General features: G+C 45.9%; 47 protein-coding genes and 1 pseudogene (1 of these 48 cut by a window edge). 13 read left to right on the plus strand and 35 right to left on the minus strand.

What is annotated here, in order from left to right; translation table 11 throughout:
- On the minus strand, window positions 1-254 hold the 5' end (the start) of the coding sequence (locus tag BN1938_RS13390; RefSeq protein WP_050641088.1) for a DUF4179 domain-containing protein. Its footprint begins 919 nt before the window's first position; 254 of the gene's 1173 nt are visible here — the first part of the coding sequence; the start codon lies at window positions 252-254; the stop codon falls past the left edge of the window.
- Window positions 251-784 (minus strand): sigma-70 family RNA polymerase sigma factor, encoded by a 534-nt coding sequence (locus BN1938_RS13395; protein WP_050641089.1) that lies wholly within the window; start codon window positions 782-784, stop codon window positions 251-253. Before BN1938_RS13395 ends, BN1938_RS13390 begins: the two co-directional genes overlap by 4 nt.
- A gap of 335 nt (window positions 785-1119) precedes the next feature.
- Here BN1938_RS13395 and BN1938_RS23705 point away from each other — a divergent pair, with 335 nt between their 5' ends.
- The gene (locus BN1938_RS23705) at window positions 1120-1257 is read left to right on the plus strand and encodes a hypothetical protein (RefSeq protein ID WP_167702515.1); all 138 of its coding nucleotides are present in this window, start codon (window positions 1120-1122) and stop codon (window positions 1255-1257) included.
- A gap of 369 nt (window positions 1258-1626) precedes the next feature.
- Here the strand turns inward: BN1938_RS23705 and BN1938_RS13400 are convergent, their stop codons facing one another.
- The 4 genes from BN1938_RS13400 to BN1938_RS13415 form a co-directional block, all read right to left on the minus strand.
- Window positions 1627-2082, minus strand: coding sequence for a DUF3788 domain-containing protein (locus BN1938_RS13400; RefSeq protein WP_050641090.1), 456 nt, complete (start codon window positions 2080-2082; stop codon window positions 1627-1629).
- A gap of 107 nt (window positions 2083-2189) precedes the next feature.
- On the minus strand, window positions 2190-3008 hold the full coding sequence (locus BN1938_RS13405; RefSeq protein WP_050641091.1) for a MerR family transcriptional regulator: 819 nt from the start codon (window positions 3006-3008) through the stop codon (window positions 2190-2192).
- Window positions 3009-4248: 1240 nt separating this feature from the next.
- Entirely contained in the window at window positions 4249-5481 is a 1233-nt protein-coding gene (locus BN1938_RS13410; protein WP_050641092.1) for a [Fe-Fe] hydrogenase large subunit C-terminal domain-containing protein, read from the minus strand.
- A gap of 140 nt (window positions 5482-5621) precedes the next feature.
- On the minus strand, window positions 5622-6509 hold the full coding sequence (locus BN1938_RS13415) for a DegV family protein (RefSeq protein ID WP_050641093.1): 888 nt from the start codon (window positions 6507-6509) through the stop codon (window positions 5622-5624).
- Window positions 6510-6792: 283 nt separating this feature from the next.
- On the opposite strand from BN1938_RS13415, the gene BN1938_RS13420 reads away from it, so the two are divergent.
- On the plus strand, window positions 6793-7857 hold the full coding sequence (locus BN1938_RS13420; RefSeq protein WP_050641094.1) for a uroporphyrinogen decarboxylase family protein: 1065 nt from the start codon (window positions 6793-6795) through the stop codon (window positions 7855-7857).
- A gap of 41 nt (window positions 7858-7898) precedes the next feature.
- Here the strand turns inward: BN1938_RS13420 and BN1938_RS13425 are convergent, their stop codons facing one another.
- Together BN1938_RS13425 and BN1938_RS13430 are read right to left on the minus strand one after the other, a co-directional pair.
- On the minus strand, window positions 7899-10688 hold the full coding sequence (locus BN1938_RS13425) for an ATP-binding protein (protein WP_242843861.1): 2790 nt from the start codon (window positions 10686-10688) through the stop codon (window positions 7899-7901).
- 106 nt (window positions 10689-10794) lie between these two features.
- Window positions 10795-11241 (minus strand): MarR family winged helix-turn-helix transcriptional regulator, encoded by a 447-nt coding sequence (locus BN1938_RS13430; protein WP_050641096.1) that lies wholly within the window; start codon window positions 11239-11241, stop codon window positions 10795-10797.
- A 163-nt stretch (window positions 11242-11404) separates the two neighbouring features.
- On the opposite strand from BN1938_RS13430, the gene BN1938_RS13435 reads away from it, so the two are divergent.
- On the plus strand, window positions 11405-13093 hold the full coding sequence (locus BN1938_RS13435) for an FUSC family protein (RefSeq protein ID WP_050641097.1): 1689 nt from the start codon (window positions 11405-11407) through the stop codon (window positions 13091-13093).
- Here BN1938_RS13435 and BN1938_RS13440 read toward each other — a convergent pair.
- The 4 genes from BN1938_RS13440 to BN1938_RS13455 form a co-directional block, all read right to left on the minus strand.
- Window positions 13074-16397: a PAS domain-containing protein gene (locus BN1938_RS13440; RefSeq protein ID WP_050641098.1), complete on the minus strand. Its 3324-nt coding sequence runs from the start codon at window positions 16395-16397 to the stop codon at window positions 13074-13076. The two genes, BN1938_RS13435 and BN1938_RS13440, sit on opposite strands and share 20 nt — an antisense overlap.
- Window positions 16398-16526: 129 nt before the next feature.
- Window positions 16527-18875: a zinc-ribbon domain-containing protein gene (locus BN1938_RS13445; RefSeq protein WP_050641099.1), complete on the minus strand. Its 2349-nt coding sequence runs from the start codon at window positions 18873-18875 to the stop codon at window positions 16527-16529.
- 452 nt (window positions 18876-19327) lie between these two features.
- Window positions 19328-20284 carry a hypothetical protein gene (locus BN1938_RS13450; protein ID WP_050641100.1) on the minus strand — a complete coding sequence of 319 codons (957 nt, stop codon included), beginning with the start codon at window positions 20282-20284 and terminating at the stop codon, window positions 19328-19330.
- A 77-nt stretch (window positions 20285-20361) separates the two neighbouring features.
- A complete protein-coding gene (locus BN1938_RS13455; protein WP_050641101.1) occupies window positions 20362-21222 on the minus strand; it encodes a helix-turn-helix domain-containing protein in 861 nt (286 codons plus the stop codon).
- Window positions 21223-21643: 421 nt separating this feature from the next.
- On the opposite strand from BN1938_RS13455, the gene BN1938_RS13460 reads away from it, so the two are divergent.
- Both BN1938_RS13460 and BN1938_RS13465 read left to right on the plus strand, forming a co-directional pair.
- Window positions 21644-23179 carry a DUF1538 domain-containing protein gene (locus tag BN1938_RS13460; RefSeq protein ID WP_050641102.1) on the plus strand — a complete coding sequence of 512 codons (1536 nt, stop codon included), beginning with the start codon at window positions 21644-21646 and terminating at the stop codon, window positions 23177-23179.
- 23 nt (window positions 23180-23202) lie between these two features.
- The gene (locus BN1938_RS13465; RefSeq protein WP_050641103.1) at window positions 23203-23889 is read left to right on the plus strand and encodes a P-II family nitrogen regulator; all 687 of its coding nucleotides are present in this window, start codon (window positions 23203-23205) and stop codon (window positions 23887-23889) included.
- 31 nt (window positions 23890-23920) lie between these two features.
- Here BN1938_RS13465 and BN1938_RS13470 read toward each other — a convergent pair whose 3' ends face one another.
- The 5 genes from BN1938_RS13470 to BN1938_RS13490 all read right to left on the minus strand — a co-directional run bounded on the left by BN1938_RS13470 (window position 23921) and on the right by BN1938_RS13490 (window position 28023).
- The gene (locus tag BN1938_RS13470) at window positions 23921-24382 is read right to left on the minus strand and encodes a GNAT family N-acetyltransferase (RefSeq protein WP_050641104.1); all 462 of its coding nucleotides are present in this window, start codon (window positions 24380-24382) and stop codon (window positions 23921-23923) included.
- Window positions 24366-24929, minus strand: a complete 564-nt coding sequence (locus BN1938_RS13475) for a GNAT family N-acetyltransferase (protein WP_050641105.1) — start codon at window positions 24927-24929, stop codon at window positions 24366-24368. Before BN1938_RS13475 ends, BN1938_RS13470 begins: the two co-directional genes overlap by 17 nt.
- Before the next feature lie 95 nt (window positions 24930-25024).
- Window positions 25025-25771 (minus strand): EFR1 family ferrodoxin, encoded by a 747-nt coding sequence (locus BN1938_RS13480; protein WP_050641106.1) that lies wholly within the window; start codon window positions 25769-25771, stop codon window positions 25025-25027.
- A 215-nt stretch (window positions 25772-25986) separates the two neighbouring features.
- Window positions 25987-26607, minus strand: coding sequence for a sugar O-acetyltransferase (locus tag BN1938_RS13485; RefSeq protein ID WP_050641107.1), 621 nt, complete (start codon window positions 26605-26607; stop codon window positions 25987-25989).
- Between the two features lie 60 nt (window positions 26608-26667).
- Complete coding sequence (locus tag BN1938_RS13490; protein WP_050641108.1) at window positions 26668-28023, minus strand: MATE family efflux transporter; 1356 nt, start codon at window positions 28021-28023, stop codon at window positions 26668-26670.
- A 223-nt stretch (window positions 28024-28246) separates the two neighbouring features.
- On the opposite strand from BN1938_RS13490, the gene BN1938_RS13495 reads away from it, so the two are divergent.
- The gene (locus BN1938_RS13495) at window positions 28247-29143 is read left to right on the plus strand and encodes an AraC family transcriptional regulator (RefSeq protein WP_050641109.1); all 897 of its coding nucleotides are present in this window, start codon (window positions 28247-28249) and stop codon (window positions 29141-29143) included.
- Between the two features lie 88 nt (window positions 29144-29231).
- On the opposite strand, the gene BN1938_RS13500 is transcribed toward BN1938_RS13495, so the two are convergent.
- Complete coding sequence (locus tag BN1938_RS13500) at window positions 29232-31460, minus strand: HelD family protein (RefSeq protein ID WP_050641110.1); 2229 nt, start codon at window positions 31458-31460, stop codon at window positions 29232-29234.
- A 706-nt stretch (window positions 31461-32166) separates the two neighbouring features.
- Here BN1938_RS13500 and BN1938_RS13505 point away from each other — a divergent pair.
- Complete coding sequence (locus tag BN1938_RS13505; protein ID WP_050641111.1) at window positions 32167-32742, plus strand: MarR family winged helix-turn-helix transcriptional regulator; 576 nt, start codon at window positions 32167-32169, stop codon at window positions 32740-32742.
- 162 nt (window positions 32743-32904) lie between these two features.
- Here the strand turns inward: BN1938_RS13505 and BN1938_RS13510 are convergent, their stop codons facing one another.
- The 4 genes from BN1938_RS13510 to BN1938_RS13525 form a co-directional block, all read right to left on the minus strand.
- Complete coding sequence (locus BN1938_RS13510) at window positions 32905-33648, minus strand: ABC transporter permease (RefSeq protein ID WP_050641112.1); 744 nt, start codon at window positions 33646-33648, stop codon at window positions 32905-32907.
- Window positions 33635-34369, minus strand: a complete 735-nt coding sequence (locus tag BN1938_RS13515; protein WP_050641113.1) for an ABC transporter ATP-binding protein — start codon at window positions 34367-34369, stop codon at window positions 33635-33637. The genes BN1938_RS13510 and BN1938_RS13515 overlap by 14 nt, the downstream gene beginning before the upstream one ends.
- Window positions 34370-34451: 82 nt before the next feature.
- Window positions 34452-35195, minus strand: coding sequence for a MerR family transcriptional regulator (locus BN1938_RS13520; protein ID WP_050641114.1), 744 nt, complete (start codon window positions 35193-35195; stop codon window positions 34452-34454).
- A 42-nt stretch (window positions 35196-35237) separates the two neighbouring features.
- Window positions 35238-36059 (minus strand): zinc finger domain-containing protein, encoded by an 822-nt coding sequence (locus tag BN1938_RS13525; protein ID WP_050641115.1) that lies wholly within the window; start codon window positions 36057-36059, stop codon window positions 35238-35240.
- Between the two features lie 337 nt (window positions 36060-36396).
- Between BN1938_RS13525 and BN1938_RS13530 the strand changes: the two genes are divergently transcribed.
- Window positions 36397-36579, plus strand: coding sequence for a DUF6774 domain-containing protein (locus BN1938_RS13530; RefSeq protein ID WP_050641116.1), 183 nt, complete (start codon window positions 36397-36399; stop codon window positions 36577-36579).
- 86 nt (window positions 36580-36665) lie between these two features.
- Here the strand turns inward: BN1938_RS13530 and BN1938_RS13535 are convergent, their stop codons facing one another.
- The 4 genes from BN1938_RS13535 to BN1938_RS13550 form a co-directional block, all read right to left on the minus strand.
- Window positions 36666-37202 carry a CD3072 family TudS-related putative desulfidase gene (locus tag BN1938_RS13535; protein WP_050641117.1) on the minus strand — a complete coding sequence of 179 codons (537 nt, stop codon included), beginning with the start codon at window positions 37200-37202 and terminating at the stop codon, window positions 36666-36668.
- Between the two features lie 152 nt (window positions 37203-37354).
- Complete coding sequence (locus tag BN1938_RS13540) at window positions 37355-37696, minus strand: ArsR/SmtB family transcription factor (protein ID WP_050641118.1); 342 nt, start codon at window positions 37694-37696, stop codon at window positions 37355-37357.
- Between the two features lie 11 nt (window positions 37697-37707).
- A complete protein-coding gene (locus BN1938_RS13545) occupies window positions 37708-38478 on the minus strand; it encodes a nitroreductase family protein (RefSeq protein WP_050641119.1) in 771 nt (256 codons plus the stop codon).
- Between the two features lie 191 nt (window positions 38479-38669).
- Entirely contained in the window at window positions 38670-39647 is a 978-nt protein-coding gene (locus BN1938_RS13550; RefSeq protein WP_050641120.1) for an RpnC/YadD family protein, read from the minus strand.
- Between the two features lie 479 nt (window positions 39648-40126).
- Here BN1938_RS13550 and BN1938_RS13555 point away from each other — a divergent pair, with 479 nt between their 5' ends.
- The 3 genes and pseudogenes from BN1938_RS13555 (at window position 40127) to BN1938_RS24240 (ending at window position 42900) form a co-directional block, all read left to right on the plus strand.
- Window positions 40127-41914 carry a glycerophosphodiester phosphodiesterase family protein gene (locus BN1938_RS13555; protein ID WP_050641121.1) on the plus strand — a complete coding sequence of 596 codons (1788 nt, stop codon included), beginning with the start codon at window positions 40127-40129 and terminating at the stop codon, window positions 41912-41914.
- A 145-nt stretch (window positions 41915-42059) separates the two neighbouring features.
- A pseudogene (locus BN1938_RS24235) lies at window positions 42060-42264 on the plus strand (TIM-barrel domain-containing protein); the annotation flags it as partial.
- A 45-nt stretch (window positions 42265-42309) separates the two neighbouring features.
- The gene (locus BN1938_RS24240; RefSeq protein WP_330581574.1) at window positions 42310-42900 is read left to right on the plus strand and encodes a DUF5110 domain-containing protein; all 591 of its coding nucleotides are present in this window, start codon (window positions 42310-42312) and stop codon (window positions 42898-42900) included.
- Window positions 42901-43154: 254 nt separating this feature from the next.
- Here the strand turns inward: BN1938_RS24240 and BN1938_RS13565 are convergent, their stop codons facing one another.
- Entirely contained in the window at window positions 43155-45086 is a 1932-nt protein-coding gene (locus tag BN1938_RS13565) for an AAA family ATPase (RefSeq protein WP_050641123.1), read from the minus strand.
- Window positions 45087-45436: 350 nt separating this feature from the next.
- On the opposite strand from BN1938_RS13565, the gene BN1938_RS13570 reads away from it, so the two are divergent.
- Window positions 45437-47614, plus strand: a complete 2178-nt coding sequence (locus BN1938_RS13570) for an LPXTG cell wall anchor domain-containing protein (RefSeq protein WP_050641124.1) — start codon at window positions 45437-45439, stop codon at window positions 47612-47614.
- 124 nt (window positions 47615-47738) lie between these two features.
- On the opposite strand, the gene BN1938_RS13575 is transcribed toward BN1938_RS13570, so the two are convergent.
- The 5 genes from BN1938_RS13575 to BN1938_RS13595 form a co-directional block, all read right to left on the minus strand.
- A complete protein-coding gene (locus tag BN1938_RS13575; protein ID WP_050641125.1) occupies window positions 47739-48365 on the minus strand; it encodes a histidine phosphatase family protein in 627 nt (208 codons plus the stop codon).
- 67 nt (window positions 48366-48432) lie between these two features.
- Window positions 48433-49479 (minus strand): NAD(P)-dependent alcohol dehydrogenase, encoded by a 1047-nt coding sequence (locus BN1938_RS13580; RefSeq protein WP_050641126.1) that lies wholly within the window; start codon window positions 49477-49479, stop codon window positions 48433-48435.
- A gap of 2 nt (window positions 49480-49481) precedes the next feature.
- Complete coding sequence (locus BN1938_RS13585) at window positions 49482-50969, minus strand: FGGY-family carbohydrate kinase (RefSeq protein WP_050641127.1); 1488 nt, start codon at window positions 50967-50969, stop codon at window positions 49482-49484.
- 1 nt (window position 50970) lies between these two features.
- On the minus strand, window positions 50971-51918 hold the full coding sequence (locus BN1938_RS13590; protein WP_050641128.1) for a transketolase family protein: 948 nt from the start codon (window positions 51916-51918) through the stop codon (window positions 50971-50973).
- Window positions 51911-52744 (minus strand): transketolase, encoded by an 834-nt coding sequence (locus BN1938_RS13595; RefSeq protein ID WP_050641129.1) that lies wholly within the window; start codon window positions 52742-52744, stop codon window positions 51911-51913. Before BN1938_RS13595 ends, BN1938_RS13590 begins: the two co-directional genes overlap by 8 nt.
- Window positions 52745-53098: 354 nt before the next feature.
- Here BN1938_RS13595 and BN1938_RS13600 point away from each other — a divergent pair, with 354 nt between their 5' ends.
- A complete protein-coding gene (locus tag BN1938_RS13600) occupies window positions 53099-54118 on the plus strand; it encodes a LacI family DNA-binding transcriptional regulator (protein WP_050641130.1) in 1020 nt (339 codons plus the stop codon).
- Between the two features lie 130 nt (window positions 54119-54248).
- Here the strand turns inward: BN1938_RS13600 and BN1938_RS13605 are convergent, their stop codons facing one another.
- The 3 genes from BN1938_RS13605 to BN1938_RS13615 are packed head-to-tail and all read right to left on the minus strand — an operon-like array spanning window position 54249 to window position 57650.
- Window positions 54249-55211, minus strand: a complete 963-nt coding sequence (locus BN1938_RS13605) for an ABC transporter permease (protein WP_050641131.1) — start codon at window positions 55209-55211, stop codon at window positions 54249-54251.
- Window positions 55208-56167, minus strand: a complete 960-nt coding sequence (locus BN1938_RS13610; protein WP_187376315.1) for an ABC transporter permease — start codon at window positions 56165-56167, stop codon at window positions 55208-55210. Before BN1938_RS13610 ends, BN1938_RS13605 begins: the two co-directional genes overlap by 4 nt.
- Window positions 56148-57650, minus strand: a complete 1503-nt coding sequence (locus tag BN1938_RS13615) for a sugar ABC transporter ATP-binding protein (RefSeq protein WP_050641133.1) — start codon at window positions 57648-57650, stop codon at window positions 56148-56150. The genes BN1938_RS13610 and BN1938_RS13615 overlap by 20 nt, the downstream gene beginning before the upstream one ends.
- Window positions 57651-57671 lie beyond the last annotated feature (21 nt).

The following is a 57671-nucleotide window of genomic DNA, read 5'->3' on the forward strand; positions in this document are numbered from 1 at the left end:
ATATCCTTTGCCAGCGCCGGGTTTACATAAAACACGCCCGACAATACAATGACCATGCACGCGGCGGCTGCTGCAATCCCAAGCCCTCTGTACATCCTTTTCTTTTTACTGCTGCCCTTAAGTTGTTTCATACGCACCTCACCGCTTCGGATTTTGTCATACATTTCCCCCATACGGTCATCTACGATTTCCGGTATCTTTATATCATTCTGCAATGCTTCTTTCAGTTCGATATCATGATCCTGTCTCTTCATCCCTGCACCTCCATTCCATATGCTGACGTCGGGTTTTCCTTCAGATATATTTTTTTGAAGGAGTTCCGCCCCCGCGACAGCCTCGTTTTTACGGTATTCTCGTTCATCTCCAGTATGGAGCCGATTTCTTTGATACTAAAGCCTTCCACATAGTAAAGCAGCAAAACAATCCGGTACTGGTCCTCCAGCTGATTCAACAGGCCTAAGAACTCCCTGCCGGACGTATCCACCTGTATTTCCTCCAATTCCGGATGTTCATATATTGGCACCATTTTCCCACGCTCCTTTAATATGCGGTTACAGTGATTAATTAGTATTCTGGTCAGCCATGTCTTAAAGAACTCCGGCTGCCGCAGGCCCTGCAGATTTTCAAAGCTGCTCAGAACCGTGTCCTGCATGGCGTCTGCAGCGTCTGCATCATTTTTCAGCATGCTGACTGCAATTTTATACAAAGCCTGCTTATGCTCTTCCATTAATAGTATAAAAGCTTCCTTATTACCCGCCTGTGCCCTTTTTACCAGATTTCTCAACTTCACACTCCCCCTTTGTATAGCAGCTTATGTCTGATATTTCATTGTCACGCCCAAACATTCTGTCCGGCGGGACTAGCGGTTATCACACCTGCTCTGTCTTGGATAATTGTATTCATAATTTTTATTCAATCGATTGATACTAATTAGATAAATAAATAGATTGAAAAGTTTCAGTATATTGAAAAAATTATACGGAATTATTTTCCATGTGAATCTCATTGATTTAACTTCTGCCTGCAGGTTCTTACTGCAATGTATAACATCCCGCATAATCAGCCTTTATTTTAGTCATAATAATAAAGCCATAATTTTATTTATGAGGAGGTGTCCAAATGGATCAAAACTATCAGATAGCCGACATATCCGGTCAATGTGTCCATGAGATTGACAAACTGCAGAAAACTCTGAAAGAAAAAACCAACCAGGAAATTGTACTGATTGCTTATACACCGGCAGAAAAAAAGGATTAAAGCAGTAAAGAAGTAAGACCGGACTCTAAAATATGAGATATGCCTAGTACAGCAGTGCATTAATCTTTCAGTAATAAGTGCCTGATATCTGCGTCAGAGGTGTGCCTGCTTTCGCGACGGCGTAGTGGTTCCTACGTCTAGCGAAAGCAGGTGCAGCTATGGCGTAGAGAGCAGGTGCTTATTGCTGAATTATTAGTGCACTGCTGTACTAGTTCTATTTGCAAAATAATTCTAACACAAAAGGTCATTTTCCTGTATAAAATCAAGAAAATGACCTCTTATTATACGTATTCTTGTTTTTAGTGAAAATCTCCCCCCTATAGAAGCGGGAGATTTTCACTTTTCTCGTTAAATACGAATCGCACTTATTTACCTGCCGGTTCCATCCCCAGCTTTTTTCTTTGGAGGACGTATCCGGATACAGAGCAGTTCTTTTACTTCCTCAAAAATCTTTTCCGTAGTCACATCGATCATCAGCCATCTGGAGCCGTTAAATACATTCGTATTCTTATAAAGCTCCTGCAGATATGAGCTGAAGGATCCCAGCATCAGTTCCGTCTCCGGCGCTTCTTTTCTCCCGATCGATATGAGGCAGGTGAAATAACCGTTATTCGGATATAAGGTGCACAATGCCCTGCTGCTTTTCTTATATTTCACATTCCATCCCGGCGCCCCGGAACATCTGCTGTATTCTATGGCCGGCTTTATGGAATACGTTTCTTCAATAAATTCACACAGCCCATCCCAAAACGGACAGTCCACATAAGCGCTGATGTCCTCAAATTCAGGTTTGTCTTCTCTTGTATATGCTTCAATCCATCCCATGATATTTCCTCCGTTAGTTTGTATTTTCATGTAACAGTCCGGGTTTGCCTGAACCGTTACATTTTCCTCTATCATACCACAATAATCAGGACAGCTGTGTGTCGTCTTTATTTCTTTTTAACCGGATAACATACTTCTGTTACCAAATCGTCCGGGCTTTTCGCCTCATAGGGGCTTACGTGGTAAATACAGAACGACGGGCCGTCGAATTCATAGCCGTTTTCCTGAATCCATCTGGCAACAGATTCGTTCACCTTTGTGATCTGGTCATAGCTTCCGCTGTATGTTGCCGAAGCCATCTGAACCGGCGCCACGGTCTTGAATCTTACATGTTCTGTATCTTTATAAGATCCCTCCACACAGGCCTGTATTTCAACATCTACATCACCGTCTTTGAATCCCTCATCGTGGAATATTGCAAGTCCGTAGCACGGCACGGCCTGTTTCAAATTCTGGGAAGCAGTCTCCTCATTTAACAGCTGCCACAGCATCCCCTCCGCGTCATATGCCGGGATTACCTGGCGCACACTGGCTACATACCTCTGGGGGAGCGTCTTTAACGTTACTTCATAATTCATAAGATTACCATCCTTTCTCAACCATCTGATCGTATTGTCCAGAACCTGTAACCGTTCCCTTGTCAGCCGTTCCTGCTCCTCAAGCTCCCTGCGCTTAACCAGCAGGAACTCTTCTATAGCCCGGGGATCATCATACTTTTCTAAGATCTCCCCAATCACTGCAAGGCCAAAGCCCATGCTTTTCAATACCTGGATTCTTTCAGCCAGCGGCAGCTGGGATACGCCATAGTAGCGGTAACCGGAGAGGTCATCCACGACCTCCGGCTTCAAAAGGCCGATCTCATCATAATGGCGCAGCATACGGATACTGATTCTTGACAACTTCGAAAAATCTCCTATTTTTAACATTGGTACCACCTCTCACATGTGTGTATTTCTGAGCTCATTTATAACATACAGTATACCATAATGTGAGAGTCAAGTACTTATCGGGATTTAGTCGGCAAGCTTTAGACTTGTCGACGGACGGGGACGCTTCATGACAGGGAGGCCGGGGAGGTGCTGGGGCTGTATATGCCGTTGCGATATGCACCCATGCTGCTAAGTGATTCTAGAACACCCGATGCCGGATAGGCGGGTACGCTGAACACATCACGGGAAATCTGATGATTTCCCGCGCTGGGTTCAGCAANTTATTATTTATCTTCATTTCACAAGGCAATTATATCGGCTGATTATTGAATTCTTATCATCTGTTGGTTGGAATTCTGTAAAATATTTTCCTGGAAATGTTAAATTATTTTACATTTTCAGTTACCTGGAGTATAGTCGGCAAGCTTTAGACTTGTCGACGGATGGGGACGCGAAATAAAGGGAACGCCGCCAGCCTTCCCTTTATTTCGCTGGGTTCATCCAATCGGCAGATAAACTTGTCAACTAGGGAGGTCCGTAACGGGGGCAGCGTATTGAGTCGTTTGATGGCACAGCATAGCCCCGGTACATAGAAAGAGTAAATTGAGCTTTATTCTGCTGCTGACTCTTCCCCAGGTATGAATTACAGGGTGCCTTTGGATATACTTTCACTGTACAGGATGTTCGAAAATGTTGAATACTAAATGCAGGACCCATTCCAAAAATAATTTTCATGCGCTTTCAGCACAACAATTTATATTTCTATAAAGTTACAACCGTATCGTTGATAAATGAATGGGGACTTCATGTTCCACCGGTCGAATCAATACACTGCCCCCGTTACGGACCCTCCCCAGTAGACGAGCTTTACTGCCGATTGGATGAACCCAGCGAAAGGACGGGATAGCCGAAAACCTCCCGGAGAACATCCATGTCCTTTCAAAAATGCTCAAAGCGGGCCTTAGAAATTCTTGGTGGGAAACAGCCCTGAAAATGGAGAGATTTTTGGATTCCGAATCCAAAAATCAGCTGACCCAGCGCGAGAAATCATCGGATTTCTCGTGATGTGTCAGTGGTGCTCCATTTTCAGGGCTGTTTCCCGCCTAGAATTTCTTAGGTCCGCGGCCGCGTTTTTGAAAGGACATGGATGTTCTCCGGGAGGCTTTCGGCTATCCCTTCATGGAGCGTCCCCATCCGCGCCGAGGCTAAAGCTCGTCGCTAAATCCCGATATGAGAGTCAGGAGAAGTTCCGGACTAGGAGATCGCTTTTTTCTATAAAGTCCTCGATTGTATCAAACCCGGACTCTTCAAGCATTTTCATAACATAAGGATTTTCCAGCGGGGTGGCAAAGGGGGCGCTGTCTCCATATGCATTTACCTGCCTGCGCCCTTCTTTTCGGTCCAGGATGGCTTTGGGACCTCCCACGCATCCGCCCTGGCATCCCATTCCTTCGAAGAAATTGGCATCCGTCTCTTTGTTCTGAATCCGTTTAATTAATTCACGGCAGGCCGGTATACCGTCTGCCTGTTCTGCCCTCACCTTTATCTTCCGATCCGGTCTCAGCTGCTTCTCGGTCTCCTGCACGGCCTCGCTCACGCCGCCGGTTCTGGCGTAGATCCGGCCCGCCCTGGAAGAATGCTCCTTTTCTTTATCGGCCAGTTCCTCCGGGTGGATGTCCGCGGCCTCAAAGATATCCTGTATTTCCTGAAATGTCAGCACGTAATCCACAGCCCCGGCAATATCCGGCTCTTTTGCTTCGCTCTTCTTTGCCAGACAGGGGCCTGCAAATACGGTGAGTGCATCCGGATGCAGCTGTTTTATCATTCGCCCGCAGGCAACCATGGGAGATACGGCCCCCGGCACATGGGGCATCAATTCATGATACATCTTGCGGATCATAGAGATCCAGATTGGACAGCAGCAGCTTGTAAGCTGGTAATCTCCCGCTTCGTTGACATGTTTATCAAACTCCAGCGCTTCTTTTAAGGTCAGGATATCCGCAAAGAGAGCAACTTCCACCATTCCCGTGAAACCCAGGGCCTGAAAAGCGGTCCGCAGCTTTCCCGGAGTGACTTTCTCCGAAAACTGTCCCAGAAAGGCCGGGGCAACCATCATGTATACAGGCCCTTTTGACTCCCTTACGGCCTTCATTGCCGGAAGCACGTCCCTGCCTGCTGTGATTTTATCCGTCTTGCACGCCTCAATACACGCCTCACACCCGGTACACAAATCCGGATTGATGAATAATTTTCCATCCTCTCCAACCTCAATTGCGTCAAAGATACAGCTGTTCTGGCACGCACGCTCATATTCGCACTCCTCGCACGGCTCATTAAAGACGACCGGTGCATGGCTCTGGGGATGGAGAAGACAATCCAGATGATAAGGGTGGTACTCGGGCGGCAGAGGCGCTTTTAGTGATATTTTCCGGTTCAGAATCTCCCGGTACAGCTCTTCAAATGTTTTCATTTTAATTTCTCCCATTTCTAACTGATATTACCAGTTATTATGGGCGGAGCGTTCCGTTTTTATGCACATCCAAAACGCCCGGATGCCGTAACGGCACCGGGCGCAGACGAACCATGTATCAGAATTATATTCGCTGTATGTCAGTCTTTCCTTGCGTCCCCCCAGAAGAACAGGGCAACCGTTCCCGGGCCTGTATGGCTTCCGATCGTTGTCCCAACACTGTTGATCACAACTTTTCCGTTAAGCTTTGGGAAACGTTCTTCTATCATATCCGCCACTTTTCTGGCATCATTGTAGCAGTCCGAGTGGGATATAAAACACTTTCCGGAGTAATCCAGCCTGTTCTCTGCAAACAGTTCCATTTTCTTTACGATCTCCCGGATTACCTTCTTCTTTCCCCTGATCTTGAAGCGGGGAATCAAGTGCCCGGTGTGATCCATGTTGAGCAGCGGACAGATCTCCAGCGCTGTTCCAAACCAACCGGAAACCCTGGATATACGGCCCCCTTTTACATAAAAGGTGAGATCTGTTGAAAAAAACCAGTGGTGCAGATTCAGTTTGTGAGCCTCTGCCCATTGGTACACTTCCTCCAGACTCTTGCCTTCGTCCCGCAGGTCGGCCAGACGATCCATAAGCAGCCCGTAACCGGAAGAAGCCCCCAGTGAATCTACGATAAAAATCTTCCTGTCCGGAAACTCCTCCAACAGTGCCTCTTTCGCCGTCTCCGCAGAATTAACCACTCCGGACAGCCCGGATGACAGGCATACATGCAGAATGTCCTTTCCCTGGATAAGTATGCTGCGGAAATACTCCATAAATTCCCCCGCATTTACCTGAGAAGTCTTGGTATCCGCCCCTTCTTTCATTCTAGCATAAAAAACATCAAAAGGCATACTCTGCCCCAAATCATCCGTATATTCCACACCGTCCAAATAATAATGAAAGCATATGAATGAGATATCCCGTTCTTTAAAATGCTCCGGCGATAAATCCGCAGTTGAGCAACAGCTTAATGCATAATTTTCCACAATTCTCTCCCCCTTTTCTGCTGCATTTATAATTTTATCTTACTCGTATATCACAGTTATGTCAACTATTTTATATAGTTGTTAATACTACCTTGTGCATTTTTAACCCCGAAAAAATAAATATCTTCACCATATTTCTGCGAAAGATACCTGATGCCGCCCTGGTGTCTGTCTGTATCTCTGGCAGAAACGATTTTCGTACTATTTTAAAGGAATCCGGTGCATTGTTATTCCTGTCACAAACCTATAAAATAAAAGAAAAAGGATAAAAGGAGGATCCAATATGACTTCAAAAGAACGTGTAATGGCAGTTTTTTCCCATCAGATTCCGGACCGTATTCCCATGTGGTGCGGTGCGTCTCCCGATTTTATGGCAAAGGCGCGCAGCTTTCTGAATGTTAAGAATGACGAAGAGGTTCTGCGGCGTTTCCATGACGATTTCCGCCGGGTTTATTCACGTTATGCCGGACCGGACCAATTTAATCCGGACTGTGGTCCCATGAATGGAAAGACAAAATCCATATTTGGCATTGAAAGAGACGGGATTGGCTACGGACAGGCAGCGTTCCACCCCCTTGCCAATGCTGCCGTCGAGGAAATCCATGCCTATGCCTGGCCGTCTCCCGACTGGTTTGATGTCTCATATATCAGAGAAGACGCACTGGCATGGGAGAATCAATATGCTGTCCTGGGCGGGGAATGGTGCCCTATTTTTCATGATGCCATCGACCTGCTCGGCATGGAAAATATGATGATCCTAATGTATGAAAACCCGGATATCGTACACGCCGTACTTTCCCACGTCACAGATTTCTACTATGAGCTGTCCGCAAGAGTATTTGAGGCGGCCCAAGGGGCAATCGATATTTTCTTCATTGGAAATGATCTGGGCAGCCAGACCGGACCTCTGCTGGGCGAAGAATTGTTCCGCGAATTCCTATATCCTTACCTGAAGCAGCTGGCGGATCTTGGAAGGGAATACGGACTTCCTACGATGATGCATTGCTGCGGCAGCTACACCCAGCTTATGCCTGCGCTAATTGAGAGCGGCATCTCCGCCGTGCAGAGTCTGCAGCCGATCACCAGGGAAATGCAGCCGGCTTACCTGAAAAAGCACTTCGGTGAAAGGCTTATCCTCAATGGATGTATCGATTCTATCAGCGTACTGATCAATGGAAGCATCGAAGACGCAGTCAGGGTAACCCGTGAAACCATCAAATGCATGAAGCCCGGAGGCGGCTACATTCTTTCCCCAAGCCATGACTACCTTCTGGAAGAGACTCCGCTTGAGAATGTACTCGCTATGTACGATACCTGCCTGGAAGATGGCTGGTACACCACAGATTAAGTAACTGGTTAATCTGTGCAATGAGTATCAGCCTTCATTCCTTATCGTTTTATAAGGCTTGCCAGAACCTGGTAAAGGTACTCAACATCCACCGGTTTGGTCACAAAACCATTCATTCCGGCATCAGCCGCAGCGTCGGCATCCTCTTTAAACGTATTCGCAGTCATTGCTATCACAGGGATCTCTGCCGCATCGGCCCGATCCAGGCTGCGAATGGCCCTGCACGCTTCCAGCCCGTCCATGACGGGCATCTGAATATCCATCAGAACCGCCTGATATTCGCCCGGGCTGCTTTCCCGGAATAACTCGAGCGCTTGTTTTCCGTTCTCTGCCCGCTTCACCGATGCACCCTGCATCTTCAGCAGTTCAACGGCGATCTCTGCATTTAGGTCATTATCCTCGGCAAGGATAAAATTCATGTGCGCCAGGAAATGATCGGTCTCCGTCTTCTCCTGTTTTGGCTCCAGCACCCCAATTGGAAATTCAACGGTGAAATAAAATTCACTGCCCTTTCCTTCCTGGCTGGCAAGCTTCAGTTCGCCCCCCATCAGCCTGATGAGCGTCCTGCTGATGGCCAGTCCCAGTCCGGTTCCCTGGCTTTTAGAAAAGCTGGTGCCAACCTGCTCAAATGCTTCAAAAATACGATTCTGATTCTCCTCGGATATCCCCATGCCATTATCAATAACCTGGAATCTGTATGCCGCTTTCTTTTCAGAACTCTGCATCTGCGTTACACATACTCTGACCCTTCCTCCCTTAGGAGTAAACTTAAAAGCATTAGAAATCAGGTTTGTAAGCACCTGTTTCAGGCGTACCGAATCCCCGACAACCACATCATCCTGAATCTCCGTCTCCAACCGAAAGTCCAAGCCCCGCCTTTTTGCTTCCGCCGTCATCATGCTTTCCAACTCATCCAGAATCTGCTCCATAGCGAATGGCTCGCTGGTCACTGTCATCATACCGCTTTCAATTCTGCTCATATCCAGGATGTCACTGATCAGGCTCAGCAGATAACGGGAAGAGGCACGTATCTTGGAAAGATTCTCCCTTACATTATCCGGAACGCTGTCCATCATACAGGTAAGGTCGCTTATGCCGACAATTGCATTCATTGGGGTTCTGATCTCATGGCTCATCCTGGACAAAAATTCCCCTTTCGCACGGCTTTCAGCCTCGGCCCTCTCCAGGTTTGCCTGCATTTTTGCCGCATGAATACGATAGCGCGCCATAATCAGAACAAAAACAACTACCAGAAGGGATATCCCTGCCAATATGGCTATAAACAGCAGGGGATTCGCATAAATCATCTGGATTGCTGAAAGATGTCCCGTGCCTATGGATATCATATTCTGGCTCTCTATCGTCTCTTTCTCGTCACTGGTCATGGTGTTAATGGCTTTGTTCATGATCGTCAGCAGCTCTCCCTCAACCGGACTGGGCATTGCAAAACTCATTTCATTTTTTTCATTGACCACAGTATTCGGGATCACATTTTTAAACTGATTCGCCTGTATTTCCTGCTCAATTCTTGAGGAAAGACCATAATAGAAATCGACTTCTCCTCTGTTAACTGCACGCAGCGCTTCGTTCACGGTTTCATAGTACTTTACCTTAGATACCTGGATACCGCCAGGCATCACCCGGCCCTCGGTCACTGCCCCGATAAGTCCTTCTGAGGGAAATGTCACAGACTTATTACGTGCTATAATGTCATTCAGAACTGCATACGGCTTTGTTACTGCCAGATTCATCCGGGCGCCTTCGTTATCAGTGCCAAGAAAAGAGCCGAGCATATCCGCTTTTCCCTTTTTCACCAAATCCAGCGAATCACTGTAACTATCCGCATAAACAAATTCAAATTTCAGCCCTGAAAATTCTTCCACCTTTTTCAACACATCGGGAATTATACCGTCATGCTGTCCGTCATCGTTTTCTATGCAATACAGCGGGTGCCATTTTTTAATAACGGCAACCTTTACCAACTTCTTTTTGCTGATGTACGCCTTCTCAGACTCGTTCAAATGTATACTTGCCATTCCCGAATCAGGAAAATTAGCCTCGTAGCGCTCCTCGGCAAAATTAGGGTTAGAGTCCATAATTTTCGCCATCGCCATATTCAATCCGTCCAAAACTTCCTGGTTATGCCCCGTTGTAACAATGTAGTGGGGCTGTGAATCAAACTTTGCCACCACACGGAACAGACCGGAATCTTCTGTGTTATTTCCCAGAAGCATATCCACCCTTCCATCTTCCAGATAATGATAGAAGTTTCCATCCACCTGCTGCTCCCGCGTTAATTCAATCAGTTCGGCTTCTATATTATTACTGTCCAAAAACACCTTGAGACGGTGGATATTTTCCGCAGCGTTTTTATAAACGCCTATCTTCTTTCCGGTCATGCTTTTCCAGTCAAAGGCTCTAATGCTATCATCCTGCTTTCTGGCCAGCAGAATAGATTTGCTGTAACCGGTATTGTAATCCGGATAAGCAAAGTATTCTTCCATTCCGTCCAAATAATAAGCTCCGCCCATTAAATCATAATCACCAGCCATGAACTCATCAATAATGGTCTCCACTGTTGTGTCAATAAATTCATATTTCCATCCTGTATATTTAGCAATCTCATTAAGATAATCGACCACGATACCATGACGGGTTCCGTCCTCATCTGTTTCCGTATATCCTTCCAATTCCGGGAAAGCAACCCGAAGGACAAGCTGTTCCGTCTGCTCTTCTGCCTGCACAGGTGCCGATGAACAAAGCAATGCCGCTGCCGTCGCCGCCAACATCATGATACAGTTTTTTAATCTCCCCTTCCATAATATCGCCATATCCCTGAGCTCCTTTTTCATAATGGTTTTGTCACATCTGATTATATCATATGTCTCCTGCAGATGCGGTATATATTCCAAATATTTTTCTATTTCTCAGCCTGTGCTATTCCAATCTAGGCAGAATCTCCCCCAGTATTTCAACCGCCTCATTCAATCTCCTCAGTTCTTCCTGACTCAATTTTTCTTCCAGAGAACGAAGAAAATCCTTATTTTTCAGATAATATTCATCTAAATAGTCAACGGCCTTCTGCGTAAGCCGCAGCCAGATCATCCGCCTGTCATTTTCATGATACTGCCGTTCTATAAATCCATACTGATAGAGCTTATCCACAAGCTTTGTGGCCTGCTGTTTTGGAACCTTCAGCTGCTGAGCCAGCTCCGTCATAGTCACTGTCTCGCATTTTCTAAGTGTTTCCAGGCAGTAGTATGTCTCCAGGCTCATCTCCTTGTGCAGCGTCTCTTTAAACGGGCGTACTAATTTTGAATGCCAGTCAGGCATTACCAGAAGTAGATTTTTTACAAATTGTTCAGAATATCTTTCTTTTTTCATCTTTACTCTCCATTGACAAATGAACGTAATCGTGTTATGCTCTTAAATTAGTAAATAAAATATGACTATCATCATTGTTTAATCATTATTGTACCATCGCCAATTTCTAAATTCAAATACTATCCATAATTAAACTAAACAAATAAAGGAGATGCCGCTGTTTATGAAAAACTACATACAAAATTTCGTCGATAAAGTAAAAGCTAAATTTCGTTTCGGTACGCTGAGTTTTATTTTTATTATCGCCTACGTTAATATCTTTCAACATATCTTTGGCCCTGAAAATACCATTGTGGGCGTTATCTTTACCATTATGATGTCCGCTTCTATGGTACGGGATCTGACTGCTACCCCGGTAAGGCATCTGATCCTCCAGTCCGCCGTGCTGGTCTGGATCGCACTGGCGGCATGCTGGGTTGTATATCTGCCGATGCCGCTGTCGCTTGTCATTAATTTTATCACACTATGTATGATTTTGTATGCTTTTACTTACGAATATTCCACCCATATGTACTTTCCTTATATTCTTTCCTACCTGTTTCTCATCTTCATCACGCCGGTGGATGCCGCTCATCTGCCAAAAAGACTTGTTGGCATGCTGGTGGGCGCTCTGTCCATTATTCTGTACCAATGGGTCATGGGAAGAAAGCGTGTCGCAGAGACTGCACAGGATGTACTCACTGAAATGATTGACGATATCTCAGGTTATATTGCCTGGCTGCTGCTGGAATCGCCTGATAAACCGGATCTCTCCGATATACGGCGCAAGCTGTGCAGCCTGAGCCAGATCGTCTATGACAGAAGAAAAAAAGCGCTCTGTATCTCGGACGCCGGTTTCTGTATGGTTGAGGCTGGACGCGGCCTGGAACATCTGCTGGCTTATCTTCAGGAGATTCCGCGGAAAACAGTACATTCCGAAAAAAAACTGCTCCAGTATATTCAATCCCAGTTAAAGATGTACCGTGCTTATATAAATGCGGAGACTGCAGATTTGCAGCCGCCAGCCTCCCCTGCCTTATCCGGCATGCATGCAACTGAAACAGCCGGACGCACAGATGAACATTTAACCTTTATTTATCAAAAACTGCTGCATATGTCGGACCCGGAGAAAAAGATGCACTACCGTAAGACGGCTCTTTCTCTGAAAATACAGCTTCAGATGGCGCTGGACTGGAGTCCTGTACGGGGAATCTATGCACTGCGGGTTGCAATAATCCTGACCTGTGCTACAGCGCTCGTACAGTATTTGGCACTGCCCCACGGAAAATGGCTTCTCTTTACTCTGGCATCCGTATCGCTGCCCTACGCAGACGATGTCCCCCAGAAGATGAGAAAGCGTATCATAGCCACAATTGCAGGCGGTCTGATCTCCGTTGTCATCTACTCCCTTATTCCCTCGCCCGCCGGGCGGACCGCCGCAATGATGCTGTCGGGATACCTGTCTTTCTATTTTACAGATTATACGGAAACTTATGCCTGCTCTACCATCGGAGCGCTCGGAGGAGCAGTCTTCATGAACGTATTTGGCTTCCAGGCAGTAACCGAGATGTTCCTCGTCCGCTTCTCGTATATAGTGGTTGGTGCAGCTGCGGCATATGTTCTGAACTGTATGATGTTCCCTTACAGCCGTGACAGAGCGACCCGCGCACTGTGGAAGAAATATCAGTCCAATTTGGAACTGCTGGACAAAATTAAGCACACCAAAAAGCCGGATTCTCAACTATACTATACACTGGTCATCCTGACCCATCTGCAGGAAGAAAAACTCATACAAAATGCGGAGGAAGACCATAACAATCACGGTTCATCCGGCTCAATGCGCTGGAATCTTGTCAGATCCAGCGATGCATAACTTCCAGCAGCCGTCCGATCTCCAGTGGTTTTGCCACATGCTCGTTCATTCCCGCCTGTTTTGCTCTATAAACATCATCTGCAAATGCGTTGGCAGTCAGAGCAATAATTGGAATCTTCTCTGCATCCGGACGCTGCCCGTTCACTGCAAGTTTCCGGATCGCCTTTGCGGCGCCATAGCCGTCCAGCACCGGCATCTGGATATCCATAAGAATGAGTGCAAACTCTCCCGGCAGTCTGGAGCAGAAGATATCCACTGCCTCCTGCCCGTTAGACGCACATGTAACATCCAGCCCATAAGCAGTCAGCAGTTCCTCTGCGATATCCCGGTTCAGTGCATTGTCCTCCACCAGCAGTATCCTCGTATGCCCGGGGAAACCCGCTTCGGATCCCGGATGTACCGAAAAATCGGGATATGCAGTTCCCTCTTCCTCCTGCGCAAGTTTCAGAAATATCGTAACAGTAAAACGGGATCCCTTATTCAGCTCACTCTCCACTTGGATATTGCCATTCATCATCTGAACCAAATTGCTGGTAATGGCCAGTCCCAATCCAGTTCCCTGAATTCTGCTCACGCGGGAATCTTCTGCTCGTTCGAAGGGCAGAAACATCTTACTTTTAAACTCTTCCGACATACCTATTCCGTCGTCTTCCACCACGAATTCGTAGCATCCGATCCCATACCGCCCTGAAAGCTTTTCTTCCAGCCGGACATTGATATGCCCGTTTTCATTGGTATACTTTACAGCATTAGAAAGCAGATTAAGCAGAATCTGCTTCACACGCACGGCATCCCCATATACCCAGCAGTGCTTTGGCTTCTTTACACAGGCTGTGTAAGACAGCTTATGGCTGTCCGCATCCGTACGAATGATCTCCGACACCTCCTCCAGTACACCATCGATCCGAAACTTATCCTCACTTAATGCTACACTCCCCGCCTCAATCTTAGACATATCCAGCACCTTATTGATCAATTCGAGAAGATGCCCTCCCGACAGGTCAATCTTATTCAGGCAGTCTTCCATCTTTTCCTTATCATCCAGATGGTTCTTCGCAATGGTCGTCATTCCCAGAATCGCATTCATCGGAGTCCTGATATCATGGCTCATTTTTGAAAGGAAATCAGACTTCGCCCGATTTGCCTTATTCAGGGAATCATAAGCTTCTTCCAGTGCGTGCTTTGCCCGTTTTTCTTCCTCATAATATTCAAGTTCCTTCTGCTTTTCTGCGCTGATATTCCGAAACGCTATAATTGCAGTATTTGGTTTTTCGTTTTCCGCCTTTCTGAGATGCACTTCCATACGCAGCCACAGTTCAGACTGCCTGTTCCGGAATTCTACCTCCATATGCCGGTTTTCACTCTTTAACTCTCTCAGAAGGTTTTCTTTTCTGCAGGCATCGGATACTTTATTCCAGTCAGCGATGTTAATTTCCCGCAAAATATAACTGCGGAGCTGACCGGAAAAGGAGCCGTTCCTGGGAGGCGCCATTGCACTCCCCACCTCAGGCAGACGAACCGCATAGTAAGTGTCTTCCTCCAGATTCACATAGAAAATACTCACATATACTCCATTGATTGCCTGCAGCGCAGACTGGTTCATGTAGAGGCGCTCGCTGTTTTCCGAGAGTTCCGACTTCATCCTATGGATATTATAGAGTGCGCCTACCACACGGGCTGGTTTACCATTTTCCATAACAAGCCGTCCGTTCACTCTGTACCATAAATAGCTGCCAAGACCTGTCCGCGGAGTTGAACACCGCACCTCAAACACTTCGGTCCGTCCTTTGCATATGTTATCCACTACCATCGGGACATCATCTGGATGCACGATCTTCTGTTCCAGTAATGCTTTAGAATAATGTTCTATTTCGTTGCGCAGAACCCCTTCGCCCGTAATCGGCTCATAGCTGATAAAACGGTCTGTATCCATATCGTATTCAAACATAACGGCTGAGCTGACCTCCATGGCCACACGGTACATTTCCTGCTCCCGGTTCAGCTGCTCCTGAAGAACCTTTCTCTGCGTGATATCTACAACAGTTCGCTGCAGGATATTTTCACCTTCCGACGTGGTTCCCACAATCATAGTGGTTCCCTGCATCCAGTGGACAGAACCGTCTTTCCAGATAACGCGGTATTCATTATCCTTATAATCTCCAACTTTTTCCAGCCCGTAATATATCTCATGCAGAATTTCTCTGTCTTCCGCGTTCACTGCCCCAAGCATGCCTTCCTGCCAGTCCCCCATCCCCTCTTCTACACTATGATATCCCATCAATAAAACAACGGCCTCGTTAAGAGATATCAGGCGGTAGCTGCCGTCACTGCATTGAACGAAGCGGATAATCCCACAAGGTACGGTATCGTAGATACTTGTCAGCAATTCGGTCTGCTCACGAAGACGCTGCGCATCCTCCTCAGACCCCGTTATATCCAGATACAGGCTGTTGACCATCCAGTTTCCGTCCGCGTCCTGCGCCTTTTTTCCACTGTCAATAATCCACTTCAGGCTTCCGTCCTTACACCGGACCCGGTATTTTGTGGAATACTCCAGACCGCCGTCTTTGAAGGCTTCCGCGCAGTCGGACAGCGCCTGTTCCAGGTCCGGAGGGTATACTGTCCCCACCGCAGTGCCGCCCGTGGCCTCCATGAACTCCTCCACCGTATAGCCAAACAGGCCGGCCGCCTCCCTGCTCACAAATGCAAAGGAATAGGTATCATCGTCATTGCTGATTTTAAGTCCCCCCGCAATTGAGGACATGATCACTTCCATCTGCCGGTTCTGCTGCTTCTTCTCCGCCTCCAGAGCCTGAAGGCGCTCCTGCACATATTCATAGGACTGTCTGCCGATCTTATCCGGAAACAGTTCCCCCTCCAGCAGTTCCTGGTAGGGATTGGAACAATGGATATGGGAGCAGCGCAGTCCCTCGTCCGTATCCTGGAATACAAACGTCACCCTTTGGTGTACTTTGAGGTACATCTCGGTATTGGGGTCCGTAGCTATCCACATACGCCCCATCACCACGTATACGCCTTTCACCGGAACAATGACATCATATTCTTCATCCCATATCATACATTTCGGTATGATCCCGCCGTAATTCAGAAACTGCTCCGTACAGGCTTCCCGGCCTGAGAGGCACTCCTCTTCTCCGGTGCCGAGCCAGGAAAACTGAGGAGAAAACAATGCCGTAATCCCCTCCATATCATGATCGCAATAATGCATGTGCATCATACTGCTGGCCAGGTTTTTCACATCCTCCAAATGTTGATTGTACTCTCTGTCTGTTTTTGTTCTCACGCCGTCTAAACCCGCTTTCTTCTTATTTTAACCAATCTCACATGCGGTATTTCTTTCGCATCTGGCAGGTAATTCGCTTGTTTCTTAATTATACTGAATCCCCCATTAAAACACAACGAAAATCGCGGTTCACCGGCGGCCAGCTTTCTCACAGTATGGACACGTTTTGTTCTTCTGCGTCCTGCTTGCGGCGTCTGCCTGCCAGGAGTGCCCTTTTTCGCAGATCCAAAAGACCGGTTTCCTGCTTGTACAGGTCAGGTCATGGGGCTGCAGCGAACCGTTTTTCCTGTAATCCCACTCCCTTACCAGGGCCGGAAAACGGGCTGCCAGCGAATTTTCCCTGCATGCCCGGAATCCGGCACAGTAGGGGCAGCCCTTTTTGCTGCCCACTTCATGGGAGATCCTCCTGCACCATTCATGATGCGGATACTTCGTACACTGCCACCAGACTTTTTCTCCGGATCCGGCCGAAACATTTTTGGGATGCAGCATTTTATTTTTTCCGTAATGCCAGCGGGCCGCCACCTCCGGATGGGTCTTATCCAGACTGTTACCGCCGCGCACATATCGGCTGCGGCATACAGGACACCTGCTGCCTGCAGTTCTGGCCTGAATCTCCTTTTCCCATTCATGCCCGGCAGAACAGATCCACCAGACTTTTTTATTGGATTTCGGCCGCACATCCTTTGGAGTAAGCGGATCGTTTTTCTCATAATTCCATTCAGCCGCAACTTTCGGATATACAGCCTCCAGATTCTCCCCTTCTGTCGGCCTGCGGCCGGAGCAGTAGGGGCATCCCCGCCCCAGAACACTGCGATTGGATATCTTAGCCTTCCAGGAATGGCCTTTTTCACAGATCCAATAGGCAAAGCCGTTGTTCGCACAGGATAACTCCCACGGAGAGTCCTCATTTTTCTCCCAATCCCATTGTTCCAAAAGCTCCGGTTTTCTTGCAGCCAGGCTGTTCTCCCTTGTGAGCCTGCTGCCGCTGCAGTAGGGGCACCTTCCGCTTTTCACCATCTCTCTGACATTGCGCCTCCACGTATGGCCCTTCTCGCAGCGCCAGCTCACCATTGCATGGGAGCCTACCGATACGTCATCCGGCGTAAGCCCATCATTTCCTTTCGTATCCCACATCTTCGCAATCCCCGGATTCTGCACTGACAGCCGGTTCTCATTACTCACTCTGTGCCTGGAACAAAAAGGGCAGCCATAGCCGCGGTTGGTCCGTTTATTTGGGGACATTTTCCAGACATGCCCTTTTTTGCACTGCCAGGTATAATCAGTTCCTGCTCCGTATTCCACCATCTCGGGAGTGATCGGCCAGTTCGCCTCCTTATGCCATTCCTCTGCGAGCTCCGGATATCTGGACGCCAGGCTGTTTTTCTTTTTACCTTCCACCAGAAGCGCACGGATATACTGGGCATCGCGGACGACATCCACATCCATCTTTATGTTCATCCCATAATGGCTGTTTATGTATCTCACAATCGAGGACACAACCTCATTCATATACTTGTACGAATGGTCAACACGGCAGACAATCTCTCGTTTGGTCTCTTGTTTCTGCTCTTTTGTTCTTTCTGCTTCCCTGTCCCGTTTCTCTGTCTGCTCTCTGACCGTCAGCACCCCGACCCCGACGCTTTGCAGATAGTCCGCCTTACGATTATCGTATTCCGCCCGGTCATATATCTCATGGAACACTCCATTATACTCAATCCCCAGCTGAATCTCCGGTATAAAGACATCCACTTCAAAACAATCGATCACGGCTCTGTTGGTGCAATCCGGGAAAATTTTCTTCATATAATAATAAATCACCTGTTCCGGAAAAGAAGTTTTCCCCTGCTTTTTACAAACCGGACAGCCCTGTGAATGCATCGTCCTGTTTGACACAAACGCCCGCCACTTATGCGTGGGGTTAAAGCTGCACTGCCAGTATACCTTCTTCCCGCTGAACGGATGTATCTCTTCCGGTTTCAGGTCATTTTTTTCATAATCCCATTCCCGTGCAATCCCCGGAAACAGCGCTTGCAAATTATACTCTTCACTCACCAGTTCTCCACGGCAGTAGCAGCATCCCTTAAAATCCCCCTGCTCATTCGGGCTCTTATACCAGCTGTGCCCGCGATCACATTTCCACCAGAATTTCTTACCTGAACCGGGAAGCACCTGATCCGGAGTCCTCTCATTCTTCTCATAATCCCAGCACTTTGCCAGCTCCGGATAAATCCGTTCCAGATTATACTCCTTAGACACCCGCCTGTGAGAGCAATAAGGGCAGTCCGTATACTTACACCTATTACGCCATGCAGGAGGAGCTGTCCACGTATGCCCCCGCCCACACCTCCAGGAAACCGCCTCCCTGGAACTACTCGGCACCTCCTCCGGAGAAACCCCATTTGCCTCATAATCCCACTGTTCAAGCACCTCTTCCCGACCATGCCTCTTACAATAATCATAAAAAGATATTCTCATATGTATTCTCCTAAAGTACTAATAAAGTAAGTATAACATAAAGTGAAAATTTGGAAAACCGACCTATTTCCTGACTGGTCAATTGCATCTCCCCCCTCAACTCAATCCGCCTCCACCACCACTTTCCGCTGCTCCGCCTCCCGCCCGGACGCACCAGCGTTATAGAAGCCCAAACGGAAGACACCCCCCGGAACATGATATAGGGGTCTGGAAAAGCGTAGGCACGTCTGTTAGCCGGAGTTGAGAAAAAAAGCAGAAAAACCGGGGTGATTTTTGTGATACCGAATCACAAAAATCCCTGGACCCAGCGCGTGAAGCCATCCAGGCTTCACGTGATGTGTCCAGGTCGCCCCGGTTTTTCTGCTTTTTTACTCTACTCCGGCTTACAAACGTACCCCCGCTTTTCCAGACCCCTATATCATGTTCCGGGGGGTGTCTTCCGTTATGGGCTTCTATAAAGCGTCCACTCTCCCAAAGCTTTTAACAAATCCCACCTTATCGATGGCCTTCACCCCCATCCACCAATTTGCGCTGATTGCGAATTCTTTTGCGTATTTCTCTCCCAGATCAAACCAGCTCCATGTGATATCCCATACTCCGCCTGGATTACGCGTATCTATCAGGTAATCCAGCTCTTTCTCCACAATTTCCTCGTTTCCTTTATACATTGGACTGTTTGGTGACTCGATAAACTCCGAAGGCCTTGGTGTATACATTGCCCACTTTTCCGGGTTTCTCTCGATTCTTCTATTCGAGGCCTCTCCCATTTTCTCCAGAAGTTTCCCGCATTCCATGTCCGGGAACAGGCCTTTTTGCAACACTTCTGCCAGAAGCACGCACATGCCGCCGGCCCCCATTTCACCGAAATCTTCCGTGGATTCCGCTTTTTTAAGAAGCTGTTCTGTATACTTCAGTGCCTTTTTATATACAGATGTCTCCGGTTCTGCACAATGCAGAATGAAAGAGCACAGGCCTGCAGTAATTCCCAGACTCTGCAGTTTGTTTTCTTTTTCACTGAATGTCCACCATGGCGCATGAGGGTAATTGTCACTGGATGGGATTGAGAAAAACCATCCTTCTTCATCGCTGTATACCCCGCTGTCCAGATAGCGTAAGATACCCTGAACCATAGGGTGATCTGTGCCTGCATGCTCCATAAACTCTATTTTTCTAAGCGTAATGGCTGCCGTCATTGTAGCGTAGGGAGAAGACTCCGGGTTCCAGCCGTCCGGTTCTACCGCATTTCCAAATCCGCCGTCCTCATTCTGATAAAATGCCAGCTCCTCTGCAACCGCCTCCCGCGTCCCATCTTCATGAAAATAATTCCACAGGGCCATCTCCAGTGGTCTTGCATTTCTATGAAACCATGTACGTATTTCCTGATATTCTTTTTGTGTAAGTGTCTTCATTATCTTATTCCTCCATCAGTCTTTTACAGAAATGTTATCAGAATCAGGCTTATCCGTATTGTAAAAAAACGACATGGTCATTGGTTTTTTATGGCAATTTTCTTAGCCCCCTCCGGGTTGGTACCGTGAAAACGCCTGAATTCCTTCAATAGATGCGCCTGGTCCGTGTATCCGTAGCGGTATACTGCGTTCTGCGCGTTAAATGACTCCGACATCACGATCTCCCGCCATACATTCTGGTAACGCACCAGGCTGGCAATCTTTTTCGGAGGCATGCCTATCTTCTGCAGAAACAGGCGCTCGATCTGTCTCTGGCTGACCGTGCTGTACTCACAGATATCCCGGACAGCCACCGCGCCCGATGCAGACAATATCCGTTGTATCGAATTGAGCAGATCTGGATTTTCCTCTGTCTTATCCAGCTTCTGCAGCAAAAATGCCTCCACATGTGCTATCCGCTCTTCCACCTCCGTCAGATAAAAGAACGGGTCAAAGAGCCGGCCCCAGCCTTCTCCAAGAGCCTCCAGCTCCGTCGTTTGATTACACGCATCTTTCAGATTCATAGAAAAGAAAAAACTGGCGGCCCAAAAGTGAAAGCGGATGGCAAAACTGCTGACTATATCCGTATCTTCCCGTGACTGTGCCAGAAACGGCTTGTCCTGTATCCCGCACAAATAACCGGTAATCTTCTGGCTGGTATGGTTTACATTCACAATAATATCCATACAGGTATCCGGTATCACCAGCACCTCCCTGCTGTCTCCTTCATAATTGTGACTGCCATTCTGTCTGCGGTCCATAGGTATATAATCTCCCTCCGTCCAGTAACATGCCACATAAGGTGCCAGGGAAACGCATGGACTGTACTCTCTGTAAGTATCGTCCGCTAAAAAAGGACGGGCGGTCAGCGGACGGTATATATTGTTAAATGTCAGCATACATGATCTCCTCTCCATGTCTCGTTTTATATGCCATTTCACTTTAACATACCCTAAAATGTTATACAAGCTGCCTCCTCCTGCTGATCCCCATGTATTACAAGATATGTTAACAGTTCAGACAAGTCTGAACTGTTACGCATCCAGCACATTGAAATTCGCCTGCGGCGAAGAGCTGGATGCCTGCAACCACCATGTTTTCGTACGGTCTGCGCAGTAAATGCGCAGACCTGTCTGAACTGTTACAAGATATGTTACTATACACGGCACGGTCTGAACCGATACATTTTTTATGAACTTTTCACAAAAAAATATTTCGGTGCCAAAGAATTTATGTTATACTAATACTTATAATGAAAGCAATTCTCGGTAACTGTACATTTTTTTCAGACACGTTCTAGAAAGGAGTCATGGTGAAAGTTTGAGTATTACAAAAAAATTAAATGAGAAATGGCGGGAGGCGGTAAGCGCTGTTCTGCCGATTATCGGTATCGTACTCTTTTTATGCTTTGGAGTAGCGCCGATTTCCCCAAGTATCTTACTTTGCTTTTTGATCGGAGCCGTACTGCTTTTGCTGGGCATGATGTTTTTTACGCTCGGTGCAGAAGTTGCAATGACGCCGATGGGCGAGCGGGTCGGCACCTGTCTGACCAAAAGTAAAAAGCTGTTGCTCGTAGTCGGAATTTCTTTTTTACTTGGGGCTATTATCACAATATCGGAGCCGGATCTGCAGGTTCTTGCACAACAGGTTCCGTCCGTTCCAAATATGGTATTGATTTTATCTGTAGCGTGTGGTGTGGGTGTTTTTCTGGTCGTTTCATTTTTGCGTATGCTGTTTGGAATACCGCTGCCGCCTTTGCTTCTGATTTTCTATTTTATTATCTTTGTACTGGCATTTTTCGTGCCTGAAGATTTTCTGGGTGTAGCCTTTGACTCCGGTGGCGTGACAACGGGTCCTATGACAGTTCCATTTATCATGGCTTTAGGTATTGGTATTTCCTCAATCCGAAGTGACCGGCATGCAGCGGATGACAGTTTCGGCCTTGTTGCGCTCTGCTCGATTGGCCCGATACTGGCGGTTATGATTCTGGGAATGATCTACAATCCCAAGGAAAGCGCATATGTGCCCCCTGTCATTCCGGACATTGAAAATTCAACAGAGCTATGGCATCTGTTCGCTGTTGAGTTTCCGACTTACATGAAAGAAATTGCTCTTTCTCTGCTGCCTATTGTGCTGTTTTTCCTTGCTTTTCAGCTTTTAGTTTTAAAGCTGTCAAAACGTACACTTATGAAAATATTTGTGGGCCTTATCTATACATATATCGGTCTGGTTCTGTTTTTGACAGGGGTTAATGTGGGATTTATGCCCGCCGGAAATTATCTGGGCCAGGTACTCGCGGGCCTGGAACATCACTGGACGCTGATTCCGATTGCAATGGTGATGGGATATTACATTGTAAAAGCCGAGCCTGCCGTATATGTGCTGAATAAGCAGGTAGAGGAGATTACAGACGGCGCTATTTCGGCAAAGGCTATGGGAATCGGGCTTTCCGTGGGCGTGGCGATCTCACTTGGCATCGCAATGATCCGGGTGATGACAGGGATTTCTATTCTCTGGTTTTTAATTCCTGGTTATGCTCTTGCGCTGGGTATCTCGTTCTTTGTGCCCAAGATCTATACTGCCATCGCTTTTGACTCCGGCGGCGTGGCTTCCGGCCCCATGACGGCCGCCTTCCTGCTGCCGCTGGCACAGGGAGCCTGCGTGGCCCTGGGCGGAAATATCGTAACGGATGCATTTGGATTAGTAGCAATGGTTGCCATGACACCGCTCATTACGATTCAGGTCATGGGGCTTTATGCAAAACTTGTAAACAGCAGAAACGGGCAGGATACCATACCTGCACAGCCGGCAAGTGATTTTGAGATGCTGGATGATGATGCAATTATAGACTTATAGTTCAAATAAGAATCGAGGATTTTATGAGTGAATTAAATCTGATGGTTACGATCAGTGACCGGAACCAGATCCGAAGGTTTCTGGCATTTTATAAAGAATATAGCGTTAATATCATATTAGTCTCCATGGGGCGGGGAACTGCTGAAGATGATGTACTGCATTCCTTCGGCTTCGAGGCATCAGAAAAGGCCGTTCTTTTTGCCATGGTTACAACCAAAGAGTGGAAGGCAATAAAGAGCGGCCTGGAAAAACAAATTAAAATTGATATTCCGGGCACCGGAATCGTCTTTATCGTACCGGTAAGCAGCGTCGGCGGAAAAAAACAGCTGCAGTTTATAACCGAAGGACGTGATTTTGAGAAAGAGGAGGAAAGTACGTTGAAGGACACGAAACATGAGCTTCTCGTTGTGATAGCCAACCAGGGATACACAGAACTGATTATGGATGCCGCCAGAGGGGCAAAAGCGGGCGGCGGCACAGTCATTCACGCAAAAGGAACGGGGATGAAAAAATACGAGCATTTCCTGGGGGTTTCATTGGCTTCTGAAAAGGAAATGATCTTCATTGTGGCTAAAAGCGAAGATAAAAGCAGCATTATGAGGGCTGTCATGGATCAGGCCGGACTGGGAAGCAAGGCAAAAGCGATTGTGTTTTCCCTGCCTGTTACAGAGACTGCGGGACTGCGGCTCATGGAGCAGGAGGACGATTAGCAGGACGGCCTATATCACATACTGCATCCTCCTATTCAGGCTTCACCTGATATACCATGATATGCTCTCCATGCAGATCCTGTTTTCCGTTAAAAGAAAAACCGAACTTTTCATACAGGTGGACCGCCGCCTCATTCCCTTCAATCACACTCAGATAAATTTTTCTGCTGCGGTAATTTTGGATCAGCAATTTAAGCAGCCCGGATAAAGCGGCGGTTCCGTACCCCTTCCCCTGATATTTTTCATCAATCAGCAGACGGTCCATCCACAGCCTGCCAAAGGGAAGGTACTGCCATAGGAAGAATCCATACATGGCGAAGCCAACCATTGTATCACCGTCATAGATGCCTACCGGATGCCAGCGCTTACATCGGTCTGCCTCAGAGAGGCACTGCTCTACAGACTCGATAAAACCATGCTGGCTGCCGGCAATTTTTAAATTCAGTGCTGTTGCCCGATTCTCACTGGTTATAGGTTCAAAATGAAGATTCATGATGGTACTCGCCTCCTACTACTTTTATTGACTGGTCCTCCCGTTTTACTGAATATACCAGGTGGGGCATATCTATTCCGTAATAATGTTTTGTAAACCTGCCGCGGACAGCCATGCCATTTCGTATTGCCACATTCTGTGAAGGAATGTTGTTGTCACGGATGATGGAATACACTTCCTCTGTATGTAATTCTTCAAATGCATAATCCCTGCATGCAATGGCAGCCTCTGTGGCATATCCTTTATGCCAGTATGCCTTCTGGAAAAGGTAACCGGCCTCCAGAACTTCCCGGCCGCCTGCGTCCTGTATTGTCAGCCCACACTGGCCGATCATTTCTTCATTTGCTTTTAATATAACCGCCCAAAGGCCAAAGCCATATGTTTCATATCTCCGGATCTGCCGTTCCAGCCAATCCTGCACCTCTTCGTCTGAAAATGCATGTTCATATGCATACATTACCTCTGCATCTTGCAGAATTCTGCAGAGTGCATCGTAATCACCCTGATTCATTTTGCGTAAATATAATCGCTTTGTTTCTAATATCATAGTTCTCTCACCCTCTTTTCACTTTATAATTCGATGCCATATAGTCAGGCGCGAAAGAAAAGGCACCCAAACTGGATGCCTAGTACAGCAATGCATTAAAGCGGGCACTGATAGCGCGGCTGTCCCACGCTCTTTTTCCCATATTCGATTGCATTAACCGGGCAGCCGCAGATACAGGCCATACAGTGTGTACAGCGCTTCCCCCAGACCGGACGGTTATCCACAAGCTTTATATTATTGAGCGGACAGGCTTTCTCACATTTTCCACATCCAACACAAGTATCCTTAGCATAAAACTTATCTGCATGAACACATAAAGGGTAATAAAGATCATTGACAATACTGCTCTTGATTTTATCTCTCGTCGTAATCCTCATTTCAGGAAGTTTCTTTCCATCACGAATATACTCTGCTGCCTTCTGAATCTCCGGCAGGGCCTTTTTCACAATCATTTTCGCTTCCATTTCCTCCGGCGCCGGATACATGGCAATATAGTTCTCAGGCATTACAATCTCTGCACACCCCATATATATGAAATTCTTTTGCTCACAAAGCCTCTTCAGATACTTCTCTGCATTCCCGACTCCGCCGCCGCAGGTCATGACAAAATATACCTTGTGCGGTCCCTTAAATCTGGCCCGTTGAATCCATGCCTCCACCAGTCTCGGTATCCGCCATCCATAGGTTGGTAAGACAAAAACAAGTCTTTCTTCCTGTTTTACTGCGGCCCCTTCTTTCTCCTTAATCTTGTCATTCAAGAACACAGCCGGTTCTCCCAGAACCTCCGCTATTCGTTTTGCTGCATATTCGCTGTTTCCCGTACCGGAAAAATAAAAAATCATAGACGCGCCTCCTGCACTGATGTAATTTTTTCTTTTATATCATAACCACTTTGCGTACATTATATCATGACCGCAAGCGGTCACGATGTCTCCGGCGGATGCACAGCAGCTTTCTGCGGTTCCGCAGAAACTGCCTGATGCGCAATGATATAATGGTACGCTCTGCGTACATTATATCATAAATTTATCATTCATGATCACCATTTTCTCCCAGTTCAGAGGTTCTGCACCACTTCCCAGGCCTCCGTATCAAATTCCCTGTCTTTGTAATAATACTTTTTGTCTTCCTCCGTAATCTTCCGGATCACCTTACATGGATTTCCCCCTGCAATTACCCATTCCGGGATGTCCTTTGTCACCACGCTCCCCGCGCCGATGACCGTATTGCTCCCGATATGTACCCCAGGAAGAATCACTGTATTTCCGCCGATCCACACGTTATCACCTATGGTAACCTCTATGCCATATTCATATTTCGAGTTTCTCGATACCGGATGCACCGGATGGCCGGCCGTATAGATAGCGACATTCGGGGCCAGCTGGCAATTGTCACCGATTGTTACTTTTGCCACGTCTATGATCGTACAGTTATAATTAGCAAAGAAGTTCTTTCCAGTCTCAATGTTAAAACCATAATCACAATAAAACGGTGGATTAATAAAAGCATCTTCCGATTTACCCAGCATTTCTTTTATGATCTTTTTGATCTCCTCATAGTCGGAGCGGTCCACAGCGTTCAGCTTCTGCATCAGCCGTCTGCATCTTTTCTGTTCCTCCATTACGGCATCATCCGAAATATATGCCATTCCCAGATCCCTTCGTTTTCTGTTATCCATATTCATTTCCTCCTGATCTTTTTCTCTATTCTTATTGTTTCTTCCACTTTTGTTGATTGTTTATATTGTATCAGTTGTCAGATTTTTCAACCATTCATATTTTTTATAATGCCGGTATACTGCGGGAAGCTTCACGAATTCGTCCAGATTCAGCAGGAAATAAACTGCAAGAACCGGAAGCTTCCATACAAATGCCGCCAGTATCCCAATGGGAACAATAATCACCCACATTGTTACCAGATCACAGAAAAGGCCAAACCTGGTATCACCCCCGGCACAAAAGATTCCGGCTATTGTGGTAGAATTCAAGGACTTTCCTATCATGTAATAGGCACATATGAGCAGCATGGCTTTCAAGTATTCCTGTGCCTGCCCACTGAGGCCGGCCGCGAAACGGATGACCAGCGGACTGCATGCAAGAAGCAGTATCCCTGACGCCGCCCCCGCGGTCAGCGACAGCCTGCAGAGCCTGCCGCCATATTCCTTTGCCCGTTCCAGTTCTCCTCTGCCGAGTTCATTTCCAACCAGAATTCCACTGCCGGTTCCAATTCCAAGGCACATACATGCGATGATATTTTTCACGATATTGGCAATGGAATTCGCCGCAACCGCATCGCTTCCCAGGCGTCCCATAATCACGGAAAACATGGCAAATCCACAGCCCCATACCAGTTCATTTGCCAGCACGGGTACCGTATAGCGGTAAAAATCTTTTTTCAGCCTTCCATGATCCATCGTCATATATTTCCATCGGATGCGCACCGCATCTTTCTTTCTGTTTTCCAGAAGAACCAGCAGCAGTTCCACGGCCCTTGAAATCGTTGTTGCAAGGGCCGCCCCTGCGATTCCCATATTGGGGAAGCCTAAAAGTCCAAATATCAGTGCTGCATTTAATATGATATTCAGGACAACGGAAGTGGAGCCGTATACTGTACTTCTCACCGTCCTGCCGCTATTTTTCATAATGCACAGATAGATCTGGGAAACTCCTGTAAACAGATAGGAAGGACTGACAATTTTAAGATACGGAATTCCCAGCAGAATCAGTTCTCCATTATCTGTAAAAATGCGCATCAGCGCTCCGGGAATCAGTACCGCGCCCAGAAAGAACAAGCATGAGATCACACCGGATATCCGCAGGACAACCGCCAGAATCTTTTCCACTGATTCCGTATCGCCTTTTCCCCAGTACTGCGCCGCCAGGACAGTTGTCCCGATAGTCAGGGCCGCATAAAACAGGTTCAGTATAAATTGTACCTGGGCGGCCAGGGATACCGCCGCCAGGGCGCTCTGGTTTAAAAGGCCCAGCATCAGGGCGTCTGACGCGCTGACCAGAGCTGTCATCAGATTCTGCATGGTAATCGGCAAAACAAGGACAAACAGCTTTCTATAAAATTCATTCTTCTTTATTTTCATTGCCTCCCCCCACAAATCCAGCGAATAGTTAAGTTGATCGTTATCATCTCTGCACTAGTATGATATGATAGGTAATAGTCCAGGCCTGCCTGAACTGTTACATGATAAGAATAGCTTCCACAAGTTTTATTTTGTGATATATTATAATAATATTATTGAACCCCGCCGATTTCTATCAATATCTTCTTCACTTTTTATAATAATCGTATTTGTGAGGTGTTTTATGGCTAAAGTCACTCTGGATCTTATGCATGATGCTTCTGAAATTGTCCACTATGATACAGCAGGTATCCCTTTATATATCAGGACCGGCAATCTGGATCATTATCCGGATAAGCGCGCTCTCTGCCACTGGCATGAGGATATCGAATTTATCCGAATTCTGAAAGGCAGGATGAATTACAGCATCAATGGGAAAAAAATATTATTGAATGAAAATGACTGCCTCATGGTAAATGCAAAACAGATGCACTATGGGTATTCTCAGAACCAGCAGAATTGTATATTTATATGTATTCTGATTCACCCGCGTCTGCTTACGGCAAACCAACTGCTGAACCAGAAATACTTTGCGCCTATTTTAGATAATTCCTGCCTGGAGTATCTCCACTTCCGTCCGCAGGATGCACTTCATCATGAAATGATCGCGCTCCTTGACCAGACCATGCAACGGAAGGAACAGGCTTTCCCTGGATATGAACTGGAAGTGGCCGGCTCTATGCTGCTCATGTGGAGCCGTCTTCTCAGTCTCCCGCAGATGGCCTCCCAAGCACCGGAGGTGCGTCCCGACTCCGATCTTACAATTCAAAAAGACATGGTATCGTTCATTTATCAGAATTACGCTGAAAAGTTAACACTAGGCGACATAGCCGCCGCGGGGAACGTCAGCCGCAGCAAATGCTGTATCATCTTCAAACTTTATCTGCAGCAGTCCCCTATAGATTTCCTGAATCATTACCGGCTCGAGGTCAGCTGCAGCCTGCTGAAAACCACCGCACTCAGGATCACACAGATCGCAACGGCATGTGGATTCAATCACCTCAGCTATTACTCGAAAATTTTTATGCAAAACTATGGATGCACGCCAAATGAATTCCGAAAGCGAAACCGGGCAGAATAAGCCCGGGCGTTTTTTACATAGCGTGCTATATATTTATTCTTCTCTTAACCACTCTATTATCTTGAAGCTGATCTCCATATCCGGAACTTTATAGTAATGGGCTCGCCTCTCCGATGCCGAATACCCCGAGACGGTGAAGGGCTCTTGTACATGCGATATATAAGAGATTTTTATCTTCTTTGCTGCTGTAGTTTTCCAGGTTGGCATCGCAGATAAGAACCGCATCAAACTCCAGCCCTTTTGACATATAGACAGGCATGACAAATCCACCCACAAGCTTCGGCATGCTCCCCTCCTGTATCAGCTGAATCTCCATCCTGTCCCTCAGACTCTCAAACAAGACACGGGCATTTTTCTCACTCTTACAGAGCAGCCCAATGGACCGGTATCCGTTCTCAAGGCAGAAACCGACCTCATCGGCAATCAGAGCGTCCAGCTCCTTCTGACTGCCGGCCATATGAATCTCAGGCTCATCCCCTTTTCGGTTAAAGCTCTTAATTTCCGGCCTGTGTTCAATAAATTTGAGGCTGTAGTTCAGTATCTCATTCGTGCATCGGAAACTCTTATCCATGGTTATCAGAGAGGATCTTCTCATGTTCAGGATATTCCTTATCTGTTCATATAGAGACAGATTCTCCTGTTTTTCCAGCGTCTGGTTAATATCTCCCAGAATTGTAAATTTGGAGTTGGAAAACAGCAGGTGAAAGATCTCATATTGAAGGGGATAATAGTCCTGTGCTTCATCAATTACCACTTGTTTGATGTCCTGATACCTGATCCTGCCGCCCTCTGCTCCCCCTGCCGCAGAATATGCGTTCTGGGGGCCTCTCTGCGAATACCTGCCTGCTCCGTTCATTTTCAGATGTAAATATGCCAGGGCAATGGCATCATCGTAATATAAATAGCCGGTATCCAGATTTTCCTGAGTATAATCCAGTATCTCGTCCAGGCTGCTGCCGGCCGGTGAATCTCCCGACAGACTGCGGAAGTATGCTTTATCGCGGAACAGTTTCTGATAGAGGCTGAAAAGATCAGGCTCCGTAAATTTTTGAATCTCCTGCCTGATCATTATCTTTTCTGCTTTCCTGATTCTTCCCTTATTTGATTCGCGGATTAAGTCCAGAATAATATCTTCGAGCTGCTTAAGCTTAATTCCCAGGGGAGTTTCCTCTCTGCCCAGTACTTTATTGCGCAGAGCCTCTTTTCTCACAATGCACTTATCTTCATAGTACACATCTTCAAACTCAATCCACTTATGTGGCAGATCTTTGATAAACTGGTTTAAAATATCCAGGAATTGAAGTGAAGTTTTGAACTCAATGCTGCTTTTTATTATCTTATGGTATCCCCTGCTTGTAATCAGATTCTCCAGAAATTTATTTTTGGACTGGATGCGTTTTGTCTTCAGGACGGAGGCAAGAATATCTTCGAATACGATGGAGACAACATTACTTTCCCCCAGCTCCGGCAGTACCTCTGAGATGTACTGTTCAAACAGGGAATTGGGCGAGATAATCAGGATATTATTTGCCGCCAGCCTTCCCGAAAGGCCCTGATACATCAGATATGCGGCCCGGTGAAGCGCAATCGAAGTTTTGCCGCTTCCCGCGACACCCTGCACCATCATCAAATCATTTTCCATATCCCGGATAACCAGATCCTGCTCCCGCTGTATTGTCTCAACGATTGCTTTCATCTTGGAGGAAGTGTTTCTGGACAGCAGCTGCCGCAGAAATTCATCGACGATCTGTACATCCGCATCAAAAAAATATTCCAGCTTCCCGTCACGAATCTCATACTGCCGCTTCAGGTTTACCTCGCCTGCAATCCGGCCGGCAGGCGCATCATAAAAAACCTTACCGGTCAGGAAGCGGTAGAAAACACTGGCAATGGGTGATCTCCAGTCATAAATATACATTTCATGCGATGTTTCTTCTTTTAGAGAAGCGCGTCCTATATAGATTTTCTCGAAATCGTCTTCCCCCTCGAATTTAAAATCAATCCGGGCAAAATAAGGTGACTTTATGAGCTTCTCCAGTAAACATATTTTATGTTCCATTTCTTCATAGGCCACAATCTTATCCGTCACAAAATTCATATCCTGACTTAGTTCGGCAAGCGCCTCGAACCCATCCGAGGACCAGAGGTCCGGTATCGAGTGGGACGTGTTATCACGCATTTCCTTCTTTGCTTTTATAATATCCGATTTGTTTTCCTCATTGCGCTTACGGGCACATTCCAGCTGTTTCAGTGCCAGTGCCTTTGTATCCTCTAATCTATGTTTCTCAAATTCCAGTTCAGACTGATCGTATTCCATTCAAATATCACCTTTCATCTAAAATCAGCAGGGAAACTCTTCCCCTGCTGGATTCCTGCGAACTATGCCATTGGGGTAAGTTTACCACAAATCAACTTATAAAAATAGGGGGAAAATTGTAATGTAGGCTGAAAATCGGCTAAAGGGACGCCTGTCTGAGATGGGGAGCGGGACGCCGGCAGGGCATAGAGGGGGCTTTCTGGGAGTAACCCGCTTACGGAGAAGTACTAACGCAAGAGGAGCCGCCTATGAGGGCACATCCGGCATGCAGCGAGAAAGCCTGATGCTTTCTCGCCTTAGACCGGAATGGAAAGTGATTTTGGTAAATCACTTTCCATCCCTCATAGACGGCTCCTCTTGCGTAAGTACTTCTAGACCGTGCGCTCTATACTCCCAGAAAGCCCCCTCTATGCCCTGCCGGCGTCCCGCTCCCCATCTCAGACAGGCTTGGTTCATCCGGATTTTTAGATGGTCTCATTACTGGGAGGGGTTTCCTTGGGAGAGGCGGATTGGATTGGGGGCATGTTTGGCCTTTGGCTGAAGATGTGTTTGTTGTATGTTTGTAATATGTGTTTACATTCTGTGGTGGAAATGGGCGGAATTTTGCGTTTTTTATTTCGGTGCCGAAATATATTGACACATGGAAGTGTGTGTGCTATTATAATATTACGGTACCGGAATAAATGTTGTAAGGAGATGTTTAGTTATGGAAAAAACGATTGATGAGTTGTTGTTTGAGAAGATGACGCTGTTTTTTAGGAATATGCGGCCGGAAGGGCCGGGCGGGCATCGGGGGCATGATGGCAGAGGGCCGGGATTTGGCGGGCCTGGTTTTCATGGGGAGCATTTCAGGCATCCGGGGCCTCCGGGACCTCCTGAGCCTCCTCATTCTGAGATGAGGGGGTTTGGACGGGGGCCTTTGCATGAGGGACCGCCGGATCGAAGGGGGCCGCTTGGCAGGGAACGTGTTTTGAGGATTATTCTGGAACATGAGGATGGCATACGGCAGAAGCAGATTGCAGAAGAGCTGGGAATTAATCCTTCTTCTATGTCTGAATTGATTTATAAGCTGGAATCAGACGGATATCTGGAGAGACGGGTGGATGAGAGTGATAAGAGGGCCACGCTTATTTTTCTGACGGAAAAGGGAAAAGCCAGGGCTTTTGAGGTTCAGGATGAACAGGCTGAACAGATGCAGTTCCTGTTTCATAATTTGAGTGAGGACGAAAAGATGACTTTGCTTGCTCTTCTTGAAAAGCTTACGGCGCCTGCTGAAGATTGAAAACCCAAGAGCATCCCGTAACTCACGCTATGACCGGCCGGTCTGCAGTAAAGCTGCAGAATGACAGATACTCTGTTTCGCATGAAAAAGCCGCCCAACTGGTGATTCGCTGTATAGGCGGCTTTTTCATGGTTGTGTTAATCAACTTATTTTCTACAGCCTCTATTCCCATTTGAAGAATTTTAATGAGATTCCGATGCAGACGGCAGCGATAAATATCATTACAATTACCGAAAGGAAGACTGTTTCGCTTTTATTGCCTAGAGATGCTGCTTTGAGCAGTTTGATCCCCTGTGTCATGGGTAAGAGTTCGGCTGCTTTCTGCAGTGCCGGAGGCATGACCTCGTAGGGAAGCGTCGCTCCTGAAAATATTAACATTGGAAAATAGAGTATGCTTGCAATGACTCCGGCCATTTTAGTATTGGGGGCTATGCCTCCCACCATCATGCCTATACTGAAGATAGAAATTATAACTAAAATATATCCGCCCAGAAAGCCGGGAATTGAGCCACGGAACTGATATCCAAAGAAACATTTAGCTGTAAAAAACAACAGCAAAAGAGAAAGCACTGCGTATATCGTATAGACAGCTACCTGTACCAGCAGGATCAGCGCGGGGCTGATGGGCGTTACTTTGTAACGCTTTAGGATATGCCGGCTGCGATAGTCTGATACAACTAACGGAAGTCCCATCACACCCCCCGCGCAGATTGAGATTGTCGTCAGCGCGCCGAATGATTGTTCCAAAAAGGAATACTCTGCTCCGGCAAAGGCGGGCTTGTTTCCGTAAATAATGCCCAGAATGATCAACACAACAAGAGGGACACAGATGGCAAATATGAACATATCCATTCCCCGTAATGATAACTTCAACTCTGTTTTCAGCATTGTCTTAAACGTCTTCATCTGTCTCTCCCTCCTCGTCTGAATACCAAAGATACGCGTCCTCAAACTTGTCGTACGGACTGGTTTGAACCGCTTCGGATACGGTTCCGTAAAATACGATTTTTCCCTTTTTTAAAATACAGATCTGGTCACATAGCGCTTCCACTTCATCCATAAAATGAGACGTCAATAGAATGGTTAAGCCTTTTTCTTTTGATATGGAAAGAATTTTCCAAACTTCCCGGCGTGCCCTGGCATCCAGCCCGGTTGTCAGTTCGTCCAAAAATACAAGCTCCGGATTCGGAATGAGCGCAAGGACAATGAACAGGCGTTGTCTTTGTCCTCCTGATAAATCCTTTACCAGACTTTTTTTCTTGTCCGAAATACCAAATCTTTCGAGCAATTCCCCGGGATCCGCAGCATTGTGGTATAAAGACGCAGTCACCTCACAGAGCTCTGCCACTGTGATCTGTTCCTGGCAGCTGGTCTCCTGGAACTGAACGCCAACTTTTTCAAACAGCTTTTTCCGATCTTTCAGCGGATTCATTCCCAAAACGGAGATTTCCCCCCTGTCGGCTCTCTTCGTACCTAAGATACATTCGATCGTTGTACTCTTTCCTGCGCCGTTGGCCCCGAGCAGTCCGAATACCATGCCCTTGTTCACGGAAAAGCTTACGTTGTCTGCCGCAGGCAGCTTATGATAAGATTTTGTAAGCTGCCTGACTTTGATTACTTCCTGCATGTCATTACCTCCATTTCTTTTTTAGAGTGCTTTTACTGCAAAAGAATACCACCAATCAAAACATTGGTGGTAAAGTGGAAGGTTATGAAAATTTATTTTTCATTTTCTGCAGCATATCCAGTATTTTCAGCGCATTCTGCTCTGCCTCTGAGAGAGAGGTCATGAGCTTATCGCATACTGCGATAATGTCTGTGTCCTCCTTTGGTGTATTAAGAGCGCCTCCGATATCAAGATCCGGATTTTCTGATAACAGGCTGAGCATATGCAGGATTGATTCCAAAGAGTAGTTTGCGCACCGCAGGGAACGGATTATTTTAAGCCGCCGTATATCTTCGTCCGTATAAACCCGATATCCATTTTCTCTGCGCCGGATCTTCAATAAGCCGTTCATCTCCCAGTTCCGCAGAGTGTCCATCGAAATGTCCAGATACCCGGACACTTCTTTCCGCTTTAAAAAGTGCTTATTTTCACCGGGCTTTCCCGATAGAATCTGTTTGACCATCTCTACGGCCTCTTCTGCGTTCTTCCTCTCCCGGCGCACCTGTTTTAAATATTCCTGGGTAAGTGCGGCGGCCGTATCATAATCCCCACCGGCCGATACCTTTACCATTTGGATGATTTTCTTCCGCAGGCCATTTTGCAGCACCTCAATCTGAAAGGCAAGACGGGCAAGCCTGAATTGCTCTATATGAACATCAGTAAAGATGCGGTACCCGTTGGGCTGCCGCCTGGGCTTCGGTATCAGTTCCAGTTCTTCGTACAGCCGCACCGTATTGGGATGGATGCCTATAATTGCTGCAACTTCTGCTGTTTTATATTTCGTCATCTGCCTTCCTCTTTTTTAATAATAGTCTTTTCCGATGTTTTTTCAGTCCGGTGGCTGGCATACCGGGCAGTAGTAGACCGATCCTCCCATATAGGTTTCTTTGTTGATGGTCCCGCCGCAGACCGGGCATGGTTCCTTCCACGTGTTCTTTGACATTTTTGTCCGGTATCCTCCCGGATTACCAAACAGATCTTTCTCTGTATCACGGCCGCCCTGTTCTGCCATCGCCGTCAGCACGCTGACCATGCAGGAAAGCAGTCTCTGCTTCTCCTCTTCGCCCAGTGCCTGCAGCTTTCTCTTAGGATGTATCCCCGCCTCGAACAGAATATCCTGCAGAACTCCATTCCCAATTCCCGGAAAATGCTGATCCGTTGCAAGCAATGCTTTTACACTGCTCACCGGCTTACACCTTTTTATCCTGTCATAAAAGTAAATCTTAAATTCATCAGAAAAAGGAGAAACAGCATTTCTGCTTTTCTCATAGTATTCGTCAGCATAGTCTCCCCTGTGGACAATCATGCCCCCATACATAGCCACTGTAAATACCAGTGCCATGCCGTCGTCCAACACGATTAAGAGCTGATAATTTTTAGGAACTTTTTCCAGGGGGATCAGGCGGGCATTCACACCGTCGTTAAAACACAGCCTGTAGCCCTCCTCAAAAATGATTTCGACAAAAATCCCAAATCCCTCTGAGGAAATAATTTTCTTTCCTTTTAAAACCGTATTATATGCAGCAGGTTCGCCGTTATACCAGCAAAATCTGTGTACTTTGGTAGGCGGCAGAACTTCGCTGACAGTTCTTCCTGCAGTCGAATCTTTTAACTGCGATGCTGTCGTTAGTACCTCCGGCAGCTCAAGCATACGCCATTCCTCCTTTCCATGTTTTGCGATACCGGAGTCAGAGAGTCACTCTCCCCAGCTCTTCCAACTCATCAAACAGGTCGTTTCTCATCTACCAGAACGCCTCAATGTGCAGAGGGACCCGAAATCCGTTGTCTGACGTTCCGGGAGATTTATTTAAGATGTGATATGAAAATTATACTACATAGAGCAGGTTAACGCCATTATAATTCATATTCTTACTCTACTTATATATGGCGTTTTTTAACAGTAATGCAGCGGCTGCCGCATTTAATCTGATTTTGGGATATCACTTATTATGACGTCCGTGCATAGTATATAGATGGAGGTGACTAATATGAATTCCTGTGAACTCGTTACTTATATATCATCCATTGCATGTTTTCTCTCAAAAAACTGCTCCACGGAGGAACTGGAACTGCTGGCCGCCATCTTTTCGCAGCTTGGGGATACACTGGCAACAATCCTGGTAAATGAAGCCAATTGTCCATGTGATGACCAGTCCGTTTCTAATATATAGGTATTTTTCTGTACGAAAAAACTACTAACTCTTCGTGCATTGGTTAGTAGTCTTATATTTGCCTTATTGGTTCAAAACGAGTCTTTTTATAAAAGTAGTCTTACCTTTTCCGTCACATTGTCAGAGCCTTTTATCCCCAGCATAGGAATGCTCAGATTCTCTGCTGCTAGCCGTCTGTTAAGTATCTCCATGAACAATCCCATTCCGTCCGTTTCCTGATCACAGTCGGAAGTCGTCTCTACGCCGCAGTTTGGAGAACGGTTCGCTCCGATGATTCCAAGAATCTGAAATCCATATTTTCGGTATTCCAGAAGCTGCAGCATCACGTAATCTGCAAGGGACGTCAGCTTTTCATACGTATCTGTCTTCTGCATCTCTCTCCGGATCCGGGTGTTTTCTACTACAACGGGGCTGTCTGCTCCCCGTATGTTTCCCCTGTCCAGCCCCAGACAGCAGAGCTCCGGACAGGGCATCTGAACGATTCCCACATCTGCATCAAGAAACATTTGTATCATATCTTTGAAAGCAGCAGGGTACACTGCAGTACCATCTGATATAGAATTCTGATTCAACAGGCAATGTGCTATCAAAACCACTTTTTGACTTCTAACATCCGTAAACATAGTATTCTCCCTCCTGCAACCATGGTAAGCAAAAGAAAACCTCAATGGCAGGCTCCGCCTATTGAAATTCGCCTGCGGCGAAAGGCTGGACGCCTGCAGCCATCATGTTTTCATACGGTCTGCACAGTAAATGCGCAGACCTGACTAATCTATTACTCTATATGGGAAACTCCTTCATATACAAGCGCAGTTAAATCAGCAATAGCCTTCCACCGTGTTTCATCCGCGCTGACATAATAATAATTTTTTGTCCCCTCTTTTCTCATATTAACAATTCCCGCATCTTTAAGTATCTGCAAATGGTGGGAAACGGAGGGCCTTGTCAGGTGGGTCTTTTCCGCAATCTCTCCGACACGGATACCGGATAGATTGCCCTGTAAAAGCACAAGTATGATCAACTGTCTTGTTTCATCCCCAATTGCTGTAAATGCCTCTCTGCATTCCTGAAATCCCTTTGTAATCTTTTCCAGGCGTTCTGTACATTCTCTGTCCATAGATAATATCCTCACATAAATTTTACGTCCGGCTTATTGCGCTGCGCTGAACGCTGATACTTCACCTTCGGATATCCCAGCACTAACGTGGCGGCTGCTTTTTTTCCTTTTGGGATCCCCAGTGTTTTCCGGATTCTGCGTGAACTGTTTGCAGCAATTGTAAAAAAGCCGCTGAACAACACGCCTAAGCCGTTTGCTTCTGCGACAAACTCCATGTTCTGCGCCGCCAATACTCCGTTGCCCTTATCCTTTGCCGCAATCACAATTACAATAGGTGCATGGAAAAAGAAAAAATGATCGTCAATTTTATTTCTTCTTGCCATTGGGCTGAACAAATCAGCCAGCGGCTTTACTTTTCTGAATAACTGAACTGCCATCTGCTCAATTTTTTCTTTCTTTTTATCTAATACAATAAATGAGACATCCTGCAAATTCTTGGCCGTATGGGTTAGTCTTCCTGCTTCCAGGATCTGCCCGATTACTGCTTTTGGGATTTCTTTATGCTGAAACTGCCGGACAGTCCGCCGAAATCGAATAACATCCAGTACTTCCTCCGGATTCAGCCGAGTCCCCTTGTTCTCCACAGGTTTTGTAGCATATCCGCTGATTGTGATTGCTTCTTTGGGACATACTGCTTCGCAGTGCCCGCACATGATACAGTCATTGGTGTAAATATCCGCTTTATTTCCCTTCAACTCAATATTGTTGGCAGCACAGTCTTTAACACACATGCCGCAGCCAATACATTTTTCGGAATTTACTTTTATCATATGATCTGCCATAGTAATACCTTCTTTCGTTAATTTTTATTAACCATTATAGCAGACATATATAAAATTGCAGTATTGGTAAAGAAAGCGTTTACCATTAAATCTATATCTAAATATTTTTCTTACTCTTATCCACTGGTTCCCTCTTTTTCACGCTTTCAATACTGGCCCTTTCCTATTGCGTCCCCATCATCGTCAGAATTTTACCAGAACTTCTCCATATACTTTTCAGCCTCTGCCGGCTCCAGGCTGAATTTCTCTGCCGCCTTCGCTTTCGTGTCTTCCCTGGAAAATTTCACCTCGCGGCAAAGCTCTATCAATACCTGTATTCCTTCCTCATGACCTTCCTGTAACCCTTTTTGGTGTCCTTCCTCTATCCCTTTCTGATGCCCCTCCTGGAACCCTTCTTCTTTCACCTGCCGCATATGTTTTTCCTCATCATATTCATAGATACTCACGCTTTTCACCTCCGCTCTGTTCTTACTTAGAAATTCCGACAGAATATTTTCTCTGATACATTCCGTGATTGCCAGTTCCACTGCAGCCTCAAGGCCCATACTGCCGGCATATTCCCTCACCCTAGATACATACTCTGAATAATCTTTTAGTATCTTGCACGTATCTAACAATTTTGTATTGTGTCCTGGATTTATATTAAACATAACTGCCGTCAACTCAAGAGCATACTCCTGTTCAGGTACCATAAAGGCCTCAGACAGCCTTAATACCTTAATATCCTCCATTTTTTCAGTCCCGTTATAAAAGATCACAAACCTTGGAGTTGGGATCTGTATGGTCTTTGTTCCATATAAGTTTTCATCTTTTGTCATGACCGAATATAAATCTGACACATAAATCAGGCATCTCAGCGGTAAGTTCGGACTGAATGTAGACTGATGCTCATATAATGTCAGACGGGAGTCAATTATAAACGACAGGTCATTCTTCATTGACATGTAAATTGCATTTTCCAGAGTATTAATTTCCAGTAGTTCCGGATCATTATACTCCGTGCCATTCATTGCGTTATACAAGTCAAGTAACGCTCTCTTCTCACTGAATATCATTTCAAATAGTCTGGATTTGTAGGTACGTTTTGCATACTTCCCACTGGCGTTTTCATTTACCGCCCCATATTCCTGCTGTTGTACTGTTTCTTTGTTTTGTACGTCTTTCTGCATATATCTGCCTCCTTCGTAATTATGCAGGAGGCTCCTGCTATCCAAAATAGCTATCACTGAAACCCCTCTGCTGTTTAAATTGGAATCCAAAGCATTGAGATTTCTTGCATTGATATCTGTCATTAGAAATGATACCAGATCCGGGGTTGCCCGTTAAGAAGTTTTAGAAATATATTCATGCTTTTAAAATATCTTAGCATAATAATCACTTAAGCACCAGTCTATTGTCAGCAGAATTCAAAACCGAATTCAAAAACACGCCTCCTGTGTTAGATAGTTATGTCCCTTAAAGGTCATAGCAACTCTGGCACTCTGCCTTAAATGTCAACTGGGGTATGAAAATTTAATAAGATTTTTCTTTAGAAATTTTTTGGAAATCTTTTCAGAGAAGTTAAAGATAAATAAGTAAGGGAATGATAATATAGATCGTATAGATACTTACGCATACAGCGTCCCGAATAAACAGAGAGGTATGTAATATGAAACAAATGATTAAACATTCTTTTGGAATTGCTCTGAGCAACTGGACAACTTTGCTGCTATTTGAGTTGCTCTATAAGGTGGTCTGTTATTCCCTGGTTTACGCTCTAAGCCAGGATATCCTTAATTACGCATTAAAAGCCGCCGGAATATCCTATTTGAGTTTTGAAAATGCCAGACAGCTGATAACAAGTCCCCTCTCTGTTATTCTGCTGCTCGCTCTTCTGTTCTTTATAACCATAGTCACATTTTTTGAGCTTTCCGCCCTGTATATTTACTGTGAAAAAGGGTGGAGCCGTGAACAGCTGCCTCTGCGTCATCTGATAAAATATTCTGCTCAAAGCTGCTGGGAACTGCTGCATGTGAAAACGCTTCTGTTTTTCTGGGGCTTCATGCTGACCGTCCTGATCGCAGTGTCTCCTTTTTCCCAGCATGTCCTGGGCTGGGTTAAGATACCGGAATTTATCACGGATTTTATTACACAAAACAAACTTTTCCTGATCCTGTCCGTAATTGCCATAATCATTTTAAACTTCATATTTTTTCTTTATCTTTTCACCCTGCCATCTATTCTGTTGTTTAAAAAGAATGTCAGGATTTCCTGGAAAGAGGCTGTTTCACTCATAAATCAACGAAAGGCTGGAACAATCTGCAAAATCATCATATCTTTTGTGATTTTTTTCGCAGGAATCTTTGTGATTGCCGCATTACTCACGTTTATCCTGGCTGCATATTGCAAACTATTTTATCCTGTGTCGGAAGCAGAAGCCGTATTCCGCTTCCTGTACAAAAACTGGGAGACACCTGCTGTTATCGCATCAGGCGCCATTGGCACGATCTGGCTTTTCTCCTCGATTACGGTTTTGTTCCACGATTACAGAGGTGAATCCCGGCCTGTCCGTGTAAAAAGAAAGAGAAACCCTATCTACTTTATCAAGCGCGGAGTCATCATTGTCGGTACATTGTTACTGTTGGTGATGTACAGTGAAACAGAACTGGGCGGCAATTATATTTATCCGGGCCGTTCTGACACCCAGATCATCGCCCATCGAGCAGGCGCCGTCTTTGCGCCAGAAAACACAATTGCAGCTTTGAACCAGGCTATAGAAGACAAAGCCGACGCTGCAGAGATAGACGTGCAGCAGCTGAAAGACGGCACACTGGTCATCATGCATGACAGTAATTTCAAGCGTACAACGGGCAATGATAAGAATGTTTGGGACGCCACATTTTCTGAAATGAAAAATTATGACGCGGGTTCTTCATTTTCCCCCTCATTTTCAGGCGAGCCGATACCTATGCTGGAGGATATGCTAAAACATGCAAAAAATAAGATTAATCTGATGATCGAACTGAAGCTGACAGGCCATGAACAGGAAGGCAGCCTGGAGAAGCAGACACTGGAAATGATCAAGAGGTACGATATGCTTCACCAGTGTACGATCGCCTCTATGAACCTTCAGGTTCTGGAAAAAGTAAAAGAACTGGAGCCCAGAATAGAAACCGTATATATTACACCCCTGCTCTATTCGAGGGACTTTGATATTGACTATATTGACGGATATAGTCTGGAAACGACCTCACTGTCCATAGATATTACGAATGCCATCAGAATGCAGGATAAAAAAGTGTATGGATGGACTGCGAATTCAGATGATACTATAGACAAAAATCTGAGATACCGGGTGAACGGAATTATTACGGATAACCCGCTTCTGACCGAATATTATATAGAATCCCGCCAGAATCCTCTCTCTCTGGATTCTTTAACTGGGCTGTTGTTTTAAAAGTTCAGGCTCCTGGGATGTCACCGTTTCTGCATCCCAGGAGCCTGAATATTTCTTTCCTGTACTTTTTACTATGGGGCAGCTCGGCATGGATTTCCAACTCAGCTTCAGTACCAGACAATAGTTTATCTGCAGTCATATATTAATTCCGTTATTCCATTATACTCCCTGGTTCGAACTAACTTTACGTGAGTTATATACCCGCTGGCTGGAGATGGGGACATTTCTCCCGATCTTCCGTTCCCATGGAACAGATACTCAGAGAAATATGGAATTTTGGAGAAAAGGGAAGTATCTTTTATGATGCTATCGACAAGTTTATCTGTCTTCGATATAAACTGATGCCATATATTTATTCTATGGCTTATGCTGTTTGCAGGCATGGGGAAACAATCATGAGAAGTCTGCTGTTTGATTTTATAGACGATCCTGCTGTTAAAACCATCCACGATCAATTTATGTTTGGAAAAAGTTTTCTAATCTGTCCAGTAACAGAGCCAATGTATTATGATAGTGGAAATAATAAAATTGAGAAACCACAAATACGGAAATGTTATCTGCCTAAAGGATATGACTGGTATGATTATTGGACTGGAGTATGTTATGAGGGCGGAAACTGGATAACTTCCCCTGCCCCCATTGACAGAATCCCTGTATTTGTTAGGGAGGGATCTATTGTTCCTACTGTAGAAGGCCTGCAGTACGCATGCCAGAAACCGGAACATCCAATGGTAATTCATATCTATCCGGGAAAAAATGCTTCCCTTGTTTTATATGAAGATGAAGGTGATTCTTATAATTTCGAAAAAGGTCTTTTCAGTCTGATTCCAATCGAATGGGATGAAAAACAACAACTTTTAACACTCCATAACAGATCCGGTGAATTTCCCGGTATGGAGAATAAAAGAACATTTATACTAGTTTTATGCAGTGTCAAAAGAACAGCTTCATATGACGGTGATGAGATGGAAATTAGCTTCAAATAAAAGGTACCGGCAAATCCCCTAACGGACTTGCCGGTTTATCAATTGGATAGATTGTTTCAATCCATCCTCAGTAGTTCTGTGAATACGATTACATCTTACTATAAATGCGTAGATTGACCTCATGTCAATGGAGGATATCTGCCATGTACAAAGATATCCCTTTGTACATGGCAGCCTTCGTCATAATCCTGGCTAACCGGCCATACCATCGGAATATACCGCCTTTCTGACTCAAATACTATAGAGGGATTCCCTTATTCAATCACCTCTTCCTCCCACTCCATTTCTACATTCTTCCCAAAATGTGCGAGCCCGATGTAGTATACCGTCCCGGTCATACCTGCATCGTATTTCTTTGTTTTGATCTGTTCGACCGCACGCTGCGCAAGTTCCTTCAAATTCTGTGATTCTTCCTTCGTATATTTGAATTCCAGAATCATATGGGGCAGTTCCGGTTTCTTCGCATAGAGCAGTATATCGCTTCTGCCCGACCCGCTTTCCCGATTGCTTCGCACATCATAATATCTGTACAGGAACGCACACATGCCAAGCATCATCATATGATAGCTGTTCTCGCTTTTCAGGTCATGGCAGGACGGGAGCTCCAAAAGTATCCACTGGTACTCCTCGGCAAACTCTTCCATATCCCCCAACCTCAGATACCTCAGCATACTTGCGATATGCCCTTCTTCTAAGTTCAGATAGAAGGCAGTCAATTCCTGGAACGCCCTGCGCACCTCATAGTTTGGTATCCTCAGCCGGCAAAAGCCTTCCTCTAATTCTTCCTCAACCGTTACCATCCCTGCATTGATCAGCATGCCCCATAGGGAAGCATCATCCGGCTCCTCATAATAAGATGTTGCCAGCTCTGCCCTGACACTGACCGAGCCATCTTCGATCAGTTTCTTGTAGGCAGAGGCGAACTTCTCCCCTCTCTGGTTAAGTGCGTTCTTGATCATACTATTTTCACTTGTATTCACCCAATATGGTTCCAGCTTTTTTCGTACTGCATAAAATGTGACAGACCATGGATTGTAAACTTCTGTTGATCCGAACCTGTAGCCATCATACATTAACCTGATATCTTCCGACAGTTCCAAGCCGTAATACTGCAGCAATTCTCCTGTCTCCTCCCCGGTGAAACCAAAGCAGTCCGAGTATTCCTCGTCACAGACAGTACAAACTGCCAGGTTATTCAGTCCCGAGAAGATATTCTCCTTTGCCACCCGCTGAATCCCCGTAAGCATCGCCTTTTCCAGCGCCGGATTCCCTTTTAAAGAGGCGCTCAGCATGCCTGCCAGGATTCCTCTCACCTCATCATAATATCCTCCGGCATTGGCAGCAATAAATGGCGTATCATACTCATCAATCAGGAGATATACCTTCTTACCGTAATACCGCTCCAATGCCTGGCACAGTACGATCACAGATCTGCTGATGCAGTTGTCCGCCTCTTTGGCATCCGGAGACTGCCACAATCCCTGGTAAATATAATCCAGCTCTTTTCTCTGTTCGTCCGGAAGTGTTCCGGCATCGAGTACTGCAAGTTGTCTTTGGTATTCTTCCCGGAGCACACACTTTAACTGGTACAGCATTCCGTCTGCCGTATCTCCTTTTACGTTGAGAAATGAAACAAAAATGACAGGGTGCCTGTTCATCTCTCCCATTACAAAACTCTCACTGACTTTCATGCCTGCAAACAGATCTTCCGAGCGCTTTGTGCAATCCAGAAACTCTGACAGCATAGACATATTCAGCGTCTTTCCAAAACGTCTTGGGCGGGTTAGCAGCGTAATCTGATATTCGGATTCCAAAAACTTCTCTATCAACTGTGTCTTGTCTACATAGTAGCCATTCTTTTCACGTAACCTGCGGAAATCCTGCAGTCCAATTGCCAGTTTTCTTTCCTTCACCTTCTGTGCTTTTTTTAAGGCCGCTCTATAAGGCCCCGGCGCTTCCCTGACCGTATCCGCTGTGCGTGCCGGTGCTCTTCCGAACAATTCATCCAGGGAGCATTCCAATACTTCGCTGATTCTCTCCAAAGTCTCCAAATCCGGAGAACGATTCCCGATTTCATAATTGGTGTATGTGGAACGGGAAATCTCCAGTTTCTCCGCCATCTGTACCTGCGTATATCCTCTCAGCTTCCGGTGTAAGACCAGATATTCATGAAACTTTGTTTTCATCTCGAGCCACGCCTTTCCTTTTTCTTTAGTATAACGCAACATGTTTCGAAAAGCAACCTTTTATGTATTTCTTTTTGAAACATCTTTTACTCTTTGCTCGCCCTGTTTTGCACATCTATTGTTTGCTGCAAAGATGAATAGTTCTTTTATAAATAGTTATCAGACCAGCAATAAAAATTTTAGAGAATAACAATAAAAAACAACAAAATTTCAAAATCAATCCAATTTATTTGAATTATTGTATGATAACCTTATCAAAAATAAAAAACCTCGGCAAAACCCCAAATCCAATGGATTGAAAGAAGAAAATCACACAGGACTGCCGAAAAGGCGAAAGGAGACAAAAGGGAATGAAAAATGGGAAAAGATTTACAGGCATAGCGCTGGCCGTGATTATGTCAACCACCCTCTGTACAGGTACATTCAGCTTGAATGCAAATGCCTGTGATGCAGAACCAACCACTGTTACAGAGGCACCAGAGCCAGCACCCGACAGTATCACAGGAGGGGAGAATCCTGAAGCAGAAACACCAGAGGAAATTACCACAACACAAGTAAACACTGAGACGGTTGCTTTAGGCGAGGACAATGCAGTACCGGCAGATATTGAAGTTCATACAGATGAATCCACGGTAGCGGATGATACAGATTTAAAGGAGGAAAATTCCGCTGTGCCTGATGATGCAGATTCAAAGGCAGATAATGCCGCAGTGTCAGATGATGCAGATTCAAAGACCAAGGATTCAGCAGCAGAAACGTCAGAGGATATACCAAACAAAATAAGCAAATCAGCGGATACAACTGGGAAGAATAACTCTTTGGCGGTTGCTTTAGCGAAAAAAGCACAGACAACAATTCAGACAACTGAACCGCCGAAAACAGACTCTGCAAATAAAATCCAGGCAAAGACAGAACCGACATTGGATGATTATTTTGATGAGGCAGCCAATATAGTACAAAACTATAAACTTGATAATAATGTGACAGAAGCGGAAATAAAAGAGGCTGTTGACAGGAAGATAAATAATCCGCTTATTACCGTAACGATTGAATTTATCGAAAAGAGCGATGCCACTGAAGACCAAGATGGATCTATTACTATTAGAGTAACTGTATCAAACGGATCAGTCAGCTGCCAGGGATCAGGAAGGTTTCCATTACCATCCTTAGAAAGTCAAAGACAAGAGCAGGAAGAAAAGATAACCAAGGCGGAGCGAGCTGTATCCAGCGTTTTAGAGAGTATGCAGTGGCAGGATTTTGCTGATATAAATAATGCGGATACCATTAGAACTAAAATGAACGATGCAATCCGTTATGCAGGACAGTCCGGGGTTTATGTTAAGCTGAGCTGGAATCCCGCTCCCGAAGAGGCCGTGGTTGGAGATTTCTATGTCAGCCTTTCCTTAGATAATTGGGAAAATATTGACGACCCTACCGGCAAACGTATGGTCAGCCATACTTATACGAATTATAATAACTTGAAATCAAACATTATTTCTGAACTTAAGAAGGCCACGTTTACAAATGCTACAACGCTATATGATTTTATGGCTGTATTTTGCAGAGCAATCCCTGGTGGATATACAGCAGAGTGGGAAAATGGCAATGCCTTTGCCGTTAATAAATCAACTGCATCCTCTGAAGGAAGCATTACAGGAACTGTGATTATATTAAATCAGAATTTAAACGAAGAATTCAAGTGGGAGCTTGATCCAAAAGCCGATGGAACGATCATTCCTAAGGTTAACAATCCAACTGAGAATTCAAATGTAGAAGACATCCAGAAAGCAAAACAGATTTTGGAGAGATATATCGGCTCACATAATTTCTATAAAACAGACGCTTTGGATCTTGATGTCCTAACATTTCTTCAGGAGCAGATTAACCATACAGGAGTGTCACTGAGCTGGAAGGTCAGTCCTTCTCAGGCTGAGACGGTACTCACAGACTTTGAGGAGACAAAAAAGGTAACCCTGATCCTGCAAAAAGGGACTGCCAGCGAAGAGGTAAAGACACAGATACACTTTTCACTTGAGCCAGCTTATGATTTTACATATGGTGCAAATTCGGTATGGCATATGGGTTCCAAAGAAGGCCTTAGATTTGAATTGAGCGGTGACCCGCTTGCATATACTGCCTTACGGGTAGATGGGAAGGATCTGCTCTACACACAGTACAGCGTAGATGAAACCGGAGCAGCCAAATTCATCCTGTTTCCGGAATTTCTGACAAGCTTAGGGGTAGGGGCACATACTATGGAGGCTGTTTACACAGACGGCGTTGTGAAAACAACGTTCACAATCATGGCAGCGGATTCCAAACCGAATGATCCGACACCGGAAAGTAAACCAGAGACTACGCCGGAAAATAAACCTGTTTCCACGACCAAAGAGAAAGAAGAAGTTAAGAAAACAGCAAAAAGCCCCAAAACCGGAGATACTGCAAGTGCGGGACTGCTCTTTGCGGCAGTGCTCTTATCCGGAGCCGGGGCGGCCGGAGCATGGAAGAGAAAAAAATCTGAATCATAAAATCAAAACAGCCAACGAACTTTAGACACGTTAGCATAGCAGGAGTGCAAATGACGAGGCGGATCCGGCATCTGCCGGTCCACGCCTCGTCATTTACTGTTACTTCCACATGCGGGATAGAAGTTTATTTTCCGGAGAGATCCCCAAAAGCAGGGCTTCTAAACACCTTCGCATCCTCCAAAACTTCCCAACCGCCATTGGCATATTCTAATACTGTCACTGCACAGTTTGCCTGCTCATTCCCATCCCAAAACTTATCAATCCCCTTATTTTCGGCTGCTAAAATAATTCCTCTTATGAAAGCGCCATGCGAAAAAGCTATCATATTGCAGTTTTCCGGCTCTCCTTCCAAATCCTTTAAAAAATCTCTGCATCTTAACAGTAAATCTCCGATATCCTCTCCTCCTTCCGGCGCCCGGTATAGAGTCGGCGCGTGAAAGTAGTTATAAAGATTCTTGTGTTTTTCAATCCTCTCCAAAGCTCTTCCTTCCTCCGTCCCATAAGCAATTTCCTTCAGACGTTCATCCGGCTGTATCCGGCAGCCCCATCCCCTCAATACGATTTCCGCTGTTTGCATGGCTCTGCACAGCGGACTGCTAAAGGCTTTTCTGAAAGTATGCTTCTGCAAAGCCACAGCCAGCTTTTCCGCCTCCGCCCGCCCTGCGGAGTTTAAGGGGATATCTGCCTGACCCTGCAGTTTTCTGCTTCTGTTCCACTCTGTCTGTCCGTGACGTATAAGATATAATTTCATAATTCACTCCCTCTCATAACTGAAAGGACCAGCGTATATATCTGGTCCTTAACATTTCCTGCTTATGTTAAAATTTCACGACTGACTTAATCACTTCATCTTTATGCTCCAGGCTGTATTCGACCGCCTCAATGCAATCCTTGAAGTCGAAAACATGAGATACAATCTTTTTCAAAGGAACTGCGCCGGAAGCTACAGCTGCGATTGCTTTTGGATAAAGGTTTCTGTAGCGGTATACCGAATAGATAATCCCCTCCATCGCGTTCAGGGTGGCAATATCCAACTCCAGTACAGGTTCCGGCGATACCCCCACAAGTGTTACTTTCCCAGCCCTGCGAATGAGACGGCAGCTTTGCAGAGTAGTAACACGGTTGCCGGCGCATTCGTATACCTGGTCTGCTCCGCCGCCGGGCAGCGTCTTTGCAAAATCCTCTATATCTTCCCCTTTTGCTGCATTAAACACACGGGTCGCTCCCACCTCGAGGGCCTTCTCAAGCCGTTTTTCCAGCACGTCCGATACATAAATCTCATGCACCCCCCGGGCTTTTAAAGCCATAACCGTACACAGTCCAATACATCCGCTTCCGAGCACAATCGCTGTTTCACCTAGCTTTGCATCCGACAATTCCGCAGCGTGAAGCCCCACACAAAGTGGTTCCATCAAGCCGCCTTCCATAGTGCTCACATTGTCCGGTAATTTATAGCACATACTCGCGTCATGTACACAGTAATCGGCAAATACTCCGTCTTTTTCATTGGGAATTGCCATAAACTTTACATTTTGGCACAAATTGTAATGTCCCTCCAGGCATTCTTTGCATTTACCGCAGCCCACTCCCGGCTCAAGAGAGACTCTGTCACCGACTTCAAAACCTTCCACTCCTTCGCCTACTGCAGAAACAACGCCGCCCGGCTCGTGCCCCAGGGCAAGGGGACCGTCCAGTTCCCAGTTAGCCAGACGTCCTTCCTGGTAAAAATGCAGATCGGAACCGCACACTCCTACATATTCAAGCTTGATCTGCAGTTCGCCCTTCCCCGGCTGTGGAATCTCCCTTTCCACCCATTCTAACTGCTGTTTCCCTGTTAACACGCATACATTCATTTTTCCCTTCATCACTATACCTCACTTTTATGAACACTTAATTCCACAGCCTCGTGCCAGCCTTTTTTCTTTTGCCTGACGATTGCATGATCCATAACCGGCAGAAACTGTTTCCTGTTTAATTTTTCGAATATCGTTTTATCATACAGCTCCAGCTTAAGCCCTGCCATATAGGCCGCCCCTATTCCGGAAAGTTCTTCTGCATCCGGAGTCAGAACAGGCATCTCAGTAATGTCACTCTGAAACTGCATCAGGTATCCATTCCCCGCAGCCCCGCCGTCAGCCCGCAGTTCCTCTATTTCGATCCCCGCCTCTTCTTTCATTACATCCACTATATTTGCAATCTGATAGGCAATACATTCCAAGGCAGCTTTTACAATCTCCTTTTTCCCGGTCAGCCTGCTCATACCGGTGATCAGTGCCTTCGCGTCACTATACCAGTAAGGTGCTCCCAGACCGGTAAATGCCGGTACTATATATGTAGCATCCTCCGGGTTTGCACGTTCGGCCAGTTCTGCGGTTTCCCTTGCCGAACCGATAAGCTGCAGGTCTCTTTGCAGCCAGCTGATCACTGCACCGGTATAGTTTATATTGCCTTCCAGAACATAATTCACCGTTCCGTCAATCCCCCATGCCAGCGAGGTGACAGCACCCCGACTGCTAAAAACCGGCTTCTCACCAATATTCAGCATCACAGAGGACCCCGTGCCATAGGTTGCTTTCATCATCCCCTGCCTGATACACCCCTGGCCGAACAGCGCACCGTGGGAGTCGCCCAGCACCCCGCAGATGGGAATAGGTGAAGGAAGATACCCTTCAAAATCCGTTTCTCCAAAAACGGAATTGGAATCACAGACTTCGGCAAGCTGGTCAGTCCTAATTCCAAATAAATCGCAGACTTCGGGATCCCACTGCAGTGTCTGCAGATGAAAAAGCTGTGTTCTGGATGCATTGGAATAATCTGTTTTATATGCCTTCCCTCCGGTAAGTTTGTATAACAGCCACGTATCAATGGTTCCAAACATCAGCTCGCCCTGCCTGTTAAGTTCTCCCGCCTTACTCACATTCTGCAGCAGCCATGCAAACTTGGAGGCAGGAAAATAAGGAGACAGGCGGATCCCTGTTTTTTCCCGGACAATACCGGCTTTTCCTAATTTTTCAATTGCATAACATATACCTGCCGATCTTGCACACTGCCATACAACCGCATCTGCAGCAGGTTTGCCATTCCTGTCCCACACTGCGGCGGTTTCCCGCTGATTGCTGATTCCAAGCCCCTGCACATCATTTTTATTGATTCCTGCTTTTTCTATAACATCTCTCACTGCCATGATTGTATTCAGATATATTTCTTCCAGATCATGGGATACCCATCCTTCGTCCGACACAATTTGACGGTGGTTCCTGTCCGCCCTGCAGACTAAATTTCCAGTGCCGTCAAATAAAAGCGCCTTTGTTCCCTGCGTACTCTGGTCAATTGAAAGAACATATTTCTCCGCCATGTCACTCCTCCGTAAGCCCCATCAAAATCTGTTTTGCTTTTTCAGCTATTCCTTGTGGATTCAATCCATAATAATCAAACACCTCTTTTGAGGTTCCTGTGATAACAGGTGCATCCGGAAGGGCCATATTCATAACTGGTTTTGGACATTCACGCCCCACGACCTGGCTTACCATGGCTCCCAAACCGCCAAACGGAGCGTGTTCCTCAACTGTCAGGACTGCTTTTGCATTCCCGGCTGCTTTGATAACCGCGCTGCAGTCCAAAGGCTTTACACAGTACATATCTAATACTGCCGCCTCTATCCCTTCTCCGCGTAAAATCTTTGCAGCTTCGAAGGCTGCCGCTGTCATCTCACCACAGGCAATCAGCGCTATATCGCCGCCTTCCCGGAGCCAGACTGCGCGGTCCATTTCAAACGGGCAGTCTTCCTCTGAATAGATATCCTCCACCGGATTCCGTCCTACCCGAATATATGCAGGCTTCCCATCATCCAGCAAATGATTGACCAGCTTTGCCGTCTGGAACCTGTCGCTGGGCAGATATACCCTCATATTAGGGATTGCAGCCATGGCGGCTATGTCCTGTGCGGAGTGGTGGCTCATCCCTAATGCACCATAACTTACGCCCCCGCTAATTCCAATTAATTTTACATTCGTATTTGAATATGCCACATCCACCTTACACTGTTCATAGCTTCTGGCTGATAAAAAGCATGCGGGTGAAACGGCAAAAGGCTTTTTTCCGCAGCTTGCCATTCCCGCTGCAACGCTGATCAAATTCTGCTCTGCAATGCCCATTTCCACAAACTGATCCGGATATTGCTCCGCAAAGGGCACCAGGGATGCTGAGCCACGCGAATCGCTGCATAACACTGTGATTGATTTATCTTCGCGCGCCCTGTCTATTAACACATCACAGATTGCTTTTCTATTCGGAATCTTATTCATGTAATAACGCCTCCTTCCTTTGATCCAGATCTTTCATAATCTGTTCGTATTCTTCTTGGGTGGGGACCTTGTGGTGCCAAGACGCCTTATTTTCCATTACCGGAGATCCTTTCCCTTTTACCGTATTAGCTATGACCGCCGTCGGACAGCCCTTAATCTCCCTTGCTTCGTCAAACGCCCGATTCAGTAAAGAGATATCATTCCCGTCCTCTACGTCTATCACATGCCACCCAAAACTCTCAAACTTTTTATGTAGATCCACCTGTCCCATAACCTCTTCCGTGCTTCCTGAAATCTGCAGCCTGTTCCGGTCGATCACTGCACAGAGATTATCCAGATGATAATGCCCGGCCGCCATAGCTCCTTCCCATACAGAGCCCTCCGCCAGCTCGCCGTCCCCCATTACCGTATACACCCGGTATCCTGCATGATTTCTTTTTCCTGCAAGGGCCATTCCTGTGCAAACCGGAAGCCCATGTCCCAGAGAACCGGAATTCATCTCAATGCCGGGCAGTTTATTATTGGGATGCCCGATAAATGCCGATCCGAATTTACTAAATTCCTTTATAACCTTTTGGATGTCGAAAAATCCCCGTTTCGCCAAGACCGCGTAATATGCCTCCACGGAATGACCCTTACTCAGTACAAAGCGGTCTCTGTCCGGATCATCCGCAATCTCGGGACCAATATTCATCTGGCTGAAATATAAGGCAACCAGTATCTCCATTACACTCATATCGCCCCCTATATGCCCTCCTTTTCCTTCCACTATCATATCTACAACATTTTTTCTAAGCTCATAAGACAGAGCACTAAGGTTTTCCATGCATATCCTCCTTTTAAATTAATTTAGTTTCTTCTGCGCGCATTTTTATTAAATATCTTGTTTCCTTCTTTTCATTTTAATTATATCAATTATATTTAGTGATGTCAATAAATTTATTTAGTATTATTATATATTAATTTATGCATTCTATTTAATTTTTTAAATAAACTTGAAACAAATAGCGTTATTCGCTATTTTACGCACTCTTTATTTGTGAACCATATGCTACTGTGCACGCCCGCAGGATGTGAACAGTAACAACCATATAATGTTTTACTGTTTTTCAGAATCTTCTATTGCTAAATTTATTAAATTTTAGTAGAATATAAATATCTTAACAAGGAGGTATGCCAAATGCCAATAAGAGCTAAAGACATCGCTGAGATGCTGAATGTTTCCACTGCGACTGTATCCATCGTATTGAACAATAAACCTGGGGTAAGCAGCGAAACACGCTCATTAATCATAAACAAAATCAAAGAGATGAACTGTGATTACCTCTTAAAAAATATTCCCGCCACAGCAGCAGAAACAGGAACCATCGGTTTTGTTGTGTATAAGCGATTTGGAGATATCATAGATGAGGCTCCGTTTTTTAGTTATGCACTGGAGAGCATCAATCTGAGCCTGCAAAAATATGGCTATGGATTAAAATTTATCTATATCAGTAAAAACACATCCTCTTCTGAAAAAGAACGGCAGCTTAACGAGAGCGACTGTGATGGTCTGATTATCTATGCCGTTGAGATGTATGAAGATGACCTGGATATATTTACCCACACAGAGCTCCCCTTTGTACTGCTGGACAATTCTTTCCAGACCAGGGATGTGGACTGTGTTGCGATTAACAATATACAGGGTACCTGCAAGGCCATACAGCATTTTTACCAGATGGGACACCGGAAGATCGGATACATCAAGAGCAAGATCGCCATTACCAGTTTTAATGAACGTTTTGCGGAATACCAGCGCCAGCTGAAGCTTCTGGGGCTGGAATACAACAGCAGTTATGTACTGGAAGTCGGATATTCCGAACAGGGGGTCAATCATGCCGTTGAAAATTATCTGACAGGTTCTGTGATGCCAACCGCTTTTTTTGCGGATAACGATTTATTAGGATGTTATGCCATGCAGGCGTTCAAGCAGCACGGATACGCTGTTCCCGAAAACATCTCAATCATAGGTTTCGACGACCGGCCCATCTGCAAATTGGTTGAACCGCCATTGACTACAGTAGCAGTCCCCCAGGCTCTCTTTGGGCCGTCTGCGGTTGATTTACTAGTTTCCAAGATTCAAATACCGCGTACCCAGTCACTAAAGATCGACATCGGCACCAACCTCATTGAGCGTTCCAGTGTTATGCGGCTGCTTTAGTACTACAGCGAAACCAAAATAATATATCGTGTATAAGCTAAAAAGCAGCCGGATCGTTTTCCCGGCTGCTTTTTGTTTATTCCTTCTGCTTAATTTCAATGCTGCGAGACGTAATCCTCCTGCTTGCGGTTTAATCCTGAAGTCTTGGTTTTCTTGCAAAAGAAGACAGTATCAGCATCAGAACAATTCCATTAAACAGAATCTGCAGGCTGTCCGGCAGGTTAGCCGCTATCAGCAGATTTGTCAGCGTCTGTATGATAGCCGCCCCCAGGAAGCATCCTGCCACTTTGCCTTCACCACTCTGCACACCCCCGATCACGGCCGCTGCAATCGACATCATAACATAACTTTCCCCCATCTTCAGAATAGCGGCACCGCTTAATCCCAACAGCATAATTCCAGCAATCACTGCAAATGTCCCTGAAAACAGGTATGCTGCAAAGCGCACACGCTCCGTGCGGATCCCGCAAAGCCCCGCCGCATTATCATTGCTTCCAACCAAAAACATCTTCTTTCCAAGTTTCAGGTGTCTCAGCCCCAGACCAGTAAGAAGCAAAAGCAATATTACGATGAACACAATCGTTTTAAATGGTCCGGCAGCCTGCCTCCCGATCATCATTATCTGTTCCGGAATACTTCCGCTCACAATCCCTCTTGTATAAAAATAGTTAAAACCATTCACAACGGTTCCCATAATCATAGTCATGATCATAGGTGATATCTTTAGCAGAGTAATTCCTGCAAAATTAATTGCTTCAACAATGAGTCCTGCACACAATACGCACAAAAGAGCAAAAGGGATTCTTGAAGCCTGGTTCCTGCAGATGTCGGCGAACAGAAGCGCCGACATCGACATGATCGCCCCCACCGACAAATCGATCCCATCATTTCCCACAACCATTACAAACAACTGTGAGACTGCAACCAGTGCGATTACACAGGCAAAACCTGCAATATTAGCAATATTATTCAGCGAAGCAAAACCGCTTAGAATAATCTGCCCCGCGATAAACAGTACAACAAGCAGGAGTATGGTGATATGCATATTATTAATCCGGATATCCCATTTTTTATTTCCACTCTTTTCTCTCATATCCTTCTGCTCCTTTTCCGGTTTTTAAGCATGCTGTAAGCCATCATGCCAACGACGCCAAACAGAACGATCAGACCGTTTGAAAGCTCTTCCACATAAGTTGATACCTTCGCCCCCAGCACGGCATAAATCGCCAGCTGCACAAAAAGCGCGCCTAACACTCCGCCCAGGGGATCCCCCTCGCCGCCCGACAGCGCCGCTCCTCCGACCACCGCCGCTGCAACCGCATTCATAGTAAATGAAAGTCCTGCTTTTGGATCTCCGCCTACAATATTTCCCGAAAAGGCGATTGCCGCCCACCCGGTCATAAAGGCGCTGAAAATATAAGCAAAAAACTGCACAGCCACAGTATTGATTCCACTCTCAAATGCCTTGCGTTCATCTTTTCCCGTGGCATAAAGCCAGCTTCCCATCGGTGTCTTTTTCATAAAATACCAGAGAAGTAAGGGCAGGATCACAAAAAATACAATCGACGTGGGGATGCCCGCCAAAGTGCCAAAGCTATACCATTTGGTAAATCCCTCGCTCCCTTTGCCGCCGGCATTCGGCAGAATCCAGAGAGCAAGACCCGTACAAATCGTCTGCATAGCAAACGTGACCAAAAGCGGGTTTATCCGGACTACCGCCACAAAGAAACCATTTACGACCCCAACGGCAACGGATATCAAAAGTGCCAGCACCATAGCCTGCGGCATCCCCATCCCCCGCTCCTGCAGTACAACAAAAGTACAGTTCACCACACATACCAGCGCGCCGGTCGACAGGTCTATGCCCCCGCATATGACGGTTACCGTAACACCAATGGCGATACACGCCAGCGGCACCAGAATATTCAAGAAGTACCGAAATGAAGAAACCGTAAAAAAGCCCTTGGTCTGAAACCCATTCCACAGTAAAAATAGTATGACCAGAATCAGGCTCGGAAGCCACTTTGCTTTAAGTATCTTTTTCATCATCCGCACCTCCCTGTGGTATCGCATATAAATAAATGTTTTCTTTTGTCACTTCTTCCCCTGATAAGATCCCCTTTATCTCACCATTGTACATAATGATAATCCGGTACCTTGGACAGCGCTTTGCCAGATCTATCAATTCCCCCTCGTCACTGGATACGAACACAACCCCCGTCCCCTTCTGGGACAGATCCGCTATGATATGATGTACATCCATCCTGGCGTTTACATCAATGCCCTTTGTCGGGTCATCTAATAACAGGACTTCCGGTTCGGTAACTGTCCACCTTCCCAGAACTACCTTCTGCTGGTTCCCGCCCGAGAGTGTCTTGATCGCATCCGTTCCCTTTCCCATTTTCACCTTATACTTTTCAAGAACCTCTGCCTTTTTCACTGTTTTCATATTCAAAATCAGCTCTGCTACTACGGACAGATTCTCCATGATTGAACGATTTGTAAAGCTGCCGTCCTTCTCTCTGTTACCTGAAACAAAGGCAAATCCTTTCTTTACGGCTTCCGATGAATTTTTTAAAGTAACCTCTTTTCCTTTATGCCATAAGTCAATCGGCCTGCTGATCGCAAACAATTCTCTGACAAGCTGGGACTGCCCCTGCCCCTGGAGGCCTGCAACTCCTACTACCTCCCCTTTTTTCAATTCAAAGTTCATATTTTTATGGAATCCTGCCAGCCTGTGCTCTTTCAGCATCAGCAGGGTTTCCGTATTTTCGTCTTCTATATGATCCGATGCTCTTCTAACAGCCTTCCTGACATCATGACCAGTCATTGCATACAACAGATCATTTTCTTTTACCGTTTTTGTTTCAAATGTGTCGATATACTCCCCATTCCGCAAAACAGTCACCCTGTCACACATTTCATAAATCTCGTTCATACGGTGTGTAATGATAATAATAATGCAGCCCTGCTTTTTCATCTCCCAAAGAATTTCTTTCATAATTTCCACGTCTTTTTTATAGAGCGCGGAAGTGATCTCATCCAATATCAGCACTGCCGGTTCCATGATGATTGCCTTTGCAAATTCAACCAAATACTTTTCATTTTCCTCCAGAGAATCTATGCTTTTATCTTCATATCCGGCAAGCCCTATCTTTTCCAGTACTTCCCCGGCTTTCTTCTTTACAGATTTGTGGTCAGTCCACAGGCCTTTCCGGGGTATGCGGCTCATGCAGACATTCTCCGCAACATTAAAATTATTCATCAGGCTCAGTTCCTGCGAAGTCACTATAATCCCTGATTTTTTAGCATCAAGCGGCGACGTGACATGAATGGGTACATCGTTCAAAAGTACGTCTCCCTTATCCATTCTGTATATGCCGCCGACTATTTTAGAAATCGTACTTTTCCCGGATCCGTTTCCTCCCAGCAAAGCCAGAATCTCCCCGCCCTTTGCTTCCAGGCTGACATCTGCAAGAGCCTGCACCTGCCCGAAAGATTTTGAAATATTCCTGCATTCCAATCGATTCATCCTGTATCCTCCTACCTTATT

Source organism: Eubacterium sp. SB2 (genome assembly GCF_001244405.1).
Classification (GTDB): Bacteria; Bacillota; Clostridia; order Lachnospirales; family Lachnospiraceae; genus Faecalicatena; species Faecalicatena contortus_B.

What these genes read in the sequence shown, in the direction of transcription:
- BN1938_RS23705 (WP_167702515.1), top strand. Translation starts at nt 1,120, where the DNA reads ATGGATCAAAACTATCAGATAGCCGACATATCCGGTCAATGTGTCCAT.
- BN1938_RS13400 (WP_050641090.1), bottom strand. Translation starts at nt 2,082, where the DNA reads ATGGGATGGATTGAAGCATATACAAGAGAAGACAAACCTGAATTTGAG.
- BN1938_RS13405 (WP_050641091.1), bottom strand. Translation starts at nt 3,008, where the DNA reads ATGTTAAAAATAGGAGATTTTTCGAAGTTGTCAAGAATCAGTATCCGT.
- BN1938_RS13410 (WP_050641092.1), bottom strand. Translation starts at nt 5,481, where the DNA reads ATGAAAACATTTGAAGAGCTGTACCGGGAGATTCTGAACCGGAAAATA.
- BN1938_RS13420 (WP_050641094.1), top strand. Translation starts at nt 6,793, where the DNA reads ATGACTTCAAAAGAACGTGTAATGGCAGTTTTTTCCCATCAGATTCCG.
- BN1938_RS13425 (WP_242843861.1), bottom strand. Translation starts at nt 10,688, where the DNA reads ATGGCGATATTATGGAAGGGGAGATTAAAAAACTGTATCATGATGTTG.
- BN1938_RS13430 (WP_050641096.1), bottom strand. Translation starts at nt 11,241, where the DNA reads ATGAAAAAAGAAAGATATTCTGAACAATTTGTAAAAAATCTACTTCTG.
- BN1938_RS13435 (WP_050641097.1), top strand. Translation starts at nt 11,405, where the DNA reads ATGAAAAACTACATACAAAATTTCGTCGATAAAGTAAAAGCTAAATTT.
- BN1938_RS13445 (WP_050641099.1), bottom strand. Translation starts at nt 18,875, where the DNA reads ATGAGAATATCTTTTTATGATTATTGTAAGAGGCATGGTCGGGAAGAG.
- BN1938_RS13450 (WP_050641100.1), bottom strand. Translation starts at nt 20,284, where the DNA reads ATGAAGACACTTACACAAAAAGAATATCAGGAAATACGTACATGGTTT.
- BN1938_RS13455 (WP_050641101.1), bottom strand. Translation starts at nt 21,222, where the DNA reads ATGCTGACATTTAACAATATATACCGTCCGCTGACCGCCCGTCCTTTT.
- BN1938_RS13465 (WP_050641103.1), top strand. Translation starts at nt 23,203, where the DNA reads ATGAGTGAATTAAATCTGATGGTTACGATCAGTGACCGGAACCAGATC.
- BN1938_RS13470 (WP_050641104.1), bottom strand. Translation starts at nt 24,382, where the DNA reads ATGAATCTTCATTTTGAACCTATAACCAGTGAGAATCGGGCAACAGCA.
- BN1938_RS13475 (WP_050641105.1), bottom strand. Translation starts at nt 24,929, where the DNA reads ATGATATTAGAAACAAAGCGATTATATTTACGCAAAATGAATCAGGGT.
- BN1938_RS13480 (WP_050641106.1), bottom strand. Translation starts at nt 25,771, where the DNA reads ATGATTTTTTATTTTTCCGGTACGGGAAACAGCGAATATGCAGCAAAA.
- BN1938_RS13485 (WP_050641107.1), bottom strand. Translation starts at nt 26,607, where the DNA reads ATGGATAACAGAAAACGAAGGGATCTGGGAATGGCATATATTTCGGAT.
- BN1938_RS13490 (WP_050641108.1), bottom strand. Translation starts at nt 28,023, where the DNA reads ATGAAAATAAAGAAGAATGAATTTTATAGAAAGCTGTTTGTCCTTGTT.
- BN1938_RS13495 (WP_050641109.1), top strand. Translation starts at nt 28,247, where the DNA reads ATGGCTAAAGTCACTCTGGATCTTATGCATGATGCTTCTGAAATTGTC.
- BN1938_RS13500 (WP_050641110.1), bottom strand. Translation starts at nt 31,460, where the DNA reads ATGGAATACGATCAGTCTGAACTGGAATTTGAGAAACATAGATTAGAG.
- BN1938_RS13505 (WP_050641111.1), top strand. Translation starts at nt 32,167, where the DNA reads ATGGAAAAAACGATTGATGAGTTGTTGTTTGAGAAGATGACGCTGTTT.
- BN1938_RS13510 (WP_050641112.1), bottom strand. Translation starts at nt 33,648, where the DNA reads ATGAAGACGTTTAAGACAATGCTGAAAACAGAGTTGAAGTTATCATTA.
- BN1938_RS13515 (WP_050641113.1), bottom strand. Translation starts at nt 34,369, where the DNA reads ATGCAGGAAGTAATCAAAGTCAGGCAGCTTACAAAATCTTATCATAAG.
- BN1938_RS13520 (WP_050641114.1), bottom strand. Translation starts at nt 35,195, where the DNA reads ATGACGAAATATAAAACAGCAGAAGTTGCAGCAATTATAGGCATCCAT.
- BN1938_RS13525 (WP_050641115.1), bottom strand. Translation starts at nt 36,059, where the DNA reads ATGCTTGAGCTGCCGGAGGTACTAACGACAGCATCGCAGTTAAAAGAT.
- BN1938_RS13530 (WP_050641116.1), top strand. Translation starts at nt 36,397, where the DNA reads ATGAATTCCTGTGAACTCGTTACTTATATATCATCCATTGCATGTTTT.
- BN1938_RS13535 (WP_050641117.1), bottom strand. Translation starts at nt 37,202, where the DNA reads ATGTTTACGGATGTTAGAAGTCAAAAAGTGGTTTTGATAGCACATTGC.
- BN1938_RS13540 (WP_050641118.1), bottom strand. Translation starts at nt 37,696, where the DNA reads ATGGACAGAGAATGTACAGAACGCCTGGAAAAGATTACAAAGGGATTT.
- BN1938_RS13545 (WP_050641119.1), bottom strand. Translation starts at nt 38,478, where the DNA reads ATGGCAGATCATATGATAAAAGTAAATTCCGAAAAATGTATTGGCTGC.
- BN1938_RS13550 (WP_050641120.1), bottom strand. Translation starts at nt 39,647, where the DNA reads ATGCAGAAAGACGTACAAAACAAAGAAACAGTACAACAGCAGGAATAT.
- BN1938_RS13555 (WP_050641121.1), top strand. Translation starts at nt 40,127, where the DNA reads ATGAAACAAATGATTAAACATTCTTTTGGAATTGCTCTGAGCAACTGG.
- BN1938_RS24240 (WP_330581574.1), top strand. Translation starts at nt 42,310, where the DNA reads ATGAGAAGTCTGCTGTTTGATTTTATAGACGATCCTGCTGTTAAAACC.
- BN1938_RS13565 (WP_050641123.1), bottom strand. Translation starts at nt 45,086, where the DNA reads ATGAAAACAAAGTTTCATGAATATCTGGTCTTACACCGGAAGCTGAGA.
- BN1938_RS13570 (WP_050641124.1), top strand. Translation starts at nt 45,437, where the DNA reads ATGAAAAATGGGAAAAGATTTACAGGCATAGCGCTGGCCGTGATTATG.
- BN1938_RS13575 (WP_050641125.1), bottom strand. Translation starts at nt 48,365, where the DNA reads ATGAAATTATATCTTATACGTCACGGACAGACAGAGTGGAACAGAAGC.
- BN1938_RS13580 (WP_050641126.1), bottom strand. Translation starts at nt 49,479, where the DNA reads ATGAAGGGAAAAATGAATGTATGCGTGTTAACAGGGAAACAGCAGTTA.
- BN1938_RS13585 (WP_050641127.1), bottom strand. Translation starts at nt 50,969, where the DNA reads ATGGCGGAGAAATATGTTCTTTCAATTGACCAGAGTACGCAGGGAACA.
- BN1938_RS13590 (WP_050641128.1), bottom strand. Translation starts at nt 51,918, where the DNA reads ATGAATAAGATTCCGAATAGAAAAGCAATCTGTGATGTGTTAATAGAC.
- BN1938_RS13595 (WP_050641129.1), bottom strand. Translation starts at nt 52,744, where the DNA reads ATGGAAAACCTTAGTGCTCTGTCTTATGAGCTTAGAAAAAATGTTGTA.
- BN1938_RS13600 (WP_050641130.1), top strand. Translation starts at nt 53,099, where the DNA reads ATGCCAATAAGAGCTAAAGACATCGCTGAGATGCTGAATGTTTCCACT.
- BN1938_RS13605 (WP_050641131.1), bottom strand. Translation starts at nt 55,211, where the DNA reads ATGAGAGAAAAGAGTGGAAATAAAAAATGGGATATCCGGATTAATAAT.
- BN1938_RS13610 (WP_187376315.1), bottom strand. Translation starts at nt 56,167, where the DNA reads ATGATGAAAAAGATACTTAAAGCAAAGTGGCTTCCGAGCCTGATTCTG.
- BN1938_RS13615 (WP_050641133.1), bottom strand. Translation starts at nt 57,650, where the DNA reads ATGAATCGATTGGAATGCAGGAATATTTCAAAATCTTTCGGGCAGGTG.